The organism is Actinomadura luzonensis (assembly GCF_022664455.2).
In the GTDB taxonomy this organism is placed as follows: Bacteria; Actinomycetota; Actinomycetes; order Streptosporangiales; family Streptosporangiaceae; genus Nonomuraea; species Nonomuraea luzonensis.
In genome coordinates, this window is record NZ_JAKRKC020000002.1 from 2,479,696 (window position 1) to 2,537,366 (window position 57,671).

Here is a 57,671-nt window from a genome sequence, read left to right on the forward strand (position 1 = left end):
CCGCCGGGCAGCCGCGAGCCGGTACCGCCCCCCGTGGATGCCCGTCACGACTGATTGCGCCTTACAGGTCCGTCCACTATGCCGACGGGGCAGATGTACTTCAAGGTACGGATGCGAAGAAACCTCGCGAATGACGGGTTGACTCTTTGTCAACACACCGATCGTGTTCGTAACGGTTGGCGCGTCACCCAAAGTTACGGATCAAGCCCGTTTCTCGAACATTGTTCCGTGCCATGGAACGTCCTGGAACCGGTCGGCACGCCTCCCCGGCAGAGGCGCCGGGCATCGGAACCGGCGCCCGGATCCGAGGAGAGACTCTTGTCCAGCAACAGCACTCGCAGGGGCCGCCGTCTCGCGCTCGCCGGGGTGGGACTCGGCGCCGCCCTCTCCGCCGCCCTCGCCCTCGTGCCGTCCGCCGCCAGCGGCGCCACGATCACCCAGATGGCCGCCCAGGGCAGCATCGTGCGCGGCTCGGTCGCGTGCTCAGGCCCGTTCGCGGCCGAGGACGGCGACATCGTCGCGGGCAGCGGCACGTCCTTCACCCTCAACTCGCTCAACGTGCCGATCCCCGTGGCGGCGGACTGGGAGCTGCGGCGGGCCGACCCGCTCAACGACTTCTTCACCGACGGCGAGGTCCTCCAGTCGCAGCACACCGACTTCTTCACCGCCACCGTGCAGACGCCCAGCAAGCTGGTGCCGGGCAACTTCTGGGTGTGCGTGAGCACCACGTCGCGCACCCCCGTGCAGTACAAGGCGTTCGTGGGCAACGGCGTCCCGGCCTGAGCCGGATCAGGCCGGCGTGGGGCGGCCGGCGGGGACGCGGCGCAGGCGGGCCACGGCCGAGGCGAGCGGCCAGGCCCGGGCCGCCAGGTTGCGCGTCGCGACCCCGGCCCGGGTCGCGGGCACCATGAGGGCGGCCGCGCGGCCGACGTTCGCCTGCTTGGGGTCGACCAGGCGGCGGTGCGCGCTCTCGTAGCGGGCGAAGGCCGCCTGCGGGTCGGCGGGCGTGGCGGCCAGCTCCGCCGCCAGCGTGTACGCCCCCGCCATGGCCAGCGTGGAGCCGTCCCCGAACAGCGACACGCACGAGGCGGCGTCACCGAGCAGCGCCACCCGGCCGGTCCACCAGCGCGGCAGCCGCACCTGGCTGACCGAGTCGAAGTAGAGGTCGGTGGCGGCCCGCACCCGCTCCAGCAGCTCCGGCGCCCGCCAGCCCACCCCCGCGAACGCCGCGGCCAGCATCCGCTTGTGCTGCTCGGCGTCGCGGTGGTCGAAGCCGGGCTCGGCCGGGGCGCGGTAGAGGAAGAAGGCGAGGTCGCCGGCGGGCGTGGGGCTCACCGCGACGGCCCGGCCGGGCGCGTTGTGCATGACGACGTCCCCGCCCTCGTGCCTCTCCCTGGCGCGGTGGCCGCCGAGCGGGGTGGTGGCGACGTACAGGCCCATGTGCCGCACCAGGCCGCCCTCCTCGCCGAACGCCAGCCGGCGCGTCGCGGAGTGCAGGCCGTCGGTGCCGATCACCAGGTCGAAGCGGCGGGGCGCGGCCCGCTCGAAGGTCACCTCGACGCCGTGCGCGTCCTGCGCGATCGCCGTCATGCTGTCGTCGAACAGGAACTCGGCGTGCTCGCGGGCCGCGTCGTACAGGATCGCGGCGAGGTCGCCGCGCGGCAGCTCGATCTCCTCGCCGCGCCGCCCGCCGGGCATGTCCACGCGGGCCAGGCGGCGGCCCGCCGCGTCGACGAAGGCGAGGCCGGTGTTGCCGGTGGCCGCCTCGCGCAGCCGGGGGACGATGCCCATGCGGGCGGCGACGTCCATGGCGGGGCCGCGCACGTCCACCGGGTTGCCGCTGGAGCGCAGCGCTCCGGCGCGCTCGACGACCGTCACCCGGAAGTTGTGCCGGGCCAGCCAGTAGGCGAGGGCCGGGCCGCCCACGCCCGCTCCGGAGATCAGCACTGTGCGCTCGTTCATGTCCACCACTCCGCTAACTGGATGAATTTCCTCCGCTTGTTTGCGACGGTACCTCAAGTGGAGGAAAATCGTCCAGATGGATGGGAAAACGCAGGGGCTCCGCGCGGACGCCCGCCGCAACCGGGACCTGATCCTCGCCGCCGCCCAGGAGCTGTTCCTGGAGCAGGGCGTCGACGTGGCGCTGGAGGAGGTGGCCAGGCGCGCGGGCGTCGGCATCGGCACGCTCTACCGGCGCTTCCCCGACCGGGAGGCGCTGCTGCGCGGCGTCGGCGAGGCGGGCCTGCGGCGCATGGCCGAGCTGGCCGAGGCCGCCCGGCGCGAGGAGCCCGACGCCTGGCACGCGCTCTGCCGGTTCCTGCGGTGCTGCACGGAGCTGCGCCTCGGGGAGCTGTCGGCCAAGCTCGACCCCGTCCTGCACCAGCGGATGCGCGCCGGCGAGGAGCAGCACGAGCTGCGCGAGCGGGTGACCGAGGGGCTGCTCGGGATGATCGCGGAGGCTCAGGCCGACGGGGCGCTGCGGGCCGACGTCGGTCCCGTGGACCTCGCGCTGATCATGACCCTGCACGTCTACGCCCCGCCGGGGCTGCCGGGCGGGCAGGGGTTGCCGCGGGTGGTGGAGATCGTCCTCGACGGGCTGCGCGCCGACCGTGCCACCCCGCTGCCCGGCCCCCGCTCCACCTCGGCCGACCTGCGCCGCTACACCGCCGTCGAGCCCGGCGCGCGCTGATCGCCGCCCGCTCCGCCCGGGCGGCGCTCCTTTTTGCTCAGGCGGCCTCGGCCGCCGACAGCAGGGCCGACAGCTTGTGCAGGCCGCGAGAGGTGCGCGCCTTGACCGTGCCCAGCGGGACGCGGAGCCGTTCGGCGATCTCCTGCTGGGTCAGCTCGCCGTAATAGGCCAGCTCGATCACCTGGCGCTGTGCGTGGGAGAGCGCGGCCAGGGCGCGGCGGACCCGGTCGCGGTCGGCCACCTCCTCGTCGGCCGGGCGCTGCGCGGGCGCCGCCGCCTCGGCCACGGCGTCCAGCGGCACCGTGGCCAGGCGGCGGACGCGGAGGTGGTCCACGGCGCGGCGGTGCGCGATCACGTACAGCCAGGCGGCCTGGCTGCGTCCCGGGTCGTAACGCCCGCGGGAGCGCCAGGCGTCGGCGAACACCACCTGCAGCAGGTCCTCCACGTCCTGCGGCGAGATGAAGCGCCGCAGGTAGGAGCGGAGGGCCGGGGCGTGCGCGCGGTAGCTGTCGCTCAAGGTCTCCTCGTCGGTCCGGCCGGTGGGCCGCTGGTGGCTGCTCGCCGAAGTGTTCCCCATGGCTTGTCCCGCTCCCCTGGAAAAACCTATTCAAAACTTATTCATAGCGGAGCAGGGAAGGGCGGCACAATGTCATCGGGGGCAAGACACGATCAAGGCAGGGTCCGCCGGATTTGGGACAGAGCCTCGCGGAAGGTATCTACCCTGATCACGCCCGCGGGAAGAGTCTCCGGCCAGCCCCGGCCGCCCAGGACGAGGCGCGCGGCCGGCCGCAGCCGCGGCAGCCCCGCCAGCGGCGCGGTGTCGCCGGTCGACTCCTGCTGCGACCACAGGAAGACCGCCGCCGGATGCAGCCTGCGCATGGCGTGCGCCAGCGCGGCGTAAGGGGTGCGGGCGCCGAGCAGGCGCGTCTCCACACCCTCCTCGGCCAGCGCGGCCGACAACGCGTGGACCGGCAGCGTGTGCTGCTCCTCCTCGGCGCAGGCGAGCAGCACCGGACGTCGGCCCCGGGGGCCCGGGGCCTGCCGGAGCGCGTGCCCGTGCAACGCCGCCAGGAGGCGGTCGGACAGCAGGTGCTCGACGTCGATGCCCGCGCCGGTGCCGTCCTGGCGGCGGCAGACCGCGTCGAAGGCCGGCAGGACCAGGCGCTCCCAGGTGGAGCGCACCCCCTCCGCGGCGAGCGCCGCGTCCAGGAGGGCGGTGACGGCGTGACTGTCGAGCGCGTACGCGGCCCGCACCAGCGCCGTCGCCCCGCCGGTCGCCGTGCTGGCGGTCGCCGTACTGGCGGTCGCCGTGGTGGCGGGCGTCGTGCTGGCGGGCGTCGTGCTGCCGGGCGCGGCGGCGGCCGGTGAGCCGGCGGGTGGGGTGGCGGTGCGGGCGCGGCGGGCGCGGCGGGCGGCTTCGGACGGGGGCAGGCCCTCGGCGATCAGCCGCTGCATCTCCCGCAGCCGGTCCAGGTCGCCGGAGTCGTAGCGGCGGTGGCCGCCCGCGCTGCGCCGGCTCGGGCCGAGCCCGTAGCGCAGGTTCCAGGTGCGCAGCGTGGGCGCGGGCACGCCGAGCAGCCGCGAGACGGCCCCGATCCCGTACCCGGCCTCTTCCTCACTCACCGCCGTGCCCTCGTTCTCCGTGCTCGTCCCGCTGGTCCGGACCCGTTTCTGGACTCCCGTGACCATCCTTTCGCGATCCGCCGACCCCCGGATGCAACCGGCGGGGGATGCCTTCGCGAAGACCTATATACCGACAAGGAGACGACACGCATGACCACCGTGACCCCGCCGGCCCGCACGCGGACCGGCGGCCCGCAGATCGGCAGCCCACAGACCAGCACCGAGATGAGCCGGGTGCGCGAGCTGGTCGAGCGGCGCCTGGACGACCTGCTCGACCAGGAGCTCGCCCGGCTGGGCTTCCTCGGCGCGGAGGGCGTCGGCCTGGTGCGCCGCCACCTGGCCGCGTTCGCCCGCGACGGCGGCAAGCGGCTGCGCCCGGCGTTCGTGTACTGGGGGCACCGGGCGGCCGGCGGCACCGGCGAGCACCTGGAGCCGGTGCTGAACGCCGCGTGCGCCGTCGAGCTGGTGCACGTCGCGGCGCTGCTCCTCGACGACGTCATGGACGAGGCCGCCGAACGCCGGGGCCGCCCGGCGGCGCACGTCGCGCTGGCCGCCGAGCACCGGCGGGCGGGCCTGCGGGGCGAGCCCGGACGCTACGGCGAGTCGCAGGCGAGCCTGCTCGCCCTGCTCGCCCTGGCCTGGGCCGACGCCGCGCTGCTCGGCGCCGGGCCGCACCTGGCCGACGCGCTCGACGTCCTCACCCGGCTGCGTGTGGAGGTCACCGCCGGCCAGCAGCTCGACCTGGCCGCCACGGCCGCCGGCGGCGCGGACACCGCCCGCACCCGCACGATCGCGCTCTACAAGTCGGCCAAGTACACCATCGAACGGCCGCTCCACCTGGGGCACGCCGTGGCGGGCGGCGACCCGGCGGCCCGGCGGGCGCTGAGCGCGTACGCGCTGCCGCTGGGCGAGGCCTTCCAGCTCCGCGACGACGTGCTCGGCGTCTTCGGCGACCCGGGCCGCACCGGGAAACCGGCCGGCGACCTGCGCCAGGGCAAGCCGAACCACCTGGTCGCGGTCGCCAGGGAACGGTCGGGACCGTCCGGCGCGGCCCTCCTGGACGCCGTCGCCGCCGCGCGGGACGACGACCGGACGGCCGCCGCCCGGGGCGACGACCGGACGGCCGCCGCCCGGGGCGACGACCGGACGGCCGCCGCCCGGGACGACGACCGGACGGCCACCGCCCGGGGCGACGGCGGGACGGCCGCCGCCGGGGACGACGGCGGGCTGGTCGCCGCAGCCCGCGAGCTGATCGTCTCCTGCGGCGCGCTGGAGCTGGCGGAGCGGCGCATCGCGGCCCTGGCCGAGGAGGCGGACGCCGCCCTCGGGCAGGTGCCCGGCCTGCCGGCCGACGCCCGCCGGGCGCTCACCGAGCTGACCGTCCTCGCCACGGACAGGAGCCGCTGATGGCCGGGACCGGCCCCGTCGTGGTGATCGGCGCCGGGCTGGCCGGCCTCGCCGCCGCCGTGCGGCTGGCGGCGGCCGGGCGGGAGGTCACCGTCGTCGAGGCGCGGGACGAGCCGGGCGGTTGCTGCGGAACCGCCCGGCTCGGCCCGTACCGGTTCGACACCGGCCCGTCGGTGCTGACCATGCCCGGCGCGCTCGCCGACACCTTCGGCGCGGCGGGGGAGGAGCTGCGGGACTGGCTGCCGCTGCGCCGCCTCGACCCCGCCTACCGGCTGGCCTTCCACGACGGCACCCACCTGGACGTCACCCCGGACGGCGAGGCGATGGCCGAGCGGGTGCGGGAGCTGTGCGGGCCCGCCGAGGCCGCCCGCTACCTGCGGTACCGGCGGCTGCTCGGCGAGCTGTTCGCGGTGGAGTGGCCGGCGTTCATCGACGCGGACATGACCAGGCTCGGCAGCCTGGCCCGTCCGCTCGCGCTGGCCCGGCTGGCGGCGCTGGGCGGCTTCCGCCGCCTCGACCGGCTCGCCGCCCGCCACCTCTCCGACGAGCGGCTGATCAAGGCGCACACCTTCCAGTCCCTGTACGTCGGCCTGTCCCCGCAGCGCGCGCTCGGCATCTACGCCGTGATCGCGCACATGGACACGGTCGGCGGCGTGTACTTCCCCGAGCGCGGCGGCATGCACGCGGTCCCGTCCGCGCTGGCCGCCCTGCTGGAGAAGCTGGGCGCGCCCGTCCGGTACGGCGTCCGCGCCGCCCGCGTCGAGACCGGCGCGGGCGGCGTGACCGGCGTGCTGCTGGAGGACGGCGAACGCCTGCCCGCCGGGCACGTGGTCGTCGCCTGCGACCGGTACGCGGCCCGGCGGCTGCTGCCCGGCCGGGCCGCCGACTGGCGGATGCGCCGCCCCCGCCACTCGCCGTCCTGCCTGGTGCTGCACGCCGGGCTGGACCGGCCGCCGGCCGGGCAGGCACACCACACGCTGCACTTCGGGGGGCAGTGGCGGGAGACGTTCGCGGCGCTGGAGGCGGGGCGGCCGCAGCCGGACCCGAGCCTGCTGGTCACCTGCCCGGCGGGCGACGGCGAGGCGGCGCCGCCCGGTCACGTCACGCTCAGCGTCCTGGAGCCCGCGCCCAACCTGGAGTCGGCGGACTGGGACCGGCTCCGGCCGCGCCTGGAGGAGCGCCTGCTCGCCCGGCTGGCCGCGCTCGGCTACGGCGACCTGTCCGCCGCGCCCCGCCTCGTCCTCGACCCGCCCGCCTGGGCCGCGCTCGGGCACACGGCGGGCACCCCGTTCGCGCTCGACCACCGCTTCACCCAGACGGCGTGGCTGCGCCCGTCCGGCGTCGCCAGGCGCGTGCCCGGGCTGCACTTCGCCGGCATGCACACGGCGCCGGGCGTCGGGGTCCCCCCGGTGCTGATCTCCGGCCGGCTCGCCGCCGAACGCATCCTGACATCCCGCTGAAGGACACCCGCCGAAGGACACCCGTTGACTCTCACCGCCAGCTACGAACGCTGCCGCCGCCTGCACGCCCGCTACGGCCGCTCCTACTACCTGGCCACGCTGCTGCTGCCCGCGTGGAAACGTCGGCACGTGCACGCCCTGTACGGCTTCGCCCGCTACGCCGACGAGATCGTCGACTCCTTCACCATGTCCGCCGACCGCCGGGCCGCGCTCGACGACCTGTGCGACCGCACCGCGCGCGGCCTGGCGGGGGAGCCGGTCGCGGACCCGGTGCTGCCCGCGTTCCTGCACACCGTGCGCTCGTTCGGGATCACCCGGGCCGACGTGGACTCCTTCCTCGCCGCGATGCGCGCCGACCTGTCCGTGACCGGCTACGCCACCTACGACGACCTGCTCGGCTACATGGAGGGGTCGGCGGCGGTCATCGGCACCATGATGCTGCCGGTGCTGGAGGCGCTGCCCGGCGAGGAGCGGGCCGCGCGGGAGCCGGCGCGGCAGCTCGGGCTGGCCTTCCAGCTCACCAACTTCCTGCGGGACGTGGCCGAGGACCACGCCAGGGGCCGGGTCTACCTGCCGGCGCAGGACCTCGCCGCGTTCGGCGTGGAGCCGGCCGACCTGGGCCGCCCCCGGACGGGGCGGGCGGTGCGCGAGCTGCTGGCCTTCGAGGCGCGGCGGGCCCGCGAGCACTACCGGGCCGCGGCGCCCGGCATCGACCTGCTGGTGGCCTCGTCCCGGCCGTGCGTGCGGGCCGCCGTGGAGCTGTACGGGGGGATCCTGGTGGAGATCGAGCGCGGCGGCTTCGCGGTGCTGGAGCGGCGCGTACGGGTGCCGCGCCGCCGCAAGGCCGCCGCCTTCGCCCGCCACCTGCTCGCCTCCGCCGAGGCGGGCCGCCACGAACGCCGCGTCCGGGTGGAGCTGCCGTGACCCCGGCGAACGGCCGCGGCCCCGCCACGGGCGGCCGGGACTCCGCCACGGGCGGCCGGGACTCCGCCACGGGCGGCCGGGACTCCGCCACGGGCGGCCGGGACTCCGGCGCCGCCACGGGCGGGCGGGGGCCGGCGGCGGGGCGGTGGTGCTGGACGCCATGGGCGGGGACCACGGCCCGGCCGAGATGGTGGCGGGGGCGGTGGCGGCGTGGCGCGCGCACGGCGTGCCGGTCGTCCTGGTCGGCCGCGAGCCGGACCTGGCCCGCGAGCTGGCCGCCCGCGACGCCGCCGAGCGAGCTGCCGATCGTGCACGCCCCGGACGCGGTCCCCATGGCCGAGCGGGGCGCGGGCGGCCCGGCGCTGCCCGGCTCCAGCCTGGCCGTCGGCTGCGGCCTGCTCGCGCGGGGGGAGGGGGCCGCGTTCGTGTCGGCGGGTTCGACCGGCGCGGTGGTCTCCCAGGCCGTGCGGCTGGTGGGCCGCGCCGAGGGCGTCCTGCGTCCCGCGCTCGCGATCGCGCTGCCGGCGCTGAGCGGCGGCGCGAGCGTGCTCGTGGACGCGGGCGCGACCGCCGACCCGACGCCGGAGATGATGGCCCAGTTCGCGCTGCTCGGCGCCGGGTACGCCCGCGCCGTGCTGGGCGTGCCCGACCCGGTGGCCGGGCTGCTGTCGATCGGCTCCGAGCCCGGCAAGGGCAACCGGCTCGCCCGGCGGGCCGAGGAGCTGCTGCGGAGGCAGCCGGCGCGTTTCCACGGCAACATCGAGGGCCACGACGTGCTCTCCGGAGCCGTGGACGTCATCGTCACCGACGGCTTCACCGGCAACGTCGTGCTGAAGAACGTCGAGGGCTGCGTACGGACCGCGCTCACCATGGTCGCCCAGGCGGGCCTCGCCGACCCGGCAGCGCTGGCGGGAGTGGCCCGCCGCTACGACCCGCAGACCCACGGCGGCGCGGCGCTGCTGGGGCTGCGCGGCACCGTGGTCGTCGCGCACGGCTCGTCCCGCGCCGCCACGATCGCCCGCGCCTGCGTGGTCGCGCACGCGCTGTCCGGGGTGCGGGTGGACGCCGGCCTCGCCGCCGCGCCGGAACCGGCATGAGCGCCGCCCGCCGGTCAGCCCAGGGGGTCGGCGCCGTTCCAGGTGCCCTCGCTGCCGTACGGGACGAACCGGGCGAACAGCTCCTCGCTGTACCAGCCGTCCCGGCGCACCCGGTCCACCACCCGCAGGTGCGCGTCGTCGCCGTAGGCGAAGCGGCGCATCGCCGCCGCGTCCCGCCACAGGGAGAACGTGGCCTGCCGGGCCAGCGGCCACTCGCCGACCCCGACCGAGGCCAGGCAGCCGTCCTGCCGGGCCAGCAGCCGGTCCACCGGCGGCACCGAACGGTAGAAGGCGGCCAGCCGCCGCGCCCTGATCGAGGCGCGGGTGAGCACCGCGACCGGGCCCCCGCCGTCCCGCCGCCCGCCGGCGAGCCGGCCGAAGGGGGAGCGGCCGCCCCAGGTGCCGCGCGCGGACAGGGGCGCCAGCCGGACCTGCCACCGCTCGTCGGCCTCGGCCCGCCACCGGGCCGCGACGGGGGAGGCGCGGAGGAACGCCTCCAGGTCGGCCTCCTCGCGCCAGACCGCGAACAGCGCCCACCGGCGCAGGTCCGCGCCGAGCGACATCGACCGGCCGCGCCCGGTCCCGAGCAGCCGCCAGAACGTCAGGCCCGCGGTGCCGCGCAGCAGCGGGCGGTCGAAGGCCATGTGGCGCATGGCGTCCACGGAGCCGTAACGGATGAGGTGGAACGAGGCTATGGGTGCAGCGGTGCTGTCGGTCATCGTCGGCTACCTGCTGGGGTCGATCCCGGTGGCGGTGCTGCTGGCGCGCGGCCACGGGTTCGACCCGCGCGCGGTGGGCGACCGCAATCCCGGCTTCTGGAACGTGAAGGAGCAGCTCGGCTGGCGGTCGGCCGTGCCGGTGTTCGCCGGTGACACGCTGAAGGGCACGCTCGCCGCGCTGGCGGCGCTGCTGCTCAGCGGCGGGCACACGACCGGGCCGGGGGTGGTGGCGGGGGACAGCGTCGTGCCCGTGTACCTGGCGGTGGCGGCCGCGATGGCGGGGCACGCCTGGCCGGTGTTCGCCGGGTTCCGGGGCGGGCGGTCGATCCTGACCTTCGCGGGCGGGGTGGCGGTCATCTGCCCGCCCGCGTTCGCGCTGGCCGTGGCGGCGCTGGTGGCGGTGGCGCTGGGGGCGCGGTCGTTCGCCGTGGGGGCGCGGGTGGCGGTGTTCGGCGTGCCCGCGCTGCAGCTGCTGTTCGCCCCGGCCGAGGTGGTCGCGGGGACGGGGGCGCTGATGTGCCTCATCGGGCTGCGTTTCGGCCAGGCCGCGCTGTCGTCCCGCCGGAGCTGACCGCCGGGTCCGCCGGGGCCGCCTGGGCCGCCGGGTTCGCCGGGTCCGCCGGGTTCGCCGGGTTCGCCGGGTTCGCCGGGTACGTCCGGCCGCGCCACCGCCGTACCGGGCGGAGCGTGGCCTGGGTGAGGCGGACCGCGGCGGCCGGGTCCAGCAGCGGCGACAGCAGCAGGGCCGCGCCCGGCCGGGTGTAGCTGCCGCGCAGGGCGCCGGTCAGCAGCAGCCGGACGCCGAGCAGCGCCAGGTCCAGCCGGCTCGGCCGGCCGGCGGCCAGGCGCAGCGCGGGCAGGGCCGCCGTCAGCCAGACCACGGCCAGGTCGGCGGCCCGCCAGCCGGCGCCGGTGACGTCCCGGAGCGGCAGCGACCGGCCCCACTCGCGCCACAGCTCGGCCGTCGAGTCGTGCATGTCGACCTCCAGCAGCCCGCCGCCGTCGAGGAAGCCGATCCGCCAGCCCCGCCCCGCCAGGAACCGGGCGAGCGCCACGTCGTCGGTCATGTGCCCGCGCACCGCCGCGAAACCATCGATCTCCGTCATCGCGTCCCGCCGGAAGGCGAGGCACTGGCCGTTGGCGAGCACCCGGTGCGGCGGGAGCGGGTCCGCCCGGCCGACCGGGCCGAACCGGTAGACCAGCGTGGCCAGCATCGACGCGTGCAGGGCCTGTTCGAGCGGGCCGTCGCAGGCGAAGCGCGGGGCGGCGCTGACCAGGTCGCGGCCGTCCAGGGCGCGGGCCAGCGCGCCGAACAGGCCGGGCTCGGGGCGGGTGTCGGCGTCCAGCGTCACCACGACGTCGCCGCGGGCGGCCGCCACGCCCTGGCGCAGCGCCCACTGCTTGCCGACCCAGCCCGGGGGCAGCGGCTCGCCGGTGACGACGGTCGCGCCGAGCGCGGCGGCGAGCGGGCCGGTGCCGTCCGTGGAGCGGTCGTCGACGACGATGACCTCGGCGACGGCCGGGTCCTTCAGCGCGGCCCGCAGGCACGGCCCGATCCTGGCGGCCTCGTCGCGGGCCGGCACCACCACCGAGATCAGGGCGCCGGGCGCGGCGGCGGCCCGGAGCGGGGGCAGCCGCCGCCGGCCCCGCGCCAGCCGCGCCAGCACCACCCCGGCCGCCACCGCCTGCGCCGCCCCGAGCAGCCGCCCCCCGGCGCGCGCCGTCCCCGCGAGACGGCGGCTCATCGGAGCGCCGCCTCGCGCGGGTCGCCGAAGTCCTCGCGGACGAGCCCGGCGACGATCCTGGCCCCCAGCGTCACCATGGGCAGCCCCCCTCCCGGATGCACGCTGCCCCCGACCAGGTACAGCCCGCGCCGCGGCCCCCGGTTGCCCGGCCGCAGGAACGGCGCCAGCCGTCCCCGGTAGGCGCTGCCGTAGATCGCCCCCGCCCAGGCCCCGTACCGGTCGCGCAGGTCCGCCGGCGTGAGGACGTCCACGAAGCGCAGCCGCCCGGCCAGGTCCAGGCCGCGCCCGGCGAGCCGCTCCAGCACCAGGTCCCGGTAGGCGTCCACGCCGATGCGCCACCGGCCGGGATCGCGGGCGGGCACGTTGACCAGCATCGTCCAGTTCTCCGTCCCGGCCGGCGCCTGGCCGGGGTCGTCCACGGCCGAGCAGCCGACGTAGATCGTCGGGTCGTCCGGCGGCTCGCGCCGGTCGAAGATGTCGGCGAACTCCCGCTCGTAGTCGCCCGAGAACACCACCGTGTGGTGCGCCAGCCCAGGCGTGCGCCCCTCGACGCCCGCCATCAGCAGGAACGCCGACGACGACAGCCCCAGCCCGGCCAGCCGGCGCAGCCGCCGCCGGTCCGGCAGCAGGCGGCCGTACAGGGCGGCGGCGTCCACGCCGGCCACCACCACGCCGGCCCGCTCGTGACCGCCGCCCGCGAGCCGCACCCCGGTCACCTCGCCGCCGCGCGCGGTGACGGCCTCGACCGGCGCGGACAGGTGCACCAGCACCCCCGCCTCCTTCAGCAGCCCCGCCAGGTCCTCGGCCAGCCGGGGCAGGCCGCCGGGCACGTACCAGCCGCCCTCGCCGTGCTCCAGCGCGGGCACGCAGCCCAGCGCGGCCGGCGCGCGGTACGGGCTGGAGCCGGCGTAGGTGGCGTAGCGGCCGACGTACTGGCGCAGCCGCGGGTCGCGGAAGAAGCGGCGGGCCAGCCCGTCCAGGGTGGCGGCGGGCGCCACGGCCAGCAGGTCGCCCAGGCGGGCCGCACGCGGCGGGCGGCCGAGCGGCCCGGCGAAGAAGGTGCGGCCCGCCGCCCGCAGGCAGCCCTCGGCCCAGGCGTGGAAGGCCCGCCACGCGGCGCCCTCGCCCGGCGCGAGCCGGTCCACCTCGGCCGCCATGCGCTCCGGGTCCCGCCGTGCCGTCAGCACGCTGCCGTCGGCGAAGCGGTAGCGGCACAGCTCGGCCGGCTCCACGAACGCGCGCCGCAGCCCCAGGTCTCGGAAGAGGCCCGGCATGGTCAGCAGCGACGGGCCCTCGGAGAAGGAGAACCCGTCGCGCCGGTGCTCGGCCAGCTTCCCGCCGAGGCGCGGCAGCCGCTCGTACAGCCGCACCCGGTGCCCCTGCCCGGCCAGCAGCAACGCCGACGCCATCCCGCCGACGCCGCCCCCGACCACGATCACGTCCGTCACGTCGTCACCCCCGCCACCGCGTCGCCCTCGCCAGGAGCGGTCACCTCTGCCACGGCCGCCATCCGTTCCCCTTCTGCCACAGCCGCCGCCACGCCAGCGCGGCGAACACGCCCATCGAGATCCCTCCGGCCGCGGCGACCAGCGGGTCCGGCGGCTGGAACACCGCCGCGAACCCCACCGTCTCCATGACCGCCATCGTGGTGTAGACGCCCACCGCGCCCCGCGCGGGCGCGTCGCCCGCGATCCGCCGCAGCAGCAGCATGACCAGCGCGGACACCAGCAGCCAGCCCGCGTAGTTGCTCAGCGGGATGCCCCGGTACGGGCCCGGCTCGGCCCACGTCCACAGGCCGAGCCCGACCATCTGCGGGTCGAGGAAGAGGTCCCACGCCGTCAGCGCGAGCGCCCCCACGGCCGGCCGGGCCCGCCCCGTCGTGATCGCCGCCGCCACCGCGTACGCGGCCAGCCCCATCCCGCCCCACGCCAGCGCCACCACGGCGGGAACGCCGCCGAGCTGCGGCCACAGCAGGTCGGTGTAGCGGTAGTGCCCGAACGGGAACCCGGTGCGCAGGCCCACTGCCTCCGCCGCGTACCCGGCGAGCACCGCCGCCGCGAACCCGGCCGCCGCCCGCCGCGCTCCCCAGGCCGCCGCCGTGAAGCCGAGCACGCTGACCGCCAGCACCGCCACGACGATCCCGGTGTACCGCACCGGCTCGGGACTGATGCCGGACAGGACCTGGCAGGCCACCATGACCACGAGCGCCGTCAGCCCGACCGCCCGCGCCGTCCCGGCCGCGGCCGGGACCGCCGTCACCGGCGCGCTTCGCGTCTCACCCACACCTTCTCTTTCGGGCGCGCCGCGCGTCCGGATGCATCAGCTCAGGCCGGGCCGCCGACCCTCGCCAAGAGCGCCAAGACCGTCAGATGTCACAATCATCAACCAATTGCCAGATAGCAAATGATGCGAGCGCATCAGTAGGCCCGATCTAGTAACCTCGCATGTGGATCCACGGAGACATCTGCCTGTGTGTCCTGTTCCAGCGGCGATGGTCACGCACGGGCGAAGATCAGGTTTATGGTAGCCCGCATCGTGACATCACCAGCGTGCTTGGCCAGTGATTCCAACGACGAGGGCGGACATGAGTGACACGACAGCCGGCGGGTCGGGCACGACCACCCGCGCCGGCGCCGAGGTCGGCGAGTCCGAGCTGCGCCTGCTCCTCGCGGGCCTGACGGCGGTCAGGGACGGCGACTTCCGCACCCGGCTCCCCGAGGACGCCGACGGGCTGCTCGGCGAGATCGCCTCGGTGTTCAACGGCATGGTGGACCAGCTCTCGCTGTTCACCTCGGAGGTCACCCGGGTGGCCCGCGAGGTCGGCACCGAGGGCCGGCTCGGCGGCCAGGCCGAGGTGCCCGCGGTGTCGGGCACCTGGAAGGACCTCACCGAGTCGGTCAACGCCATGGCGGGCAACCTCACCGACCAGGTGCGCAGCATCGCCCAGGTCACCACGGCGGTGGCCCGCGGCGACCTCTCCCAGAAGATCACCGTGCACGCCCGGGGCGAGATCCTGGAGCTGAAGAACACCGTCAACACAATGGTCGACCAGCTCTCGTCGTTCGCCGACGAGGTGACCCGCGTGGCCCGCGAGGTCGGCACCGAGGGCCAGCTCGGCGGCCAGGCCGACGTCAAGGGCGTCGCCGGCACCTGGCGCGACCTCACCGACTCGGTGAACTTCATGGCCGGCAACCTCACCGACCAGGTGCGCAACATCTCGCAGGTGGCCACGGCCGTCGCGCGCGGCGACCTGTCGCAGCGCATCACGGTCTCGGCGCGCGGCGAGATCCTGGAGCTGAAGAACACCCTCAACACGATGGTCGACCAGCTCTCGTCGTTCGCCGACGAGGTGACCCGCGTGGCCCGCGAGGTCGGCACCGACGGCCGCCTCGGCGGCCAGGCCGACGTCAAGGGCGTCTCCGGCACCTGGAAGGCGCTCACGGAGTCGGTCAACGTCATGGCCGACAACCTCACCGCCCAGGTCCGCAGCATCGCCGAGGTCACCACCGCGGTCGCCAAGGGCGACCTGACGCAGAAGATCCGGGTGGACGCCCGGGGCGAGATCCTGGAGCTGAAGGAGACCATCAACACGATGGTCGACCAGCTCTCGGCCTTCGCCGACGAGGTCACCCGGGTGGCCCGCGAGGTCGGCACCGAGGGCAACCTCGGCGGCCAGGCCACCGTGCGCGGCGTGTCCGGCACGTGGAAGGACCTCACCGACAACGTCAACGTCATGGCCTCCAACCTGACCAGCCAGGTGCGGAGCATCGCGCAGGTGGCCACGGCGGTGGCGCGCGGCGACCTGTCGCAGAAGATCACCGTCGAGGCCAAGGGCGAGGTCGCCGCGCTGGCGCAGACGATCAACACGATGGTCGACACGCTCGGCGCGTTCGCCGACGAGGTGACCCGGGTGGCCCGCGAGGTCGGCACCGAGGGCCAGCTCGGCGGCCAGGCCCGGGTGCCGAACGTGGCCGGCACCTGGAAGAACCTGACCGACAACGTCAACTCGATGGCCGACAACCTGACCAACCAGGTGCGCAGCATCGCCCAGGTCACCACCGCGGTCGCGCGCGGCGACCTGACCCGCAAGATCGACGTGGACGCGCGCGGCGAGATCCTGGAGCTGAAGACCACCATCAACACGATGGTCGACCAGCTGTCGTCGTTCGCCGCCGAGGTGACCCGGGTGGCGCGCGAGGTCGGCTCGGAGGGCCGCCTGGGCGGCCAGGCCGAGGTGGAGGGCGTCTCGGGCACCTGGAAGCGGCTGACCGAGAACGTCAACGAGCTGGCCGGCAACCTGACCCGGCAGGTCCGCGCGATCGCCGAGGTGACCAGCGCGGTCACCTCGGGCGACCTGACCCGCTCGATCACCGTGGACGCCGAGGGCGAGCTGGCCGACCTCAAGGACAACATCAACTCGATGGTCAAGTCGCTGCGCGAGACCACCACGGCCAACGAGCAGCAGGACTGGCTGAAGTCCAACCTCGCCCGCATGTCCGGGCTCATGCAGGGCCACCGCGACCTCGCCACCGTCGCCGAGCTCGTGATGAACGAGCTGGCGCCGCTCGTCTCGGCCCAGTACGGCGCGTTCTTCCTGGCCGAGGAGAGCGAGCTGAAGCTGTTCAGCGCCTACGGCTACCCGGTGGACGCCGACCGCGCCCCCCGCTTCCAGCTCGGCGACGGCCTCATCGGGCAGGCCGCCCGCAGCCGCCGCACGATCTCGCTGACCGAGAACATCCCCGCCGGCGTCATCACCATCGACTCCGGCCTCGGCAAGATCATGCCCGCCTCGCTGGTCGTGCTGCCCGTGGTCGTCGAGGAGCAGGTGCTCGGCGTGATCGAGCTGGCCTCGGTGCAGGAGTTCACGCCCGTGCACCGGGCGTTCCTGGAGCAGCTGATGGAGACGATCGGGGTCAACCTCAACACGATCGTCGCCAACGCCCGTACCGACGAGCTGCTGAAGGAGTCGCAGCGCCTGGCCGCCGAGCTGCAGGCCCGCTCGGAGGAGCTGCAGAGCCAGCAGGAGGAGCTGCAGCGCTCCAACGCCGAGCTGGAGGAGAAGGCCGACCTCCTGGTCAGCCAGAACCAGGACATCGAGGCCAAGAACCTGGAGATCGAGCAGGCCCGGCAGGAGCTGGAGGACCGCGCCCAGCAGCTCGCGCTCGCCTCGAAGTACAAGAGCGAGTTCCTGGCGAACATGAGCCACGAGCTGCGCACCCCGCTCAACTCGCTGCTCATCCTGGCCCAGCTCCTCGCCCAGAACCACACGCGCAACCTCACGCCGAAGCAGGTCGAGTACGCGGAGATCATCCACTCGGCCGGCTCCGACCTGCTGCAGCTCATCAACGACATCCTCGACCTGTCGAAGGTCGAGGCGGGCAAGATGGACGTCAACCCCGAATGGGTGCAGCTCCGCCGCCTGCTCGACTACGTCGAAGCCACCTTCCAGCCGATGACCAGCGAGAAGAGCCTCGACTTCACCATCGTCACCGCGCCCGGCATCCCCAACGAGCTGCTGACCGACGACTCCCGGCTGCGCCAGGTGCTGCGCAACCTGCTGTCGAACGCGGTCAAGTTCACCGAGACCGGCAAGGTGGAGCTGCGCATCGAGCCGGCCGCCCCGTCCGAGCTGCCCGCCACCGTGCGGGCCAACGGGCCGGCGCTCGCGCTGCGGGTCGTCGACACCGGCATCGGCATCCCCGAGCAGCAGCTCGAAGTCATCTTCGGGGCGTTCCAGCAGGCCGACGGCACCACCAGCCGCAAGTACGGCGGCACCGGCCTCGGCCTGTCGATCTCCCGCGAGATCGCCTACCTGCTGGGCGGCGCGATCAGCGTGCAGAGCACGCCGGGACAGGGCAGCGTGTTCACGCTCTTCCTGCCGATCGCCCACCCGGCCTTCGCCGACGGCTCCGCCCGCGCCGCCGCGTCCGCCGCCCCGCAGGAGGGCGCGGAGCAGGCCGGGGAGTCCGACGCGACCGGGCCGTCCCCGGCCGCCGACGGCTCCTCCCAGCACCGGCGGCTGCTGGTGATCGAGCAGCGGGCCGGCGGCCTGCTGTCGCTGGTGGCCGAGAGCGTGGTGCGCGAGCTGACCGACAGCCGCGACGACACCGTCGAGATCATCAGGGCGGCGGGGGCCGAGGAGGCCGCCGCCACGCTGGCCGCCCAGCCCTGCCACTGCATGGTCCTCGACCTCGACATGCCGGACCTCGCGGCCTTCCAGCTCCTGGAGGCCATGGACGGCGACCCGGCCCTCGCGGTCGTGCCCGTGCTGGCCTACAGCAACTGGCGCACCACGTCCCAGCAGAAGGCCCGGCTGCGCGAGCGCGCCGAGAGCCAGGCGCTGGAGCTGCTGTCCAGCCTGGACGAGCTGCGCGAGCGCATCGCCCTGCACCTCACCGCCGAGCAGCCCGGCGACGTGCTGCCGCTGATCCGGCCCGACGCCGTCGGCACGCTGGCCCGGCAGGAGGTGGACGGCATGCTGGCCGGCCGCACGGTGCTGGTGGTCGACGACGACACGCGCAACCTGTACGCGATCACCAGCATCCTGGAGATCCACGGCATGACCGTCCTGCACGCCGAGAACGGCCGCCAGGGCATCGAGACGCTGACCAACCACCCCGACATCGACATCGTCCTGATGGACGTCATGATGCCGGAGATGGACGGCTACGTGGCCACCGCCAAGATCCGGGAGATGCCGCAGTACGCGGACCTGCCGATCATCGCGGTGACCGCGAAGGCGATGCCGGGCGACCAGGAGAAGGCGCTGGGCGCGGGGTCCAGCGACTACATCACCAAGCCGGTGGACGCCGAGCACCTGCTCGCCAGGATCAGGCACTGGCTCGGCGTGTAGCGACCCCTTCCATCCGTCATCCGGCCGCAACGGCGAGGAGTAACCGACTGTGCACAGCCCCCAGGAGCCGGGTCCCCCGGTGTCCGCCCGGTCCGAGGCCGCGGCGGTGAGCAACCTCGGACGGCTGGCCGTCACCATCGACCGGCTGCGCAAGCAGATCCAGGACGCGCAGCGGGCGGCCGAGGGCCGGGCGCTGATCGAGGTGGCCAAGGGCATCCTCATCGAGCGGCTGCAGTGCGGGCTGGCCGAGGCCGCGCAGCAGCTCGAACTCCTCGCCGAGCAGGCCGGCGTGACCCAGCTCGAACTGGCCGCCGACATCATCAACCAGGCGTCCCAGGACCGCATCAGCGAGGCCACCCGCGAGTTCCTGGACGGCGCCCGCGCCGCCGACGCCCCCGCCCAGGCGGCCGGCATGGCCGTGCGGCTGCGCTCGGCCGAGAACGGCATGCTGGAGGCCCCCGACGCGCAGGCGGTCGCGTCCTCGCTGCTGGAGCACGCGCTGAAGCCGCTCGGCGCGACGAACGTCGCGGTCTGGACGGTCGGCTCCGACGGCTCGCTCACCCTGACGGCCGGGGCCGGCTTCAACGCCACCGAGGCCGGCCGGTGGCGTTACGTCCCGCCCGGCGTGAACACCCCCGCCCGCCGCGCGCTGGTCGAGCGGCGGACCGTGTGGATCCGCTCGCTCGCCGAGGTCGGGCTGCCGTCGATCGGGATGAGCCTGACGCCCGACGGCGGCCGGGTGGCGGTGCCCGCCGGCACCGGCGGGCGGATCATGGGCGTGCTGGAGATCGGCTGGCCGGGCCCCGTCGAGCCGCAGCCCCGCCAGGTGCAGAAGCAGGTCGAGGCGCTGGCCGAGCTGTGCTCCCGCACCCTGGAGCGGCCCGTCGAGCCCGGCGGCGGCGCGGGCCAGCAGGAGCTGATCGGGCTGGCCGAGGCGCTGCCGGACGGCGCCCTGGTGCTGCAGCCGCACCTCGACGCCGCCGGCCGGCTCACCGACTTCCGCATCACGCACGCCAACCCGCACTTCGTGGACCCGGCGGGCCGGCCCAAGGGGGCGGTGGCCGGGGCGCTGCTGCTGGAGGCGTACCCGCTCGCGGCCGACGAGGGCGGCCTGTTCTCGGCGGTCGAGCACGTGCACGCCACGGGCGAGCCGTTCAAGGCGGAGAACATGACGCTCACCGCGCTGGTGGACGACGTGCCGCTGCCGAGCATCGCCAGCGTCAGCATCACCCGGCACGGCGACGGCGTGCTGCTCATCTGGCGGCTCCAGGACGAGGCCACCCGGCTGGCGAGCCTGCTCCAGCACGCCCAGCGGCTCGGCCGCATCGGCGGGTTCGAGGAGAACACGCTGTCGGGCGAGATCACCTGGAACCGCCAGCTCTACGACCTGTACGGGATGAAGCCCGGCGAGGCGCCGATCCCGCTCGAACAGCTGGCCGAGCACGCGCATCCCGACGACGCCGTGCTCATCGGCCGGTTCCTGCGCACGGTGACGCACCACCGGCGGCCCGCCTCGACCGCGTTCCGGCTGCAGCGCTCCGACGGCATCTCGCGGCACATCCGCGTGGTGGCCGAGCCGGTGCTCTCGCCCGACGGGCGGCTGCTCGCGGTGCGGGGCGCGTACCAGGACATCTCCTCGCAGCACTGGACGGAGGTGGCGCTGGCCGCGACCCGCGACCAGCTCGTCCACACCGAGCAGCAGGCCGCCGAGCGCAACCGGCTGGCGCTCCAGCTCCAGCAGGCCATCATGCCGCCGACGCGCGGCCCGATGGAGGCGTTCGACCTCAACATCGCCGTCCGCTACCGGCCGGCCGAGAAGGAGCACCTGGTCGGCGGCGACTGGTACGACGCCGTGGTGCTGCCGTCCAAGCAGATCCTGCTGTCGGTCGGGGACGTCGCCGGGCACGGCATCGAGGCGGCCACCGGCATGGTCGTGCTGCGCAACGCGCTGCGCGGCCTGGCCGCGACCGGCGCGGGCCCCGGCCAGCTCCTCACCTGGCTCAACATGGTGGCCCACCACCTCACCGACAACGTCACGGCCACCGCCATCTGCGGCCTGTACGACCCGGAGACCGGCGTGCTGCGCTGGGCGCGGGGCGGGCACCTGCCGCCCATCCTGGTGCGCAAGGACCAGGCGTCGGAGCTGGACCTGATCGGCGGCGTCCTGCTGGGCGCGTTGTCGGAGGTCAGCTACGAGGAGAGCCGCGTCCAGCTCATGCCGGGCGACACGCTGCTCATGTACACCGACGGCCTGATCGAGCGCCGCGACCGCGCCCTGCATCACTCCCAGCAGCAGCTCCTGCGGACGGCGGGCCATCCGACGGCGTCCCTGGAGCACCGCCTGGACTACCTGCTGACGCACAGCAACTCCGACACCGATGACGACACATGCCTGGTGGGCATCCAGCTCACCGCGCCGGGCAGCTAGTGGCATCGAAACGGACAAACGTGCATATTATGGATAGAACAGAGCTCGGACCGTGGGGAAGCGGCCCGGGCTCTCGTCCTGCCGGGCCAGGGTCCGCCTGAGCTCCGGATTTGTGTTGTTATGTCCATCAGTGCATGGGTGGACATTGATCGGGTAGGCCGGGCGCTATGTCCGTTTCCCCCGACCAAGGTCCGCTGCTGGCCGGCCGCTACCGGCTCCACGCCGAGCTGGGCCGTGGCGGCATGGGCCGAGTCTGGCACGGGCACGACGAACTGCTGGACCGGCCGGTCGCCGTCAAGGAGGTCACCCTCGACGAGCGCTCGCCCGACGAGCGCGACGCGCTGCGCAGCCGTACGATGAGCGAGGCCCGCCTGGCCGCCCGGCTCAGCCACCCGAACATCGCCACCGTCTACGACGTCGTGGTGACCGACGAGCGGCCGTGGATCGTGCTCCAGCTCGTCCCGGCCCCCACCCTGGCCGACGTGCTCGCCGAGCGCGGGCCGCTGCCGCCCGCCGCCGTCGCCGCGCTCGGCCTCCAGGTGCTCGACGCCCTGGCGGCGGCGCACGCCGCCGGCATCGTGCACCGCGACGTCAAGCCCGCCAACATCCTGCTGGACGCCGGCCAGAGCCACGCCGTCCTGACCGACTTCGGGCTGGCCACCAGCGTGGAGCAGCCCGTCGAGCTCACCCAGGCCGGGCTGCTGGTGGGCACGCCCGCCTACATCGCGCCCGAACGCGCGCGCGGCGGGCCGGCCACGCCGGAGGCGGACCTGTGGTCGCTGGGGGTGACGCTGTACACGGCGGTGGAGGGGCGCTCGCCGTTCGAGCAGGGGAACGCGCTGGCCACCATCAGCGCCGTCCTCACCGCGCCGCCGGCGCCGTTCGAGCTGGCCGGGCCGCTGGCGCCGCTGCTGATGGGGCTGCTGGAGAAGGACCCGGGACGACGGTGGGGCATCGAGGCCGCCCGCCGCCACCTCCGCCGCATCGCCACCCGCTCCTCCCGCCCCTCCCACGACAGGACCCCGGAGGCCGCCGTAAGCGGCACCGCCCCGGCCGCCCTCGGCACCGGCATCGCGCCGGCACTCGGCGGAACCGGCGTCGCGCCGGGACTCGGCGCAACCGGCGTCGTGCCGGGACTCGACGCAACCGGCGTCGTGCCGGGACTCGACGGCACCGGCGTCGCGCCGGAGGTCGGTCGCACCGGCGTCGTGCCGGGAGCCGCTTCGACGGGTGGCGCGCTGGGAGTGGGCGGGACCGGCGACGCGCTGGGAGCGGGCGGGATCGGCGACGCGCCAGGGGCCGCTGAGCCCGGCCTCGTATCGGAGGCCGCCGTCGCCGCCGTCGCCGGCGTCGTACCGGAGGGCGACGGGACCGGCGTGCCGGAGGCCGACGGGGCCGGCGTCGTGCCGGGGCCGCGCCGGGCGGCGATCGTCGCCTCCGCGCGGACCGGCCTGCGGGCCTGGTCGGGCGTGCGCGCCTGGGCGGGGACGCGCGCCTGGTCCGGGGCGGGCGCCTGGTCGGAGGTACGCGCCTGGGCGGGGGCACGCTCCCGTGGGGGAGCCCGCTCACGTTCCCGCAGGCGAGCCCGCGCGGGAACGGCCGCCCAGCCCGAGACGGCAAGCGCCGACGCAGCCGCCCGCCCCCCGGAGACGGGAGCGATGCTCGCCGACGTCTTCGAGCCCCCCACGGGAGCCCCCGCACCCCTGCCTCCAGACCTCCGCGAGCCTTCGGACCTCCGCGAGCGTTCGATGGACCTCCGCGAGCGTTCGATGGGCCTCCGCGAGCGTTCGGGTCTCCGCGAGCGTTCGGGTCTCCGCGAGCGTTCGATGGGCCTCCGCGAGCCTTCGGACGTCCGCCCGGCACTGGCACCCGAGGATCCGTCCGGGTTCTCGTCCCCGGGGCTCTTCGAGCGCACCGCCCCCGCGCTGGTCGAGGGGCAGGCCCTCGCTGAGGCGGGGCGCACCGCTCCGACGCCGGCCGGCCGGCGTGCGGTCCCCAGGGCCGCGGCAGGCAGGGCGACGGCATCCACCCCGCCGCACAAGGCCCCCGGGGCCCCCGGGCGGCCGGGCGGGGTGGGCAGGTGCGGCAGGTGGCGGGGCTGGCCGCGCTGGTGCTCAGCGTGCTGGCCGGCGCGTCCTGGTCCGGGATCGGGACGTCGGGCGTGACGGCGAGCGTGACGTCGCTGGAGCGCCGCCCCGGCGCGGCCACGCCCGCGACGCCCACGACGCCCGCCACACCACCCACGACGCCCGCCACGCCGCCCGCTGAGCAGCCCGGGAAGCCCCTGGAGCAGCCCGCCACCCCGCCCGGCCAGCCCGGGACGCCCGCCGACGAGCCCGCCGCCAGCCTGAAGGTCCGCTCCGTCGCCGTGTCCCGCACCGCCTCCCGTTCGGAACGCGCCAACGAGTCCCCCCGGCACACCGCCCAGGACCGCCCGCGGGACGGGCGCGCCGGCGAGCCCTTCACCGTGCCGCCCGGCCAGGCCAGGAAGACGTTCACGACGGATCTCGGCGCCCCCCGCCGGGGCAACGCCGTCCCGCCCGGCAGGGGGCACGGCAAAGGCCGCCGATGACGCCCCGGCGCCCCGCTCCCACCTCGCGGCGGTCATAACACCGCGATAGGGGCATTTTGGGACGACCGCTCCTCGCGCCCGGCCTCGTACCGTGGCCGCACCCCCCAGTACGCGAGGAGAACCCATGCTCCCCAGCAAGACCTTGACGGCGGGCGTCACGCTGGCCGTCGCCCTGCTCACCGTCCCGGCGGTGGCGACGGCCGCCGCCGCCCCCGGCACGCCCTTCCAGGCCGCCCGCGCCGCCGTCCCCGACCCCGAGCCCGGCCTGCTCGACGCGGTGGCCCGCGACCTCGGCCTCACCGGCGGCCAGGCGGCCGACCGGCTGTCCAACGAGGCCGCCGCCGCGTCACTGGAGCCCGCCCTGCGTGCCCGGCTGGGCGCCTCCTACGCCGGCTCCTGGCTCACCGGGCCGACCGCGACGCCCGTCACCGCCACCACCGATCCCGCCCAGGAGGCCGCCATCCGCGCGGCCGGCGTCGAGCCGCGCGTCGTCACCCGTTCGCTGGCCCGGCTCGACCAGGTCAAGGCCGCGCTCGACGCGGCCGCGGCGCGGGCCCCGAGGACGGCCCCCGTCTGGTACGTGGACGTCGTCGCCAACACGGTCGTCGTCCTGACCAGCACCCCCGCCAAGGCGTCGGCCTGGGTCCGGGCCAGCGGCGCCGACCCCGCCGCCGTCCGCGTGGTGCGCTCCGGCGAGCGGCCGGTGACCTACTACGACGTCCGCGGTGGCGACGCCTACTACATCGGCTCGGGCACGCGCTGCTCGGTCGGCTTCGCGGTGACCAAGGCGGGCTCGCCGGGCGGGTTCGTCAGCGCCGGGCACTGCGGCACCGCCGGCTCGGCCACCTCGGGCGCCAACCGGGTCGCGCAGGGCACGTTCCGCGGCTCGTCCTTCCCCGGCAACGACTACTCCTGGGTCGAGGTCAACTCCCAGTGGACCCCGACCGGCGTGGTCAACGGCTACAGCGCGGGCCTGCTGCCGGTCCGCGGCGCGACCGTCGCCCAGGCCGGCTCGTCCGTCTGCCGGGCGGGCTCGACCACCGGCTACCACTGCGGCACGGTCCAGCAGCTCAACACCAGCGTCACCTACTCCCAGGGCACCGTCACCGGCGTCACCAGGACCAGCGTGTGCGCCGAGCCGGGCGACTCCGGCGGCTCGTTCATCGCGGGCGACCAGGCGCAGGGCGTCACCTCGGGCGGCTCGGGCGACTGCACCTCCGGCGGGACGACCTACTTCCAGCCGGTCGGCGAGATCCTGTCCGTGTACGGGCTCACGCTGGCCACGCAGGGCGGCGGCCCCGGCCCGACCGGCTCGCCCACCCCGACCGCTCCCGGCGGCACCTGGGCGCCGGGCACCACGTACGCGACGGGCGCCACCGTCACCTACGGCGGCGCCACGTACCGCTGCCTCCAGGGCCACACGTCGCAGGTCGGCTGGGAGCCGCCGAACGTCCCGGCGCTCTGGCAGCGCGTCTGAAACGTCCGGACCATGTGCCCGTGGCGGCGCAAAGATGTGCACTCAAGGTGAGGTCGAGCGACGCTCAGTCAAGGAACATACGAGGCATGGACACGAATAAGGGCACCTGCTCGTGCGGCCACGGCTCGTCCTGCTCCTGCTCCGCCGACTGCGGCTGCGGCTGCAACGGCTGACGCGCCCGCCGGGAGATCCAGCACACACCCACGAACGCCGAGCCGCGGCGCCGGGCATGGCACCGTCGTCCCCCGCGATCGCCCATGCCCCGCGCCGCGGCTTCGGCACGCCCGGGGCCGCTCACAGCGGGAGCATGGCCTCCACCTGCGTGCCCGTCCCCGGTGAGCTGATCAGGCAGGTGCCGCCCAGCTCGGCGGCGCGCTCGCGCATGGAGGCGAAGCCCACGCCGGAGCGCCGCCGCTCGGGCAGGCCCCGCCCGTCGTCGCGCACCCGCACCACCAGCGCGCGTGGCGCGCGGGTCAGCGTCACCTCGACCCGGCCGGCGGCGGCGTGCTTGCGCGCGTTCGTCAGCGCCTCCTGCACGATCCGGTACGCGGCCACCTCGACGGCGGCGGGCAGGCCGGTCAGCTCGCCCTCCGCCTCCACCGTCACGGGCGGGCCCGGCTCGGCGGCCAGCGCGCGCACCGCCCCGGCCAGGCCCAGGTCGTCCAGGGTGGGCGGGCGCAGCCCGTAGACCAGCTCGCGCACCTCCTGGCTGACCGAGTCCATGCCGGTGCGCAGGTCCAGCAGCAGCGCGTCGGCCGCGTTCGGCGCCTCCCGCAGGCTGAGGCGGGCCATGGTCAGCGACATCGCCATGTTGGCCAGCGCCATGCCGAGCCCGTCGTGCAGGTCGCGGCGGAGCCTGCGCCGCTCCTCCTCGCGGGCGGTCAGGATGCGTTCGCGGGAGCGTTGCAGGTCGGCGGCGAGCAGCACGGCGTGCGCGACGTCCGCGAGGAACGGCACCGCCACCCCGATCAGCCGCTCGGTGTAGGCGGCCGAGAAGCGGCGCGGCCCCGGCGGGCCGATGAGCACCCGGCCGACCGGCTCGCCGTGCCACACCAGCGGCACGACGCGCGGCGCGGCCCCGGCCGACCCCAGCTCCACCCGCATCCCGGGCCCCCGCCCGGACCCGCCGTCGGGCTCGCCGTCGGACCCGCCATCAGACCCGCCGCCGGGTCCGGCTGCGGTTCCCGTGCCGGTTCCGGTGGCGGGTCCGTTGTCCTGGCCGACCTCGACGACGATGCCCGTCACGCCGAGCCCGTCGCGCACCACGGAGGTGACCGCGGCCAGCGCGTTCGCCGGCTCGCGCGCCCCCACCTCGACCGTCAGCCGCCGGGCCAGCTCCTCGGGCCGGCCGTGCCGCCCGTACAGCATCACGTCCGTCATCCGGCGCAGCCGGGCCCGTAACGGCTGGAAGAGCGCGCCCGCCGCGAGCGTCGCGGCCAGGCCGGCGAGCTGGTCGTAGCCCGACAGCAGCAGCCCGGCGACGGCGCTCACGCCGAAGTACACCGCGCCGACCGCGGCGAGCAGGCCGGTCGCGACGAGCGTGCGGCTGATGACGGTGTCGATGCCGTAGAGGCGGTAGCGCAGCACCGCGAACGCGATCGCCACCGGCACCAGCGCCGCCCAGACCGTGGCGAGCGCCCAGTAGTCCTGCCCGAGCAGCAGGAACACCGTGTAGCCCGCGAACGCCGACAGCGGCCAGGCGATCTGCCGCCGCCCGGCCGGCGCCGCCCGCCGCATGCGCACCAGCAGCGACAACATCCCGAGCACCACGCACGCGTTGACGACCAGCGTCAGCACCGCCCGCACCCCGTCGTTGTACGGCGCCAGCGCCTCGACCGCCAGCGGGTTGGGGATGACCTCGGGATAGCGGTACGCGGCCGCGGCCGGCGCGGGACGCACGACGTTGCGCAGGCCCTCCAGCACCGTCGCCGCCACGCCCACGACGGCCACCGGCAGCCACCGCCGCGACGGCAGCCGGTCGTCCGGCGACAGCAGCGGCAGCAGCGACGACAGCGCGCACGCGCCCGCCACCCAGCCCGCCACCGCCACGATCCGCAGCCACCCCGCGCCGTCCAGGTGGCCGGCCGCGGCCAGGGCGACCTGCAGCCCGGTCGCCACGATGTTGACGGCCGAGCCGAGCCCGCCCGCGCACATCAGCCAGGCCATCCGCAGCCGCGGCCGGTGCCGGATCAGGAACGCCCCGGTCACCGGGAACGCCAGCCCCGCCGCGTGGTCCGGCACGAACGGCGGCCACGGCGCCCACGCGCCCGGCGCCGACAACTGCAGCGCGGAGCCGGCCACGGTCAGCGTCACCGCCAGCGCGGCGAGCACCCCGGACACCACCCGGGCGCGCCGCCCGGCCGGCGCGCCGGAGCCCGCCCGGGCCCGCCGCCCGGTGTCCGCGCCGTGTCGCGTTCCAGAGTCCACGCGGTGTCCCGTCCCGTCCCGCCGCGGGGAAGCCGCACGTCACTCCCCGTCCTGCGCCGCACCATGGTACGACGCCGCAAAACAGAATGATCTGCCCGGTTCTCGGCCGCGGCATCACTGGTTACACTCCAGTCCGGAGCCCGGCCGCCCCCACAGGGACGGCCGCTCCAGCTCGTCACCCGCCGGGGAGGGGTCGGTTCCTCCGGCGTGCCTTCAGCCCGGGTGACACGACGCCTCCGCGAGCGGCCCGACGAGGCCCACGCAGCCCCTCGACGAGGAGGTTCCCGTGTCACCCAGCGCCCTGTTACCCCGCGTGCGCCGGCTCGCCGCGGCCGCCGCGGGCCTGAGCGTCGTCCTGGCCCTGAGCCCGGTCCCGGCAGGCGCCAGCCCGGCCCCGTCCCCCTCAACCCCGAGCTCGCCCACCGGGAAGTGGAAGGCCATCCCGCTGCCCGCCGGCGAGCTGGTGGACGGCGCCAAGTCCGCGACCGGCAAGCTCGCCAAGAGCGACCCCGCCCTGCTCCGCAGGACCGATCCCAAGCCGGTGAGCGTCGTCGTCAAGCTCGACTACGACTCCCTGGCGGCCTACCGCGGCGGCCTGCCCGGCCTGCCCGCCACCAGCCCCGCCGTCACCGGCAAGGCCCTCGACACCAGGAGCGCCGACGCCAGGAAGTACACCGGGCACATCCAGAAGGTCGAGGAGGGCTTCCTCGCCGAGCTGGCCAAGCGGGTCCCCGGCGCGGTCGCGGGCCAGCGCATCAGGACCGTCTACGGCGGCATCGCGCTGCGCATCCCCGGCGACAAGGCGGCGGAGGTGCTGAAGCTGCCCGGCGTCGCCGCCGTCCAGGAGGACCGGCTGGAGCACCTGCTCACCGACTCCAGCCCGGCCTTCATCGGCGCCGACACCCTCTACCCGCAGCTCGGCGGCACCGACACGGCCGGCAAGGGCGTGATCGTGGGCGTGCTGGACAGCGGCGCCTGGCCCGAGCACCCGTCCTTCGCCGCCCGGCCCGGCCTGCCCGACCCGCCGCCCACCAAGGACGGCGCACCCCGCGAGTGCGACTTCGGCGACAACCCGCTGACGCCCGCCAACGACCCGTTCACCTGCACCAACAAGCTGATCGGCGGGCGGCCGTTCCTGGAGACCTACAACGAGGTCATCGGCGGCGACGTCTACCCCGACAGCGCCCGCGACTCCAACGGCCACGGCACCCACACCGCCACCACCTCGGCCGGCGGCCCGGTGGCCGACGCCAACCCGCTCGGCATCAGCCGCGGACCGATCCACGGTATCGCGCCCGGCGCGGCCGTGTCGGTCTACAAGGTCTGCGGCGCGGAGGGCTGCTACTCCTCCGACTCGGCGCAGGCGGTGGCGCGGGCCATCCTGGACGGCGTCCGGGTCATCAACTTCTCCATCTCCGGCGGCAGCGACCCCTACAGCGACCCGGTCGAGCTGGCCTTCCTCGACGCGTACGCGGCCGGCGTGCTGGTCTCCGCCTCGGCCGGCAACTCCGGTCCCGGCGCGAACACCACCGACCACCGCGGGCCGTGGGTCACCACCGTCGCGGCGTCCACGCAGAACCGCACGTTCCAGTCGACGCTCACGCTGACCGGCGGCGGCGCGACCGCGACGGTCAAGGGCGCCTCCATCACCGCCGGGGTCTCATCGCCGCTGCCCGTGGTGCTCGCCTCAGCGCCGCCGTACTCGCGGCCGCTGTGCGACGCGCCCGCGCCGGCCGGGCTGTTCACCGGCAAGATCGTCGCCTGTGAGCGCGGCCCCAACCGGGTGCTGAAGGGCTTCAACGTCAAGCAGGGCGGCGCGGCCGGGATGATCCTGTACAACAGCTACCCGTTCGACGTCTTCACCGACAACCACTGGCTGCCGACGGTGCACCTCGACAAGCCGGCGGCCGACACCCTGCTGGCCTTCCTGAGCGCCCACCCGGACACCACCGCGTCCTACACGCAGGGCCAGAAGGCCACCTGGCAGGGCGACCGGATGACGTACTTCTCCTCGCGCGGCCCCGGCGGCGACTTCCTCAAGCCGGACGTCACCGCGCCCGGCCTGCACATCCTGGCCGGCCAGACCCCGACGCCGGAGTCGCCGCTGGAAGGCCCGCCCGGCAACTACTACCAGGTCATCTCGGGCACCTCGATGTCGGCCCCGCACGTCACCGGCGCGGCGGCGCTCGTCTTCGCCCTGCACCCGGGCTGGACGCCGGGCCAGGTCAAGTCCGCGCTGGAGACCACCGGGAAGACGTCGGTCACCAAGCCGGACGGCAGCACCCCGGCCGACCCGTTCGACATGGGCGGCGGGCGCATCGACCTGACCAAGGCCGGCGACCCCGGCCTGACGCTGGACGAGAGCGCCGCGAACTTCGCCGCCTCCGCGGCCGACCCGCTCAACCGCATCGACCTCAACCTGCCGTCGGTGAACGCGCCCGTCATGCCGGGCGTCATCACCGCCAGGCGCACGGTCACGAACGTCACGAGCCGCACGCTCACCTTCACCGCCACCGGCAGGACGGTCAGCGGCGCGGCCATCGCCGTCGTGCCGCCGCTGTTCTCCGTCGCGCCCGGCAAGAGCGCCAGGCTCAGCGTCGTGATCACCGCGCCCGACCTGCCCGACGGGCAGTACTTCGGGCAGGTGGACCTCAAGCAGGCGGGCGGCTCGCGCGCGCTGCACCTGCCGGTCGCGTTCTACCGCCAGGAGGGCATAGTCCCGGTCGACCAGACCTGCGCGCCGGACACCATCGCCAGGAACACCGGCGAGTCCACCTGCACCGTCACCGTCCAGAACAACAGCCTGGAGGCGGCCGAGGTCACCGCGGTCAGCACGCTCGACGCGCGGCTGCGGCTCAACAGCGTGACCGGAGCCACCAAGATCGGCACCCAGGTCGCCACGGCCAGGGCGACCCTCGCCGCCCGCCAGCCCGACCGGCCGACGATCGCGCCCGGCCAGGGACCGGCCGGGTACCTGCCGCTCGACGCGTTCGGCGTGACGCCGACGCCCATCGGCGACGAGCAGGCGATCAACCTCACCGTGCCGGCGTTCTCCTTCGCCGGCCGCACCTACACCAGGCTCGGCGTGACGTCCAACGGCTACAGCGTCGCGGGCGGCACGAACGGCGCCGACGACATCCAGTACCAGCCGCAGACGCTGCCCGACCCGGCGCGGCCGAACGGCGTGCTCGCCACGTACTGGACCGACCTCGACGGCACCGGCGCGCCCGGCGTCTACAGCACGGTCCTGACCGACGGCGTGAACGACTGGGTCGTCGTCGAGTGGCGGGTCAACCTGTACGGCACCAGCTCGCTGAAGGTGTTCCAGCAGTGGATCGGCGTGAACGGCGCCGAGGACATCAGCTACGCCTACGACCCGGCGAACCTGCCCGGCTCCCCGCCCGCGGGCGCGGGGCTCACGGTGGGCGCGGAGAACGCCGAGGGCACCGCCGGTGACCAGATCTCCGGGCCGCCGGCCGAGGACCTCGTCGTCAGGAGCACCCCCGGCGCGCCCGGCGGGACGCTCACGTACACCATGAAGGTCAAGGGCGTCAGCACCGGGGCCGGCAAGGTGACCACGGCCACCTCGACCCCGCAGGTGAAGGGCGTCACCGTGGAGGTGGACACGATCAACGTCCGGTGAGCCGGCCGCGGCCGCGGGCGGGCCTCCCGCCCGCGGCCGCCGCTCGGCCACCCCGGCGCGGCCCGGCAGGACTGTCCCGCGGAGGACCGGGAACAGGACTGTCACGGCGGCGGATGCGGGAAAGGCCGATGGAGCAGGAACCGGGCGGTGCGGCCGCCTCGGGCTACGGGATAGGAGCCGTGGCGAGGAGGCTCGGCGTGCCCACGCCCACCCTGCGGACGTGGGACCGCCGCTACGGCCTGGGCCCGAGCCGGCGCAGCTCCGGCGGGCACCGCCGCTACGACAGCGCCGACCTGTGGCGGCTCGGGCAGATGCGGCGGCTGGTCGGGCAGGGCGTCGCCCCGGCCGAGGCGGCCCGCCAGGCCCTGGCCGCCCCCCTCCCGCCCGCCGCGTCCGCAGCCGTCGCGTCCCCGCCCGCCGCGTCCCCACCTGTTGAGGTGGCCGACCGGCTCGCCCGGCTGGAGCGGGCCACGGCCCGGATGGACGTGCGCACCCTGTCCGCCGCGCTGCCCGAGGCCCTGGCCGCCCTGGGCGTGGTCTGGACGTGGGAGAAGCTGGTGCTGCCGGTGCTCACCGCCGTCACCCACGACCAGGAGCGGACCGGCGCGGGCGTCGAGGTGGAGCACCTGCTGTCCGAGCGCGTCCTCGCCGCCCTCGCCCACCACGCCCAGTCCCTCAGGACCGACGGCGCGCGCCCGGCCCTGCTCGCGTGCGCCGAGGAGGAGCAGCACAGCCTGCCGGTGCACGCCCTGGCCGCCGCGCTGGCCGAGCAGGGGGTGACCACGTGGGTACTGGGGGCGCGCACCCCGTACCGGGCGCTCGGCGACGCGGTGCGCCGGGTGCGGCCGGGCGCGGTGTTCGTCTGGTCGCAGCAGGAGGCGACCGGGGACCCCGCGCCGCTGGCGGCGCTGCCGCGGCCGCGTCCCGCCTGCCGGGTGGTCGTCGGCGGCCCCGGCTGGCCCGGCGGGCTGCCGGGCGACGTGGTCCGCGTGGGCACGCTCAGGGACGCCGTCGCCACGATCGCGGCCGCCGTCGCGGCCGCCCCATGACGATCTCCTCAGGACGCTTGCGGCGCCCACCGCTCTGTGCCTGAATGACTACTGAATAGCTTTTCCTGACCGAAGCGGGACAGGCGATGAGGGGCGAGGACCAGGCCGGGAAGCGAGCCGAGTCTCCCGGCACGCTGCCCGGCCCCGCAGAGCCCCGTGGCGCGCCGGCGCCCCTGGGCCACCGCGAGCGGGCCGCCGCCGCGGCCGCCGGCGCCTTCGTCCGCGACCCGCGAGGCGCGCGCCCGCGTCAGGCCCGGCTGCGCCGCCTGCGCGACGGCACGTACGAGCCGGGGCAGGAGCCGCTCGCCCTGCCCGGCCACGACCCCGGCGAGGCCGTCCTGTGGTTGCGGGCCGCCGCCCGGCGCCGCAACGAGGCCTTCCTGCGGCTCGCCGCCGCCCACGAGCGGGCCGCGCGGGCCCGCGGGGGGGGGGCCCGCCGCGTGGCCGCCGACGCCGAGGCCCACCTGCGCCCTCGCCCGGTGGCACCGCAGCCTGGCCGAACGGCTGCGCCTCCTCGCCGAGCTGCGCAGCCCCGCCCGCCGCCGCGCGGACGACGCCCGGCGCGCCTTCCCCTGACCGGCCGCGTCCGCCGCCCACCCGGGAAGGCGGCCGGGCGACGGCCGTCAGGGCAGGTCGAGCCCGGCGAGCTGGGCCCGGCTGGTCACGTTCAGCTTGGGGAAGGCCCGGTACAGGTGGTAGCTGACGGTCTTCGGGCTGAGGAACAGCCGCGCGCCGATCTCCTTGTTCGTGCGGCCCGCCGCCGCCAGGCGGACGATCTGCAGCTCCTGCGGTGACAACGCCGACAGCGCCGACGCGGCGTCCGGACCGGCGACGGGCGGGCCGGCGTCACCCGCGGCGCGCAGCTCGCCCGCGGCCCGCTCCGCCCAGGGGCGGGCCTCCAGCCGCCGGAACGTCTCCAGCGCCGCCCGCAGGTGCGGGCGGGCCTCGCGTTTGCGCCGCTCCCGCCGCAACCGCTCCCCGTAGAGCAGGGCGGTGCGCGCCGCCTCCCACGGATGACCGCCCCGCGCGTGCAGCCGGACGGCCTCGCGGAAGTGCGTGTCCGCGCGCTCCCCGTCCGGCTCCAGCAGCGCCCGGCAGCGGTGCAGGACGGCCCTCGCCCACGGCAGCCCCGCCGCCTCCGCCCAGCCGGCGTAGCGGCCCAGCGCCTCCCCGGCGGGCCGGTCCAGCCGGGCGGCGGCCTCGATCAGGTCGGGCACGGCGTGCACGGCCTGGAACTGGTGGCGCGCCGGGCCGGCCGGCCCGGCCTCCAGCCGGTCCAGCGCCTCGGCCGTGCGGCCCGCGCCCAGGTCGAGCAGGGCCCGCGCCCACTCCGCCCAGGCCAGGGCGTTGACGATGCCGTTGGCGGCGTAGCTCTCGTGCGCGGCGGCGGCGAGCGCGAGGCACCGGTCCGCCTCGCCCCGCGCGGCGGCGAGCCAGGCCAGGACGCCGCGCATGCAGCCCGCCCGGTCCTGGCCGCCGCTCTCGGCGGTCAGCAGCAGGCCCTCCTCGGCCGAGGCGGCGGCGTCCGCGAACCGGCCGAGGAAGATCTCGGCGGCGGCGAGCGTGAGATGCAGGACGACCAGCTTTCCGGCCTCGCCGTTGGCCCGGCACTCGGCGGCGGCGGCGCGGGCGATCTCCCAGGCGGCGGGGAAGTCGCCGGTCTGGAGGGCGAAATAGGAGGCGTTGATGCGGCGGGAGTGCATGTCGGAGGCCACCCTGCTGCCCTCGCTCACCAGCTCGCGCATGGCCGGCAGGGCGGCGGCGGGCCCGTTGGTGATCAGCAGCGCGGAGCTCAGGGCGGAGCGCCGGGCGAGGTCGTAGTCGTCCTCGGGGCCGAGGCCCAGCTCCCGCAGGCGGGCGGCGGCCGCGACGAGCCGGTCGGCGTCGCCGAGCAGGCTCGCGTTGCGCGCCGCCTCCACCAGCATCAGGCCCGCCGCGCCGCGGTCCTCGCCCGCCGCCTCCGCGGCGCCGTCGAGCAGCAGGTCGTGGGCCAGGTGCGGGGCGCCCCTGCCGAAAGCGATCCGGGCGCGCAGCGCGGGCAGCGCGGTGCGGGCCGAAGCGGCGGGGACGAGCGGGACGGCGGCCTCGATGAGGCGCTGGGCGTGGCGCAGCCGGCCCGCCTCGGTGGCGTGCGCGGCCGCCGTGAGCAGCCGCCGGCCCCTGAGCCGGGGGTCCTCGCCAGCTCGGCCGCCCGCTCGCAGGCGGCCGCAGGCGCTGACGCCCGCGCCGCGCGCCGCGGCCCGCTCCGCCAGCTCGTCCAGGGCCCGGGCGGCGGTCTCGTCCGGGCCCGGCGCGGCGGCGGCCAGGTGCCAGGCCCGGCGGTCGGGGTGGTCGTGCAGGAGCGCGGCCAGGGCGGCGTGCGTCCTCAGGCGCTGGTCGTACGTGCTGAGCTGGAAGGCCGCCGCCCGCGTCAGCGGGTGGGCGAAGCGCGCGTGCCGGTCGGTGACCGTGACCAGCCCGGCGCGTTCGGCGGCGCCGAGCGCGGCCGGACCGGCGCCGAGCGCGGCGCACGCCCGGGCGACGACGGCCAGGTCGCCGTCGTCGGCGAGCGCCGTCACCAGCAGCGCGACCCGGGCATCGGCGGGCAGGCGGCCGATGCGGGCGGCGTAGGCCAGCCGCAGCCGCTCCGGCAGCGGGGGCGGGGTGCGGTCGTACTCGGGCGGGGCAGGGGTGCGGGGCAGTTCGAGCAGGGCGAGCGGGTTGCCGGCGCTCTCGGCGATGATCCGCGCGCGGACGGGGGCGGCCAGGCCGGGCGCGGCGTCGGCGAGCAGGCGCGCGGCGCTGTCGTCGTCGAGCCCGCCGAGCCGCAGCTCCGGCAGCCCGGCCGGGTCGAACCCGGCGACCGCGTCGAGCGTGGCGGGACCGGGCGTGATGGGGGCGGGCGTGATGGGGCCGGGCGTGATGGGGCCGGGCGTGATGGGGCCGGGCGTGATGGGGCCGGGCGTGGCGGGGCCGGCGTCGTCGCGGGCGGCGAACAGCACCACGACGCCCTCCGCGTGCAGCCGCCGCGCGGCGAAACGCAGCGCCCGCGCCGACGCCTGGTCCAGCCAGTGGGCGTCGTCCACCAGGCACAGCAGCGGCCGGTCCTCGGCCAGCTCGGCCAGCAGCGACAACACGGCGACACCCACCTGGAACCGGTCGTCGGCCCGCGCCGGGGCCAGGCCCAGCGCGCCCGCCAGCGCCGCCGCCTGCGGCCCGGGCAGCGCGGCCAGCCGGTCCAGCCCGTCGCGCAGCAGCAGGTGCAGCGAGGCGTACGGCAGGTCGGCCTCGGTCTCGACGCCAGGGCCGCGCAGCACCCGCAGGCCGTGCGCCCGCTCCTCGGCGTAGGCCAGCAGCGCCGTCTTGCCGATGCCCGGCTCGCCCCTGACCACCAGCACGCCGGAACGGCCCGCGCGGGCCCCGTCGAGCAGCGCGTCCACCGCACGTTGTTCCGACTCCCGGCCCCGAAGCACGCACGCATCCTAGTCACTCGTCCGGTACCGGCCGGACACCGCGGTCCCTAGCGTCGTCGTCCATGAATCCCCCGCACGTGGTCGACCTGATCGGGGTCACCAGACACTACGCACACGGCGTCACGGCGCTCGACGACGTGTCGATCGGCTTCGCCGCCGGGACGTTCACCGCCGTGATGGGCCCGTCCGGGTCGGGCAAGTCCACCCTGCTCCAGTGCGCGGCCGGGCTCGACCGGCCCAGCTCCGGCCGGGTCGTCGTGGACGGCCAGGACCTCGCGGCGCTCGGCGACCGGAGGCTGACGCTGCTGAGGCGCGACCGCATCGGGTTCGTCTTCCAGTCCTTCAACCTGCTGCCGTCGCTCACCGCCGCCCAGAACGTGGCCCTGCCGCTGCGCCTGGCCGGCCGCCGCCCCGGCCACCGCCAGGTCCTGGAGAGCCTGGCCGCCGTGGGCCTGGCCGAGCGGGCGGGGCACCGGCCCGCGGAGCTGTCCGGCGGGCAGCAGCAGCGCGTGGCCATCGCCCGCGCGCTCGTCACCCGGCCGGCCGTGCTGTTCGCCGACGAGCCCACCGGCGCGCTCGACGCCGCCACCAGCCGGGAGGTGCTGCGCCTGCTGCGCGACCTGGTGGACGGGCAGGCGCAGACCGTCGTCATGGTCACCCACGACCCGGTGGCGGCCGCCTGCGCCGACCGCGTCGTGTTCCTGGCCGACGGCCGGATCTACGGGGAGCTGCGCGATCCCCGCACGGAGGAGATCGCCACCCGCATGCTGCACCTGGAGGCGTCGTGCTGAGGCTCGCCTGGTCCACGCTGCGGGTGCAGTGGGTGTCGTTCGCGGGCACGTTCGCCGCCCTCGCGCTCGGCGCGGCGCTGATGGCCGCGCTCGGGCAGGTGCTGGCCGCCGCCCTCATCTCGCCGGGGCGGGGGCCGCAGCGGTACGCCGCGACGCCCGTCGTGGTCGCGCCCGACGAGCGCATCCTGGTACGGAGCCGGTTCGGCGAGAGCGCGGCGCCGCTGGCCGAGCCGCGCGGCCTGGCACCCGCGCTGGCCGCCGGGCTGGTGGCGCGGCTGCCGGGGCCGTGCTGGACCGGGTCTTCCGGCGCAGCTCGCCGGAGGGCCGCCGGCCGTCGGGCGACCGTGGGCGGCGGCCCGTACGGCGCCGCAGCCGCTGGTCGCGGGCCGTGCGCCCGCCGGGGACGACGAGATCGTGGTGACCGGCGGGGCCAGGCCGGGGGAGCGGGTGCGGGTGGTGACGGCCGAGGGGGCCCGGGCGTACCGGGTGGTGGGGCTCGCCTCGCCGGGGGCGCAGCCGACCGTGTTCTTCACGGGCGGGCGGGCGGCCCTGCTGTCGCCGCGCGTGGACGCCGTGGCCGTGTGGCGGCCCGCCGCCGAGGTCCGCGCGGCCCTGACCGCGGCGGGACACCGAGCGGGGCCCGGAGCGGCGTCCCGCGGGGCGCCTCCCGGGGACGCGGGGACCGGGCCGGTGGTGTCGGAACGGGCGCGGGTGCTGAGCGGGGCGGAGCGGGCGCTGCTCGACCCGTTCCGGCAGGCCGACGAGGAGGCGCGCGACAACGCCGGCACCATCGCCGGCATCGCCGCCGCCTTCGCCGCGTTCGTCGCCGTCTTCGCGGTCTCCTCCACGTTCGCCTTCGCGGTCGGCCTGCGCCGCCGTGAGTTCGCGCTGCTCCGCACCGTCGGCGCGACCGCCCGCCAGGTACGGCGGCTGCTGTACGGCGAGGCGCTGCTGGTGGCCGTCGCCGCCGCCGCGCTCGGCGCGCTGACCGGCCCGCTCGCCGCCGGGCGGCTGCTGCGGCTGTTCGCCGGGCTCGGCATGGCGCCCGGCTGGCTGACGCCCGCCGCCACGCCCGTGCCCGCCGTCGTCGCGTTCGCCGCCGGGGCTGCTGGCCGCCGCGGCCGGCGTGGCGGTGGCCGCCCGCCGGGCGGGGCGGGTGCGTCCCGCCGAGGCGATGCGCGAGGCGGCCGTGGAGCCCCGGGTGATGACGCCCGGACGCCTGCTCGCCGGCGGCGGCCTGCTCGCCACGGCGGTGATCTCGCTGCTGGTCAACGCCTTCACCGACCCGGCCGCGGCGACCAACGACAAGACATTCATGCCGGTCGTCATGCTGCTGGTGGCCGCGGCCGGGCTGCTCGCCCCGCTCCTCGTCCGGCCGGTCGCGCGGCTGCTGGCCGTACCTCTGGCCCGGCTGCGCGGGGCGGGCGGGCTCGTGGTCGCGGCCGGCGCGCTCGCCTCGACCCGGCGGACCGCCGCGACGGCCGCGCCGGTCCTGGTCACCGTCGCCCTGGCCGCCACCTTGCTGGGCGGCGCGGCGCTCACCGACGCCACCGGGGCCGCGACGCGCACCGCGCCCGTCCGCGCCGCCCACCTGGTGCTGCCCACCGGGACGGCCGGACTGGACCGGCAGCTCGTGGAGCGGTTGCGGGCCGTCCCCGAGGCCGACGTCACCACCGCGGCCGAAACCGTCCTCTACACGCTGGAAGGGGAGGGCACCCAGCTCATCCGCCGGACCGCCGAGGCCGTGGACCCGGCCGCGCTCACCCGGACCCTGGCGGTGCCGGTGACCGCCGGCTCGCTGCCGGGGCTGCGGGACGACACGATCGCCGTCTCGCCGACGTGGGAGCTGGGCCTGGGAGAGCGGGTGACGCTCTGGCGGGCGGACGGCGGGCGGGTGTCGCTGACGGTCGTCGCGCTGCTCGGCGCGGGCGCGCCCGCCGACGCCTACGTCACCCCGGCGAACGCGCCCGCCGCCCTCCCGTCGGCCGCCTACGTGGTCCCGCGCCCCTCCGGCGTGCCGGGGTCCGGCTCCGCCGGGTTGGCGGCGGCGCTGCGGGACGCCGCGGCCGGGCACAACGCGCGGGTGGTGACCAGGGACGTCTGGGCGGCGGAGGTCGCCGAGGGGAAGGCGTCCGCCGGCCGCCTCGGCCTGCTGGCGGTGCTCGCGATCATGCTGGGCTACACCGTGATCACGATGATCGGCACGTTGCTGATGGCCGCGCCCGACCGGGCCGCCGAGCACGGCGCGCTGCGCCTGCTCGGCGCCACCCGGGCGCAGCTCGTCCGGTACGCGGCGGGCGAGGCGCTGCTGGTCGTGGCCGTGGGCGTGCTGCTCGCCGCCGCCGTGACCGCGCTCGGGCTGCTCGGCCTGTACGCCGCGCTGCTGCGGCTGTCCGGCCCCGTCCCGTTCGACGTGCCGTGGGAGGCGGTGGCCGGGGTGACCGCGCTGTGCGGCGCGCTCGCGGTGGCGGCGGCCGTCGTGCCCGCGAGCCGGGTCCGGGGGGCGGCGATCCCGCGCTGAGGCGGCCGTCCGGGCCGCGGCGGCGGGCGCGGCCGGCGGATAGGCTGGCCGCGACGGAGCGAGGACGAGGAGAGGGGTCCCGTGGGCCAGCCCGACACGCCGCGCGTCACGATCCACGAGGTGGCCCGCCGCGCCGGCGTCTCCCACCAGACCGTCTCCCGCTACTTCCGGCACAACGAGGGCCTGAAGCCGGAGACCCGCAGGAAGATCGATCTGGTCGTGCAGGAGCTCAACTACCGGCCCAACCTCGTCGCCCGTTCCATGCGCACCCGCCGCACCAACCGGCTGGCGATCGCCCTGCCCGCCTCCGCCCACCTGTGGCCGGTGCGGCTGCTGCGGGCCGCCTCCGCCGCCGCGCACGCCGAAGGGTTCCAGCTGGAGGTGGTCAGCGTCGAGGGCGACGCCGCCGACCGGGCCGCGCGGGTGCTGGAGCTGGCCGCGTCGGGGCAGGTCGAGGGCGTCCTGTCGCTGTCGCCGCTGGCCCTCGACCCGGCCGGCTCGCCCGTCCCGCTGGTCGTCACCGGCGACTACGACGACCACCTGCGCGGCGTCAACGAGCTGGCCGACGCCTCCCCGGTCGCCGAGATCATCGACTACCTCGCCGGGCTCGGCCACCGGGTCTTCCTGCACATCGCCGGGGCGCAGGACTTCGCCTCCGCGCGCAACCGCAGGCGCGTCTACGAGGACACGATCGCGCGCCGCGGGCTCACCTCGTACAGCGTCGCCCCCGGCGACTGGAGCCCGCAGTCCGGCTACGACGCCGTACGGGCCCTGCCGGACGGCTGCGGCGTCACCGCCGTCGTCGCCGCCAACGACCACGTCGCCATGGGCGCGGTGCGCGCCGCGCTGGACCGCGGCTGGCGCGTCCCCGGCGACCTCAGCGTCTTCGGCTGGGACGACGAGGAGCTGGGCCGCTTCGCCACCCCGTCGTTGTCCACCGTGGCCGTCGACCGCGAGGTGCAGGGACGCGAGGCCGTCGCCCGGCTGATCGCGGAAGTACGCGGCGAGCCCGCCCCCGAGCCTCCCGCGCGATCGATCAACCGGATTATCATCCGCGAGACGGCCGGCCCCCCGCCGGCGGCCTGAGGACGCACCCCGCTCGGAGTTGCCGTGACGAACGAACCCCCGGTGATCGCCATCGACGATCGCGTGCGGCACCAGACGATCGACGGGTTCGGCTTCTCCACGGCCTTCCGGCGCAACGAGCTCGTCAGGGCGCTGCCGGAGGACAAGCAGCGGGAGATCCTGGACCTGTGGTTCAGCGCCGAGAAGGGCGCGGGCCTCAGCATCCTGCGCCTCGGCATCGGCTCGGCCCCGTCGGGCGCCCCGTACGACGCGATGGTCTCCATCCAGCCCGAGGACCCGGGCGGCCCGGACGCCCCGCCCAGGTACGTCTGGGACGGCGACGACAACAGCCAGGTCTGGATGGCCAAGGCCGCCCAGGCGTACGGGGTGCGGCGGTTCGTCGCCGTCGCCTGGAGCGCCCCCGGCTACATGAAGGACACCGGCCAGGAGCGGCACGGCGGCCGGCTCAAGCCCGAGTGGCGGCGGGCGTACGCGGACTACCTGGTGCAGTACACCAGGTTCTACGCCGAGGAGGGGGTGCGGATCACCGACCTCGGCTTCGCCAACGAGCCCGACTGGACCGCCCCGCACGCCTCGATGCGCTTCACCCCGGAGGAGGCGGCCGAGTTCGTCAAGGTGCTCGGCCCGCGCGCGGCCGGGGTGGGGCTGGTGTGCTGCGAGTCGCTGGGCTGGACGGAGGCGAAGGCGTACACGGCGGCCATCGAGGCCGACCCGGAGGCCCGCCGCTGGGTGCGGGTCTACAGCGGGCACGGCTACGCCACGCCGGTGGACTTCCCGCTGTCGGCGAGGCGTCCGACGTGGATGTCGGAGTGGAACCCGAGCGGCACCGCCTGGACCGCCCGCTGGTACGACGGCAGCGGCTCCGACGGCTTCACCGTCGCCTCGGCCGTGCACGACGCGCTGACCCTTGGCAACGTCTCGGCCTACCTCTACTGGCTGGGCGCCTCGACGGGCAGCACCAGGGCGCTGCTGCTGGTCGACGAGGACGCCCGCGACTACCGCGTCTCCAAGCGGCTGTGGGCGCTGGCCGCCTGGAGCCGGTTCGTCCGGCCGGGCGCGGTGCGCATCGAGGCGGTGCCGGCCAGGGCGGCGCTGCGCGTGTCGGCGTTCCGCAACCTCGACGGCTCGCGCGCGGTGGTCGTGCTCAACACCGGCATGACGGCGCTGACCTGGGACGGGGTCGGCGAAGGGGCGCGGGCGTACCTGACCGACGAGGACGCCTCGCTGGCGCCCGCGCCGGTCGCGGGCGGGGCGGTAACGTTCCCGCCCCGCTCGCTGACGACGGTGGTCCTGCCCTGAGGCGGGTCCTGCCCTGAGGCGGGTCCTGCCCTGAGGCGGGTCCTGCCCTGCTCCGAGGGAGGTCAGGGCAGCGGGGCCCAGGTCCGGAGGCGGCCGCACATGCCGAAGGCGCGGGGGCCGGGCCGGGGCGCGGTGCGCACCACCGCGGCCTGCCCGAGGTGGTCGTGCTCGCCGGCGGCGAGCGCCGCGAGCCGGGCGCGGGTGCGCTCGGTCTCGGCCTCGACGCTGTCGCGCCACAGCTCCGTCCACGCCTCCACCCGGGGCCGGACGAGCGCGGCGGCCAGCCGGTGCAGCTCCGCCAGCGCCGCGCCGCCCCGCTCCCCGACGTCCGCGAGAAGCTGCCGGAAGCCGGTGATCGCGAGGTCGCGGCGGGCCCGGGCGGCGGCGGCCCGCTCGTCCTCCGTGCCGCCGGCCGGGAGGGCGGCGGCGGCCAGGTAAGCGTCCCGGTCGCGGAGGACGTCGGCGGGGAAGGTGAGCACGGCGTCGCCGGCCTCGGGCAGCCCCGCGTTCTGCATGATCACCACCAGCCGCAGCCCGTCCTCGTTGACCAGCCGGTGCACGGTGCCGGGGGAGAACCAGAGCACCGAGCCCGGCTCCAGCCGGTCGCGGGCGAAGCCGGCGGCGCTCAGCGTGTGCACCTCGCCGCGGCCCCCGGTCACCACGTACGCCTCGGTGGAGACGGTGTGCAGGTGCGGGGTGCCGCCGTGCCCGCCGTCCGGGCAGGCCCAGTCGTAGACCTGGAGGTCGCTGACGGAGGTGGCGCCGGGGAAGAGCGGCGTCACAGCGCGAACTCCGCGCCCAGCTCCTCCAGCTCGGCCCGCTCGCACACGCGGTCCACGAAGACGTGGCGGTGCGCGAGCTCCAGGGCGTCGCCGCTTGCCAGCGCGATCTCCTCGTCGAAGGCGGGGGAGGGCGCGATCGCGGCGAACGCCGAGCTGCGGACGAACCACTTGATCGGCACGGCCGCGCTGGAGCGGCCGGCGAAGGCCAGCACGGTGCCGCCGCCGTCGAGGTCGTCGTGCTGCCCGGTCATGGCCAGCCACGGGGCCTGCTCGCCCATCATCTCCTCGCCGCCCCGGCCGCCGGCCGCCAGGATCGCGGCGCCGGTCCAGGAGCGGGGGCCGCGCCAGAACCAGCCGGCGTACCCGGCGAGCGGCCGGCCGTGCGTGGTGGGGCTGCCGAGGTCGAGCGGGGCGCCACGGACGTTGCGCAGCTCGGTGGCGAAGTCCAGCGCCCACAGGCCGCGGCCGGCGTCGGCGGAGTGGAAGGCCAGGCGGCGCCGCTCGGTGATCCAGTGCTCGTCCTGGGCGGTGATCCAGCGCAGGCTCTCCTCGATCACGACCCGGTCCCCGTCGGCGGACACCTCGGTGAACCCGTCGTGCTCCATGCGGCCGAGGTTGTCCTCCCACTGGTAGCCGCGCCCGGCCGAGTACGTGGGCCCGCCCCAGAAGTTCTGCCCCGACAGGTGGGCCCAGGTCATCTGCAGGCCCTTGTGCCAGCGGTGGTCCCACGGCCGGTGCACCGACAGGGGAGCGCCGGACAGGGTGCGGAGCGGGTGCAGGAACGGCTTGGGGGCCTCGGCGGCGGGGGCGCCGGGGCGGTGGACGTAGTGCGCGATCTCCACGTCGCCGGCGGTGACGATCAGGGAGTCGCCGGCGTCGCGGACGGCGAGCTTCGGCTCAGGCATGGTGGTCCTCCCGCTGCAGCACGGCGGCGGCGCGGGCCGGGTCGCCGCCGTGGAGCGCGTGGTAGAAGGGGTTGGCGGGGTCGAGCTCGGCCCGGCGGACGGGGCGGCCGGTGAAGGCCGACTGGTACATGCCGGTGATCAGCTCCATCACGCGGCGGCCGTCGGCGCCGCTCACCGGCGGGCGCTCGCCCGCGCGCATGGCGGACAGCAGCGCGTCGAGCTGGGCGCGGTGGGAGCTGGGGACGTTCTCGCCGGGCGGCCAGCCGGCGATCCTGTCCTGGTCGGTGACGTGCGGCGCGGGCGTCCAGCGCCAGTCGGCGTTGTCGTAGCCGTACAGGTGCTCGACCTCGACGGTGGCGTCGGCGAAGTCGAAGCGCAGGTAGCTGGTCTCGCGCGGCGACAGCACGCTGTTGACGATCGAGCCGACCGCGCCGTTGGCGAAGCGCACGACGGCCAGCGACACGTCCTCGGTCTCGGTGCGGCGGCCGAGCGTGGCGGCCACGGCGTGCACCTCCTCCCAGTCGCCGAGCAGGTGGAGCAGCAGGTCCATCTGGTGGATGCCGTGGCCCATGGTGGGGCCGCCGCCCTCGGTGTCCCACTTGGCCCGCCAGGGCACCTCGAAGTAGTCGTGGCCGCGGTACCACAGCGTGTTGCACACCGCGACGTGCGGCGTGCCCAGCTCGCCGCCGGCGATGAGCTGCCGCAGCCGCCGGGCGGCGCTGCCGAAGCGGTGCTGGAAGACGTAGCCGGCGTAGGGGCCGCCGTCCTTCTCGCAGGCGGCGATCTCGTCGTACTCGGCCAGGGACAGCGTCGGCGGCTTCTCGCACCACACCCAGGCGCCCGCCCGCAGGCCGGCGATGACCGCCTCGCGGTGCGCGACGGGCGGCGTGGCGATCACGAGGAGGTCGGGGGACTCCTCGGCCAGCAGGGCGGCCAGGTCGGTGTGGCGTCCCGGGATGCCGTGGGCGTCGGCCAGCGCGGCGGCGCGGGCCGGGTCGACGTCGCAGACGGCGGTGACGCGCACCGCGTCCCCGGCGGCGGCCAGGGCGGGCAGGTGGACGCCGCTCGCGATGCCCCCGGCTCCGACGACGGCGACGCGGATCGGGGACGGCAGGTCAGGCACGGGCACTCCTCGTAAAGTGATCGATCACTTTTCCTGGATCAACCTATTTTCCGAGGCCGCGGGGTGTCAATGGCCGATCCCCGTAAAACGGTTTGAACGAGTGAGTACTCGCTCATTAGACTCTTCTCATGACCAAACGGCGGAGAGTGCCGGCCATGGCGCCGGACGAACGACGTGCCGCGCTCATCGCCGCCACGCTTCCCCTGCTGCGCGAGCACGGCACCGCGGTCAGCACGCGGCAGATCGCCGAGGCGGCCGGCGTGGCCGAGGGCACCATCTTCGGCGTCTTCCCCGACAAGCTGTCGCTGCTGCGGGCGACGGTGATGAACGCCTTCGACCCGCGGCCCGTGACCGACCGGCTCGCCGCCATCGACCGGGGGCTCGGCCTGCGCGAGCGGCTGCTGGAGGCGGTCACGATGCTGCGCTCGGGCATGATGGCCAACGCCAACCTCATCTCGGTGCCGCGGGAGCTGATGGCCGAGGACGCCGAGTTCCACCAGCGGATGATCTCCTTCAGGGGAATGCTCGCCGCCGCGCTCGCCGACCTCGTCAGGCCCGACGGCGACCGGCTGCGCCGCTCGCCCGAGGCCGCGGCGCACCTGCTGCTCATGCTGATCGCCACCCGCGTGCACCACGGCTTCGGCATGGGCGGCGACTTCGACGACATGGACGACGAGGAGATCGTCTCCATCCTGCTCGACGGGCTGCTCGTGCGGCCCTTACCCGCCCCTGCGACAGAAAGCGCCCCCTGATGCTGCTCCGTCTCCTGCGGGCCCAGCTCAGGCCGTACGGGAAAGAGATCACGCTCGTCGTGCTCTTCCAGTTCGTCCAGACGCTGGCCACGCTCTATCTCCCCACGCTGAACGCCGACATCATCGACGACGGCGTCGTCCGGGGCGACACCGCCACCATCCTGCGCATCGGGCTGGTGATGCTCGGTGTGACCCTCGTGCAGATCGTCTGCTCGGTCGTCGCCGTCTACTACGGCGCCCGCACCTCCATGGCGCTCGGCCGCGACCTGCGGGCCGCGATCTTCCACCGGGTGCAGGACTTCTCCGTGCAGGAGGTCAACAAGTTCGGGGCGCCGTCCCTGATCACCCGGACCACCAACGACGTGCAGCAGATCCAGCTGCTCGTCCTCATGACCTTCACCATGATGGTGGCGGCGCCGATCATGTGCGTCGGCGGCATCGTGCTGGCGCTGAACCAGGACGTGGCGCTGTCGTCGCTGCTGCTGGTCGTGCTGCCGCTGATGATCCTCATCGTGGCGCTGGTCGTCGCGCGCATGCGGCCGCTGTTCAAGATCATGCAGGACCGGATCGACCGCATCAACCAGGTGCTGCGCGAGCAGATCACCGGCATCCGCGTCATCCGCGCCTTCGTCCGCGACCAGCACGAGCGCGACCGCTTCGGCGTCGCCAACCACGAGCTGACGGACGTCTCGCTGCGCGTCGGCCGGCTGATGGCGCTGATGTTCCCCACGGTCATGCTGGTGGTGAACCTCTCCAGCGTCGCCGTCGTGTGGTTCGGCGGCCACCGCATCGCCGACGGCAGCATGGAGGTCGGCGCGCTGACCGCCGTCATCTCCTACCTCATGCAGATCCTCATGTCCGTGATGATGGCGATGTTCATGTTCTTCATGATCCCGCGCGCCGAGGTCTGCGCCGAGCGCATCGAGGAGGTGCTCGGCACCGAGCCGACCGTGCACCCGCCGGCCGAGCCCGTCACCCCCGAGCGCCGCATCGGCGAGCTGGAGCTGCGCGCGGTCGACTTCCGCTACCCGGGAGCCGAGGAGCCGGTGCTGTGCGGCGTCAGCTTCACGGCGCGGCCCGGCCGCACCACCGCGATCATCGGCAGCACCGGCAGCGGCAAGACCACCCTGCTCAACCTCATCCCGCGGCTGTTCGACGCGAGCGCCGGCGAGGTGCTGGTGGACGACGTGAACGTGCGCCGGCTCGACCCCGCCGTGCTCGCCCGCACGGTCGGCCTGGTCCCGCAGAACCCCTACCTCTTCTCCGGCACCGTCGCCTCCAACCTCCGCTACGGCCGCCCCGACGCCACCGACGAGGAGCTGTGGCGGGCCCTGGAGGTGGCCCAGGCCCGCGACTTCGTCGAGGCCATGCCCGGCGGCCTGGAGGAGCCCATCGCCCAGGGCGGCACCAACGTCTCCGGCGGCCAGCGCCAGCGCCTGGCCATCGCCAGGACCCTCGTGCACCGCCCCGAGATCTACCTGTTCGACGACTCCTTCTCCGCCCTCGACTACGCCACCGACGCCCGGCTGCGGGCCGCGCTGGCCGAGGAGATCACCGACGCCACGATCGTCATCGTGGCCCAGCGGGTCAGCACGATCCGCGACGCCGACCGCATCCTCGTCCTGGACGAGGGCCGCCTGGTCGGCAGCGGCACCCACGCCGAGCTGATGGACGACTGCCCGACGTACCGGGAGATCGTGCTGTCCCAGCTCACCGAACAGGAGGCAGCAGCGTGACCACGCAAGCCCCCGCGCGCCGCCCGCAACCCGGGTTCGGGCCCGCCCGGATGATGAGCGGGCCCGCCGAGAAGGCCCTCGACTTCCGCGGCACCCTGCGCCGCCTGCTGCGGCTGCTGCGGCCCGAGCGGGCGCTGCTCGGCGTCGTCCTGGCGCTCGGCGCGGCCAGCGTCGCGCTGACCGTCGCCGGGCCCAGGATCCTCGGGCACGCCACCGACCTGATCTTCTCCGGCATCGTCGGCGCCCAGCTCCCCGCCGGGGTCACCCAGGAGCAGGCCGTCGCCGGGCTCCGCGCCCGCGGCCAGGACACCTTCGCCGACATGGTCGCCGCCATGCACGTCGTGCCCGGCCAGGGCATCGACTTCACCGCGCTCGCCCAGGTGCTGGCCTGGGTGCTGGCGGTCTACGTGCTGGCCGCGCTGCTCGGCATCGTGCAGTTCCAGCTCACCACCGTCGTCGTGCAGCGGGCCGCGTCCCGGCTGCGCGAGCACATCGAGGCCAAGCTGTCGCGGCTGCCGCTCAGCTACTTCGACGGCCAGCCGCGCGGCGAGATCCTGAGCCGCGCCACCAACGACACCGACAACATCGCCCAGACCCTCCAGCAGACGATGAGCCAGCTCATCTCGTCGGTGCTGACCGTGCTCGGGGTGCTGGCCATGATGTTCTGGATCTCGCCGGTGCTCGCCCTCATCGCGCTGGTCACGGTGCCGGTCTCGGTGTGGGTGACCACGGTCATCGGCAAGCGGTCGCAGCCGCAGTTCATCAAGCAGTGGTCCTCCACCGGCAAGCTCAACGGCCACATCGAGGAGATGTACGGCGGCCACACCCTGGTCAGCGTGTTCGGCCGGCAGAAGGAGGCCGCCGAGACCTTCGAGCGGCACAACGAGGCGCTGTTCACCTCCAGCTTCCGCGCCCAGTTCATCTCCGGCGCCATCCAGCCGGCGATGATGTTCATCGGCAACCTCAACTACGTGCTGGTCGCCGTGGTCGGCGGGCTCAAGGTGGCCACCGGCTCCATCTCGCTCGGCGACGTGCAGGCCTTCATCCAGTACTCGCGGCAGTTCAGCCAGCCGCTGACCCAGGTGGCCGGCATGGCGAACCTCGTCCAGTCGGGCGTCGCCTCCGCCGAGCGGGTCTTCGAGCTGCTGGACGCCGCCGAGCAGTCGCCGGAGCCGGCCGAGCCCGCCCGTCCCGAGCGGGTCAGGGGCCGGGTGGCGTTCGAGGACGTGTCCTTCCGCTACGCCCCCGACCGGCCGCTGATCGACAACCTGTCGCTCACCGTCGAGCCCGGGCAGACGGTGGCCATCGTGGGCCCCACGGGAGCGGGCAAGACCACGCTGGTCAACCTCGTCATGCGCTTCTACGAGGTGACCGGCGGCCGCATCACGCTCGACGGCGTCGACATCGCCACGATGTCGCGCGAGGAGCTGCGCTCCAACATCGGCATGGTGCTCCAGGACACCTGGCTGTTCGGCGGCACGATCGCGGAGAACATCGGCTACGGCGCCGAGAACGCCACCCGCGAGCAGATCGAGGCCGCCGCCAGGGCCGCCCACGTGGACCGCATCGCGCTCACCCTCCCCGACGGCTACGACACCGTCCTCGACGAGGAGGGCGGCACGGTCAGCGCGGGCGAGAAGCAGCTCATCACCATCGCCAGGGCGTTCCTGTCCGACCCGGCGATCCTCATCCTGGACGAGGCCACCAGCTCGGTCGACACCCGCACCGAGGTGCTCATCCAGCGGGCGATGAGCACCCTGCGCGAGGGCCGCACCAGCTTCGTGATCGCGCACCGGCTCTCCACGATCCGCGACGCCAGCCTCATCCTGGTCATGGAGGACGGCCGCATCGTCGAGCAGGGCACGCACGAGTCGCTGCTGGCCGCCGAAGGCGCCTACGCCCGGCTGTACTCCGCCCAGTTCACCCAGGCCGTCGTGGAGGTGGACTGACGGGTCAGGTCGTGAACGTGATCGTGCCGGTGCCCTCGACGGCGGTCAGGCCCCTGGCGACGCAGCCGCTGACGTCCGTCGTCGGGGTCGCCGTGCCGCTCACCCGGGCCCCCGCCAGCGGCCCCTTGGCGATGGTGCCGCCGAGCAGCATGTCGCCGGGGTTGTAGCTCTGCACCTGGTTGACGGCCGGCCGGAGGGCGGACACGCCCGCCGGCCGGCCCGCCGCGTCGTACCAGGTGATGCGGCCCTTGCCGTGGACGTCCTGGACGCCGGTGCAGAAGGCCCGGCCGGTGCCGTGGACCGTCATGCGGCCCGAGCGCAGCCCGGCCGCCGCGCCCGTGCCGGCGCACCCGGTGAGGACGAGCGCCGCCTTGGCGGTGACCGGGCGCGGCAGGAACCCCACGGCCGGGGTGAAGGTCACCGGCCGGCCGGGTGACGTGCCGACCCGGCAGGTCAGCGTGTCCTGGGGAACAGCGGCGGCCGGGACGGCGGCGGCCGGGACGGCGGCCGCCATCAGGGCGATGGCCAGGAATGCGGGAACGGGCATCGTCGTGCTCCTTGTCGGTCGGTCCGTTGTCACCAGCGCAGGAGCACGGTGCCCGCGCCCACGCCGCCGGCCACCCCCACCAGCGCCACCAGGTCGCCGCGCCGCACCCGGCCGGCCCTGACCGCCTGCGCGAGCTGCGCCGGCAGGGTGGAGGCCACCAGGTTGCCGTGCTCCTCGATCGTCACCTCGACCTTGTCCACCGGGATCCCGGCGAGCTCGCAGAAGGCGTGCAGGGACGGCAGCGAGGCCTGGTGGACGCAGATCGCCGCCATGTCGGCCCAGTCCAGCCCGCGGTCGGTCAGGGGCCGGCGCAGCACGTCCAGGTCGAGCTTGCAGATGCCGAGGGCCAGGTCGTGGAAGTCGACGCTGAAGTGGCCGATCTCCAGCCCGCCCTCCGGGGCGCGCGTGATCGGCACGATCGCCGCCTCCCAGGAGGGGGAGTGGGCGCAGAAGCGGTGGCCGAGGACGCCCGGCGTGCTCGCCGCCTCCAGCAGCACGGCGGCGCCCGAGTCGGAGACGGTGTAGGAGGGCAGGACGGCGGCGTAGTCGTCGGCCGGGCCCAGCCGCCAGCGGGTGATCGCGGTCGCGATCTCGCCGCAGGCGATGAGGACCGTGCGGTAGCGGCCGGCCACGATGAGCGCCTCGGCCAGCTCGATCGCGTTCGCGACGCTGTTGCAGGCGTTGCGGACGTCGAACACCGGGCAGCCCGCGCCCAGCCCCGCCGCCACCAGGTGCGCGGTGGCGGGCTCGATGGCGTCGCTGCTGACCCCGGCGTAGATGATCAGGTCGAGGGCCGGCGGGACGTGGCCCGTCTCCGCCAGCAGCTCCCTGGCCGCCAGCACGGCGAGGTCGGCGGCCCGCTGCCCCGGCTCGGCGAGGTGCCGCCGCCGCACCCCCGTGGCGTGCTCGATCAGGCCGCGCGGGATCGGCACGCCGGGATTGCGGGCGGCCAGCTCCTCCTCCAGCTCGGCGCTGGTGAGAGTCCGCTCCGGCAGGTGTACGGCCACCCCGGCCACGTGGGCGTAGCGCATGCCCATCCCCCCTCATGTCCCCGTGCGGCCCACCCTAGGGAGCGCGGGGGCGCGCGCCCGGCCCACGAACCGCCGGACGGGCAAACTTGGTCGATTCCTTAACGGCGGACGTCGCGTCACAAGTGATCATCTTTCCCCTCATCGGCGAGGCTAGGCGACACGACCACCACGCTGACCTGCGCGAAAGGAACCGGGCGTGAGCGACGAAGAGATCTTGACGGTGGTACGCGAGCGGTGCGCGAGCATCCTGAAGGTCGACCCGAGCCGGGTCACCGAGGACGCGCGGCTGCGCGAGGACCTGGAGGCCGACAGCCTGGACCTCGCCGAACTGCACGTCACCCTGGAGGACGAATGGGGCCCGCTGCCGCGCGAGGCGCTGGCCGACGTGCGGACCGTGGGCGACGTGCTGGAGCGCGCCAGGGAACTGGCCGCGGAGCGGCTGGGATGAGCCCGGGAGCGCCGGGCGGCGGGCGGGCCCGGGTCGCCGTCACCGGCCTCGGCGTGCGCACCCCCGCCGGCGCGCACCCCAAGGACCTGTGGAACGCGCTGCTGGCCGGCCGCTCCACCGCCCGCCGCATCACCTCCTTCGACACCGAGGGGCTGGGCGCCGGGTTCGCCTGCCAGGTCCCCGACCTGGACGTCGAGGCCTACCTGACGCCCAAGCAGGCCGCCCGCCTGGACCGGGTGGCGCAGCTCGCCGTCTGCGCGGCCGGCGACGCCATGGACGACGCCGGCCCCGTCCGGACGCCGCCCGAGCGGCAGGGGGTCGTGACCGGCAGCGGCTTCGGCGGCGTCGCCACCTACGAGGCGGACCTGCTCGACAACCGCCACCTGGGCCGCGGCAACCCCGGCCCGCTGCACGTGCCCATGATCATGCACAACGCGATGGCCGCCGCGATCAGCATCCGCCACCGCATCCTCGGCCCCAGCCTGTCGGTGACCACCGCGTGCGCGTCCGGGGCGCACGCCATCGCCGAGGGCGCCCGGCTGATCCGCGACGGCAGCGCCGACCTGGTGATCGCCGGCGGGGCCGAGGCGTCCGTCACGCCGACCGTGCTGCTGGCCTTCGACCGCTGCCGTGCCCTGTCCCGGCGCAACGACGCGCCGGAGCGCGCCAGCCGGCCCTTCGACCGGGACCGCGACGGGTTCGTGCTGGCCGAGGGGGCCGCGTTCGTCGTCCTGGAGCGGCTGGAGGCCGCGCTGGCCCGCGACGCCCGCGTCTACGCCGAGCTGTCCGGCCTCGGCTTCTCCTCCGACGCCCACCACATCACCGCGCCGCCCGAGGCGGGCGACGGGGCCGCGCGCTGCATGCGCGCCGCGCTCGCCGACGCCGCGCTGACCCCGGGCGAGATCGCGCACGTCAACGCGCACGGCAGCGGCACCCCGCTCAACGACCTGGCCGAGGCGCGGGCGGTCGGACAGGTGTTCGGCGACGTCCGGGTGCCGGTCACCTCCACCAAGGGGGTGACCGGGCACGCCATCGGGGCCGCCGGCGCCATCGAGGCCGTGGCCGCCGTGCTCGCGCTCAACGAGTCGGCCGTCCCGCCCACCGCCAACCTCACCACGCTGGACCCGCAGTGCGACATCGACGTCGTCGCGGAGGTCCGGCCCATGCCGCCCGGGCCGGTGATGTCCAACTCCTTCGGCTTCGGCGGTCACAACGCCACCTTGATCTTCTCGCCTTTCTGAAACCTGGAGTTCCCGTGCGCACCTTCGCACTCGCCGCCGCCTGCGGCGCCGTCCTGCTGACCGGGCCGCCCGCCGCGGCCGATCCCGTGCCGTCGCCGGCGGACGCGATCGGCAAGTTCTGCATCCGCGTGCCCGTGCACGCCATCGCCCAGGTCTTCGCCGCCTTCGTCAACGCCGCGGCCGGCGGGCCGGCGGCGGCTCTGGGCACGCCCGCGAAGTCGGCCGCGATCCCGGCGGCCGCCCCGGCCCCGGCCGCCGATCCGGACTGGGCCGAGGAGGAGGACATCCCGCCCGCGCCGGCTCCTCTGACGCCCGCGGCCGCCGAGGCGGCCCCGCCCGCCCAGGCTCCCGCGGCCGCTCCGGCCCCCGGCACCACCTCAGCCCTCGGGGCCGCTCCCGTTCTCGGCGCCGCCTCAGCCCTCAGGGCCGCCGCGGTTCTCGGCGGAGCCCAGGCTTCTGGGGCGGCCTCGGCTTCTGGGGCGGCCACCGCTCCCGGGGCAGCCGCCGCTCCTGGGACCGCGCCGGCTCTTGCTGCCGCTCGCGCGGCGGCTGCCCGGGTGGCCGCCCCCGGGGCCGCGCCCGCGACCGGGCGCGCGACCAGGGCCGGGGCCCGGCCCGCGACCGAACCGGGGACCGGGCCGGCCGTGGAGAGCGCCCGGCCGGCGGCGGTCGGCAACCCGCTCGCGCTGCTGCCGTTCTTCGGCGCGAGCCTGCCGGACGACGTGCCCGTCCTGGAGGCCACGCCCTGCTGAGCCGCCCTGCTGAACCGGCCTGCTGGTTCGGCCTGCTGGTCCGGCCTGCCGAGCCGCCCTGTTGGGGCCGCTTCCGCCGGGGCGGTGCTGGTCCGGTCGCCGGCTTGCCGTCGCGGCCGGTCAGGCGATGCCGCCCACCGGACGGCCGTTGTAGGTGCCGCCGACGCAGACCAGCCGCGAGGCGCTGGCGGGGCTGGGCAGCGGCACGCCGAGGCCGAGCGCGCAGTCCACGGCGCTCACGGCGGTGCCCGGCGGCACCGGCCCGGCGGCCTGGGCGGGCGCGGCCGGGGCGGGTGTGGCCTGGGCGGGCGCGGTGGCGGCGAGCGGCAGGACGGCCGCGGCCGCTACGGCGGCGGCGATGACGGCGGTGATACGGCGCATGTCTCGACTCCAGTCACTTAAAGTTACATATCACTACACATAGCTACCGCGTGACGGATCACCCAAAACGCGGCACACCCGGAGGGAGTGAGGTCGATGGACGCCCAGCTCTCCGGCGTCGCGGCCATGACCGAGCACTGGGCGCACGCCCGGCCCGACGCCGTCGCCTGCCGCATCGACGGCCGCCGCCACGCCGAGACGCTCACGTACGCGGACCTGGAGGACCTGGTGGGCCGCGCGGCCCTGGCCCTGAGCCGCGCCGGGATCGGCGCGGGGACACGGACCGCGGTCCTGGTGCCGCCGGGCCGGGAGCTGGTCGCGCTGGTCATGGCCCTGTTCCGGCTGCGGGCCGTGCCCGTGCTGATCGACCCGGGGCTCGGCGCGCGGGCCATGAAGGCGTGCCTCGCCGAGGCGGCCCCTGAGGCGTTCGCCGCGGTGCCCCGCGCGCACCTCGCCCGGGTGCTGCTGGGCTGGGCCCGCGGCAGCGTGCGGACCACGGTCACGGTCGGCGCGCACCTGCTCTCCCTGGCCCGCCGCCCGGCCGCGCAGCCGGACGCCTGGCCGGCCCCGGACGGCGACGACCCGGCGCTCATCGCGTTCACCTCGGGCTCCACCGGCGTGCCGAAGGGCGTGCCCTTCCGGCACCGGCACCTGGCCGGGCAGCTCGAGCTGCTGGCCCACCTGGGCGGGCTGGCCCCCGGCGCGACCGTCTGCTCCACGTTCGCGCCGTTCGCGATCGCCGGGCCCGCGCTCGGCTGCTCCTCCGTCATTCCCCGCCTCGACCTGCGCCGCCCCGCCCGCAGCGACCCGGCCGCCCTGGCCGGCGCGATCCGCGCGCACGGCGTCACCTGCCTGTTCGCCGCGCCCGCGCTGCTGGACCGGCTGGCCCGCCACTGCGGGGAGCGCGGCCTGGCCCTCGACCCCGTCGGGACCGTGCTCAGCGCGGGCGCGCCGCTGCCCCACGCGGTCCTGCGCCGCGCCCGGGCCTGCCTGCCGGAGCACGCCCAGGTGCTCTCGGTGTACGGGGCCACCGAATGCCTGCTGGTCAGCGTCGCGGACGCGGCCGAGCTCGACGCGACCGCCGTGGCCACCGCGCGCGGCGCGGGCACCTGCCTGGGCACGCCGCTGCCGGGCAACCGGGTGCGCCTCATCGCGGTCACCGACGAGCCCGTCGCCCGCTGGTCGGACGACCTGCTGGTGCCGCCGGGCGCCGTCGGGGAGATCACCGTGGCCGGGCCGGCGGTGAGCGACCCGTACCTCGGCCGCCCGTACGACACCGGGCTGGCCCGCATCGACGACGGCGGCACCCCCGTGCACCGCATGGGCGACCTCGGCCGGCTCGACGAGCACGGCCGCCTCTGGTTCGCCGGACGCAAGAGCGAGCGGGTCCGCACCCCGGACGGCGACCTCTGCACCGACCAGGTCGAGCCGCTGGTCAACGGGCTGCCGGGGGTGCGCAGGACCGCGCTCGTCGGCGTCGGGCCGGCGGGCCGGGCGCGGGCGGTGCTCTGCGTGGAGTGCGAGCCCGGCCTCTCGCGGCGGGAGCGCCGCGACGCGCTCGAACGGGTCCGCGCCCACGCCCCCGAGGTGATCGCCGAGGTGCTGCCGCATCCCGGGTTCCCGATGGACGTGCGGCACGCCAGCAAGATCCGCCGCCCGCTGCTGGCCGCCTGGGCCGCCCGGCGGGTCGGGGAGGAGGGGCGATGAGGGTGCTGGTGACGGGCGGCGGCGGGTTCCTCGGGCAGGCCGTGTGCCGCCTGCTGGCCGCCCGCGGCGACCAGGTGACCGCGTTGCAGCGCCGTCCGCACCCGGCGCTCGACGCGCACGGCGTGCTGCAGCGCACCGGCGACGTCCGCGACCTCGACCGGGTGCGCGCCGCCGTGGCCGGGCACGACGCCGTCGTGCACTGCGCCGCGCTGGCCGCGCTCTGGGGCCCGGCCCGCGCCTTCCACGCCGTCAACGTGCGCGGCACGGCCAACGTGGTCGACGCCTGCCTGCGCGCCGGGGTCGGCCGCCTGGTGCACGTCTCCTCGCCCAGCGTCGTCCACGACGGCGGCGACCTGGAGGGCGTGGACGAGTCGGTCCCGTACCCGCGCCGCCACCTCGCCCCCTACCCGGCCACCAAGGCCGCCGCCGAACGCCTGGTGCTCGCCGCCGACGGCGAGCGGCTGGCCACCGTGGCGCTCCGCCCGCACCTCATCTGGGGGCCGGGCGACCCGCACTTCCTGCCCCGGTTCGCCGAGCGGGCCCGGCGTGGCCGGCTGCTGCTGCCGCACGCCCCGGGCAAGCTCGTGGACACCGTCTACGTGGACAACGCGGCCGAGGCCTGCCTGCTCGCGCTCGACGTGCTCGCGCCGGGCCGCCCGGCCGCCGGGCGTGCCTACTTCGTCGCCCAGGACGAGCCGGTCCCGATCGCGCAGTGGGTCAACGGGCTGCTGGCGGCCGCCGGGCTCGGGCCGGTGCGGCCCCGGGTGCCCGCCCTGCTGGCCCGGCTCGCGGCCGGGGCGGCGGAGCACGGCTGCCGGCTCGTCCGGACGCGGCCGCCGGTCACCAGGTTCGCGGTGGCGCAGGCCACCACGTCCCACTGGTTCGACCTGTCGGCCGCCCGCCGCGACCTCGGCTACGCGCCGCGCGTCAGCATGGCGGAGGGGCTGACCCGGCTCGCCGCGCACCTGTCGGACACGCCGAGCGAGAGCCGAGGCCGCCCATGACCCCGCCCGCCACCCCGCCCGCCACCCCGCCCGCCACGCCGCCCGGGCCCGGCCGCCCGTCGGCGTCCCGCCGCTCCACCGGCGCCGGCCGGCCCGGCCGCCCGTTCGAGCCGCGCGACCTCACCCGTTCCCGCCTGCCCGACTTCCCGTTCGAGTCCCGCTACCTCACCCGCTCGGGTCTGCGCCAGCACTACGTGGACGAGGGCGCGGGCGCTCCCGTGCTCATGGTGCACGGCAACCCGTCCTGGAGCTACCTGTGGCGGCGGCTCGTCCTGGCGCTGCGCGGCGAGCACCGCTGCCTGGCCCCCGACCACCTCGGCATGGGCCTGTCCGACAAACCGGGCGAGGACCGCTACGCCTACACCCTCGCCTCCCGGGTGGACGACCTCGACGCCCTGACCGACCACCTCATCGCCGACCGGGGCGTCCCCGAGCGCGGCTGGACGCTGGTGGTGCACGACTGGGGCGGCCCGATCGGGCTGGCCTGGGCCGCCCGCCACCCCGGCCGGGTCGCCCGCCTGGTGGTGCTCAACAGCGCCGCCTTCCCCAACCCGCACGGCGAGCGGGTCAGGCCGGCGCTGCGGCTGCCGTTCTGGCTGCTGCGCGAGACGGCCGTGGGGGAGCGGCTGTTCCTGCGGCACCACGCCTTCGCCCGGCTGGCCACGCTGCCGCCGTTCGGGCTGCGCCGCCGCCTGCCCCGGGACGTGCGCGCCGCCTTCCTCGCTCCCGGCCGCCACCCGGCGCACCGGGTGGCCGTGCGGCGCTTCGTCCAGGACATCCCGCTCGGCCCCGCCGACGCGGCCTGGCCGCTGCTGCGCCAGGCCGCGGACGGCCTGCGCGCGTTCGCCGACCGGCCGGTGCTGATCGGCTGGGGGCTGCGCGACCCCGTCTTCGACCCCGTCGTGCTGCGCGAGTGGCGCCGCCGCCTCCCGCGCGCCCTCGTGCACGCCTACCGCGACGCCGGCCACTACGTGCTGGAGGACGCCCACGACCGGCTGGTGCCGGCCGTCTCCACCTTCCTGCGGCGCTGAGCGCCGGGCAGCCACCAGTTGCGCTGCCCGAGCAGCCGCATCAGGGCCGGGACGAGCACCATGCGGATCACGGTCGCGTCCAGGACGATCGCGACGGCCACCGCGAACCCGCCCTGCTGGAAGTCCACCCGCCGGGTGAACATCAGCCCGGAGAACGTGACGGCCATGATCGCCGCCGCCAGCGTGATCGGGCGCGCCGTGTGCCGGAGCCCGTGCAGCACCGCGGCCGTGTTGTCGCCGGTGCGGCGGTAGTGCTCGCAGACGCGGTGCACGAGGAAGACCTCGTAGTCCAGCGACAGGCCGAACACGATGGTGAAGATGATCAGCGGCAGCAGCGCGTTGACGTCCGGCGTGCGCCCGGCGTCCTGGAAGGCGAGGGTGAGCAGGCCGAACGTGGCGCACACGCACAGCAGGTTCATCGCGACGGCCTTCAGCGGGATCAGCAGGCTGCGGAAGGTGACCAGCAGCAGCGCGAACGACGCCAGCAGGACCACCAGCAGCACCCGCCACAGCCCCGACAGCGACGCCGCCGACAGGTCGGCCAGCCGCGCGGCCGGGCCGACCGCCAGCACCCGCTGGCCCGCGGGCAGCAGGCGGGCGGCGAGGACGTGCACGTCCCGCAGGAAGCCGGCCGCCTCCGCGCCGTCCGGGGCGAACCGGTCGGCGACCAGCATGAGGGTGAGGTCCCGGCCGTTGTCGAACGCGGCCACCAGCGACACCCGGGGGTCGGCCCGCAGCGTCGCCGCCAGCGCGGCGGTGTCCACCGGGGGCGTGCCGGGCGGGTGCGGCAGCGCCAGGCTGGTCAACCCGGCCACGCCGTCCCGCTCCAGCCGGGCCAGGCCGGTGCCGATGTCGGTGCCGGCCAGCGTGTCGCGGTCGTAGTGCAGCCCGGCGCGCAGGTGCAGCACGGGCAGGGCGGCGAGCAGCAGCACCAGGACGGCGGCCGTGGCGTACCTGACGGGGTGCCGCATCAGGTGGCCGGCCCCGCGCACCCACGCGGGCGACCGCTCGGCGCGCCCG

The 57,671-nt window shown here is 75.9% G+C and carries 43 protein-coding genes and 1 pseudogene (1 of these 44 running past the window's edge); 28 read left to right on the forward strand and 16 right to left on the reverse strand.

Annotation, left to right across the window (positions count from 1 at the left end):
- Positions 1-318: 318 nt before the first annotated feature.
- Positions 319-783 carry a hypothetical protein gene (locus MF672_RS41875; RefSeq protein ID WP_242381902.1) on the forward strand — a complete coding sequence of 155 codons (465 nt, stop codon included), beginning with the start codon at positions 319-321 and terminating at the stop codon, positions 781-783.
- 6 nt (positions 784-789) lie between these two features.
- Here the strand turns inward: MF672_RS41875 and MF672_RS41880 are convergent, their stop codons facing one another.
- Positions 790-1,962 carry an FAD-dependent monooxygenase gene (locus tag MF672_RS41880; protein WP_242381903.1) on the reverse strand — a complete coding sequence of 391 codons (1,173 nt, stop codon included), beginning with the start codon at positions 1,960-1,962 and terminating at the stop codon, positions 790-792.
- 76 nt (positions 1,963-2,038) lie between these two features.
- Here MF672_RS41880 and MF672_RS41885 point away from each other — a divergent pair, with 76 nt between their 5' ends.
- Positions 2,039-2,689: a TetR/AcrR family transcriptional regulator gene (locus MF672_RS41885; RefSeq protein ID WP_242381904.1), complete on the forward strand. Its 651-nt coding sequence runs from the start codon at positions 2,039-2,041 to the stop codon at positions 2,687-2,689.
- A 37-nt stretch (positions 2,690-2,726) separates the two neighbouring features.
- On the opposite strand, the gene MF672_RS41890 is transcribed toward MF672_RS41885, so the two are convergent.
- Positions 2,727-3,266: an RNA polymerase sigma factor gene (locus MF672_RS41890; protein WP_242381905.1), complete on the reverse strand. Its 540-nt coding sequence runs from the start codon at positions 3,264-3,266 to the stop codon at positions 2,727-2,729.
- A gap of 92 nt (positions 3,267-3,358) precedes the next feature.
- Positions 3,359-4,312 carry a MerR family transcriptional regulator gene (locus tag MF672_RS41895; RefSeq protein WP_242381906.1) on the reverse strand — a complete coding sequence of 318 codons (954 nt, stop codon included), beginning with the start codon at positions 4,310-4,312 and terminating at the stop codon, positions 3,359-3,361.
- A gap of 150 nt (positions 4,313-4,462) precedes the next feature.
- Here MF672_RS41895 and MF672_RS41900 point away from each other — a divergent pair, with 150 nt between their 5' ends.
- From MF672_RS41900 to MF672_RS41915, 4 genes are read left to right on the forward strand one after another with little or no spacing between them, the layout of a single operon-like run.
- Positions 4,463-5,719: a polyprenyl synthetase family protein gene (locus tag MF672_RS41900; RefSeq protein ID WP_247815699.1), complete on the forward strand. Its 1,257-nt coding sequence runs from the start codon at positions 4,463-4,465 to the stop codon at positions 5,717-5,719.
- Positions 5,719-7,179: a phytoene desaturase family protein gene (locus MF672_RS41905; protein WP_242384097.1), complete on the forward strand. Its 1,461-nt coding sequence runs from the start codon at positions 5,719-5,721 to the stop codon at positions 7,177-7,179. Before MF672_RS41900 ends, MF672_RS41905 begins: the two co-directional genes overlap by 1 nt.
- 24 nt (positions 7,180-7,203) lie before the next feature.
- Entirely contained in the window at positions 7,204-8,103 is a 900-nt protein-coding gene (locus MF672_RS41910) for a phytoene/squalene synthase family protein (RefSeq protein WP_242384098.1), read from the forward strand.
- Entirely contained in the window at positions 8,100-9,200 is a 1,101-nt protein-coding gene (locus tag MF672_RS41915) for a phosphate acyltransferase (protein ID WP_247815700.1), read from the forward strand. Before MF672_RS41910 ends, MF672_RS41915 begins: the two co-directional genes overlap by 4 nt.
- 14 nt (positions 9,201-9,214) lie before the next feature.
- Here the strand turns inward: MF672_RS41915 and MF672_RS41920 are convergent, their stop codons facing one another.
- Positions 9,215-9,919 (reverse strand): spheroidene monooxygenase, encoded by a 705-nt coding sequence (locus tag MF672_RS41920; RefSeq protein ID WP_242384059.1) that lies wholly within the window; start codon positions 9,917-9,919, stop codon positions 9,215-9,217.
- On the opposite strand from MF672_RS41920, the gene MF672_RS41925 reads away from it, so the two are divergent.
- On the forward strand, positions 9,894-10,490 hold the full coding sequence (locus MF672_RS41925) for a glycerol-3-phosphate acyltransferase (protein ID WP_242384060.1): 597 nt from the start codon (positions 9,894-9,896) through the stop codon (positions 10,488-10,490). The two genes, MF672_RS41920 and MF672_RS41925, sit on opposite strands and share 26 nt — an antisense overlap.
- Here MF672_RS41925 and MF672_RS41930 read toward each other — a convergent pair.
- Genes MF672_RS41930 through MF672_RS41940 form a run of 3 tightly spaced genes read right to left on the reverse strand, consistent with a single transcriptional unit; the run spans position 10,441 to position 13,947 of the window.
- On the reverse strand, positions 10,441-11,664 hold the full coding sequence (locus MF672_RS41930; RefSeq protein ID WP_247815701.1) for a glycosyltransferase family 2 protein: 1,224 nt from the start codon (positions 11,662-11,664) through the stop codon (positions 10,441-10,443). The genes MF672_RS41925 and MF672_RS41930 overlap by 50 nt on opposite strands.
- Positions 11,661-13,112 (reverse strand): phytoene desaturase family protein, encoded by a 1,452-nt coding sequence (locus MF672_RS41935; protein ID WP_242381977.1) that lies wholly within the window; start codon positions 13,110-13,112, stop codon positions 11,661-11,663. The genes MF672_RS41930 and MF672_RS41935 overlap by 4 nt, the downstream gene beginning before the upstream one ends.
- Positions 13,113-13,152: 40 nt before the next feature.
- Positions 13,153-13,947 carry a carotenoid biosynthesis protein gene (locus MF672_RS41940; protein WP_242381978.1) on the reverse strand — a complete coding sequence of 265 codons (795 nt, stop codon included), beginning with the start codon at positions 13,945-13,947 and terminating at the stop codon, positions 13,153-13,155.
- A gap of 301 nt (positions 13,948-14,248) precedes the next feature.
- Between MF672_RS41940 and MF672_RS41945 the strand changes: the two genes are divergently transcribed.
- From MF672_RS41945 to MF672_RS41965, 5 genes are all read left to right on the forward strand, one after another.
- Complete coding sequence (locus MF672_RS41945) at positions 14,249-18,517, forward strand: HAMP domain-containing protein (RefSeq protein WP_247815702.1); 4,269 nt, start codon at positions 14,249-14,251, stop codon at positions 18,515-18,517.
- A 79-nt stretch (positions 18,518-18,596) separates the two neighbouring features.
- On the forward strand, positions 18,597-20,945 hold the full coding sequence (locus MF672_RS41950) for a SpoIIE family protein phosphatase (protein WP_242382415.1): 2,349 nt from the start codon (positions 18,597-18,599) through the stop codon (positions 20,943-20,945).
- 167 nt (positions 20,946-21,112) lie between these two features.
- Complete coding sequence (locus MF672_RS41955; RefSeq protein WP_247815703.1) at positions 21,113-23,110, forward strand: serine/threonine-protein kinase; 1,998 nt, start codon at positions 21,113-21,115, stop codon at positions 23,108-23,110.
- Positions 23,026-23,517 carry a hypothetical protein gene (locus tag MF672_RS41960; protein WP_247815704.1) on the forward strand — a complete coding sequence of 164 codons (492 nt, stop codon included), beginning with the start codon at positions 23,026-23,028 and terminating at the stop codon, positions 23,515-23,517. Before MF672_RS41955 ends, MF672_RS41960 begins: the two co-directional genes overlap by 85 nt.
- A gap of 124 nt (positions 23,518-23,641) precedes the next feature.
- Complete coding sequence (locus MF672_RS41965; RefSeq protein WP_242382417.1) at positions 23,642-24,994, forward strand: carbohydrate-binding protein; 1,353 nt, start codon at positions 23,642-23,644, stop codon at positions 24,992-24,994.
- A gap of 294 nt (positions 24,995-25,288) precedes the next feature.
- On the opposite strand, the gene MF672_RS41970 is transcribed toward MF672_RS41965, so the two are convergent.
- On the reverse strand, positions 25,289-27,421 hold the full coding sequence (locus tag MF672_RS41970; protein ID WP_242382418.1) for a sensor histidine kinase: 2,133 nt from the start codon (positions 27,419-27,421) through the stop codon (positions 25,289-25,291).
- A gap of 286 nt (positions 27,422-27,707) precedes the next feature.
- Here MF672_RS41970 and MF672_RS41975 point away from each other — a divergent pair, with 286 nt between their 5' ends.
- Positions 27,708-31,064: a S8 family serine peptidase gene (locus MF672_RS41975; protein ID WP_242382419.1), complete on the forward strand. Its 3,357-nt coding sequence runs from the start codon at positions 27,708-27,710 to the stop codon at positions 31,062-31,064.
- A gap of 197 nt (positions 31,065-31,261) precedes the next feature.
- Positions 31,262-32,113, forward strand: coding sequence for a MerR family transcriptional regulator (locus MF672_RS41980; protein WP_242382420.1), 852 nt, complete (start codon positions 31,262-31,264; stop codon positions 32,111-32,113).
- Between the two features lie 623 nt (positions 32,114-32,736).
- Here MF672_RS41980 and MF672_RS41985 read toward each other — a convergent pair.
- Positions 32,737-35,565, reverse strand: coding sequence for a helix-turn-helix transcriptional regulator (locus tag MF672_RS41985; protein ID WP_247815705.1), 2,829 nt, complete (start codon positions 35,563-35,565; stop codon positions 32,737-32,739).
- Positions 35,566-35,627: 62 nt separating this feature from the next.
- Here MF672_RS41985 and MF672_RS41990 point away from each other — a divergent pair, with 62 nt between their 5' ends.
- The 5 genes and pseudogenes from MF672_RS41990 to MF672_RS42010 all read left to right on the forward strand — a co-directional run bounded on the left by MF672_RS41990 (position 35,628) and on the right by MF672_RS42010 (position 41,262).
- A complete protein-coding gene (locus MF672_RS41990) occupies positions 35,628-36,356 on the forward strand; it encodes an ABC transporter ATP-binding protein (protein ID WP_242384076.1) in 729 nt (242 codons plus the stop codon).
- 711 nt (positions 36,357-37,067) lie between these two features.
- Positions 37,068-37,391 (forward strand): annotated as a pseudogene (locus MF672_RS52325) (FtsX-like permease family protein); the annotation flags it as partial.
- 91 nt (positions 37,392-37,482) lie between these two features.
- Positions 37,483-38,877, forward strand: a complete 1,395-nt coding sequence (locus MF672_RS42000; protein WP_247815707.1) for an FtsX-like permease family protein — start codon at positions 37,483-37,485, stop codon at positions 38,875-38,877.
- Between the two features lie 81 nt (positions 38,878-38,958).
- The gene (locus MF672_RS42005; RefSeq protein WP_242382486.1) at positions 38,959-39,963 is read left to right on the forward strand and encodes a LacI family DNA-binding transcriptional regulator; all 1,005 of its coding nucleotides are present in this window, start codon (positions 38,959-38,961) and stop codon (positions 39,961-39,963) included.
- A gap of 24 nt (positions 39,964-39,987) precedes the next feature.
- Positions 39,988-41,262, forward strand: a complete 1,275-nt coding sequence (locus tag MF672_RS42010) for a glycoside hydrolase family 30 protein (RefSeq protein ID WP_242382487.1) — start codon at positions 39,988-39,990, stop codon at positions 41,260-41,262.
- 62 nt (positions 41,263-41,324) lie between these two features.
- Here the strand turns inward: MF672_RS42010 and MF672_RS42015 are convergent, their stop codons facing one another.
- From MF672_RS42015 to MF672_RS42025, 3 genes are read right to left on the reverse strand one after another with little or no spacing between them, the layout of a single operon-like run.
- On the reverse strand, positions 41,325-42,044 hold the full coding sequence (locus MF672_RS42015) for a cupin domain-containing protein (protein ID WP_242382488.1): 720 nt from the start codon (positions 42,042-42,044) through the stop codon (positions 41,325-41,327).
- The gene (locus MF672_RS42020; RefSeq protein ID WP_242382489.1) at positions 42,041-42,949 is read right to left on the reverse strand and encodes a DUF6807 domain-containing protein; all 909 of its coding nucleotides are present in this window, start codon (positions 42,947-42,949) and stop codon (positions 42,041-42,043) included. Before MF672_RS42020 ends, MF672_RS42015 begins: the two co-directional genes overlap by 4 nt.
- Positions 42,942-44,072, reverse strand: a complete 1,131-nt coding sequence (locus MF672_RS42025) for a Gfo/Idh/MocA family protein (RefSeq protein ID WP_242382490.1) — start codon at positions 44,070-44,072, stop codon at positions 42,942-42,944. The genes MF672_RS42020 and MF672_RS42025 overlap by 8 nt, the downstream gene beginning before the upstream one ends.
- 128 nt (positions 44,073-44,200) lie before the next feature.
- Here MF672_RS42025 and MF672_RS42030 point away from each other — a divergent pair, with 128 nt between their 5' ends.
- From MF672_RS42030 to MF672_RS42040, 3 genes are read left to right on the forward strand one after another with little or no spacing between them, the layout of a single operon-like run.
- Positions 44,201-44,824 carry a TetR/AcrR family transcriptional regulator gene (locus MF672_RS42030; protein ID WP_242382491.1) on the forward strand — a complete coding sequence of 208 codons (624 nt, stop codon included), beginning with the start codon at positions 44,201-44,203 and terminating at the stop codon, positions 44,822-44,824.
- Positions 44,824-46,560, forward strand: coding sequence for an ABC transporter ATP-binding protein (locus MF672_RS42035; RefSeq protein ID WP_242382492.1), 1,737 nt, complete (start codon positions 44,824-44,826; stop codon positions 46,558-46,560). The genes MF672_RS42030 and MF672_RS42035 overlap by 1 nt, the downstream gene beginning before the upstream one ends.
- On the forward strand, positions 46,557-48,509 hold the full coding sequence (locus MF672_RS42040; RefSeq protein ID WP_308210629.1) for an ABC transporter ATP-binding protein: 1,953 nt from the start codon (positions 46,557-46,559) through the stop codon (positions 48,507-48,509). Before MF672_RS42035 ends, MF672_RS42040 begins: the two co-directional genes overlap by 4 nt.
- A 4-nt stretch (positions 48,510-48,513) precedes the next feature.
- On the opposite strand, the gene MF672_RS42045 is transcribed toward MF672_RS42040, so the two are convergent.
- Positions 48,514-49,056, reverse strand: coding sequence for a hypothetical protein (locus MF672_RS42045; RefSeq protein ID WP_242382493.1), 543 nt, complete (start codon positions 49,054-49,056; stop codon positions 48,514-48,516).
- 29 nt (positions 49,057-49,085) lie between these two features.
- A complete protein-coding gene (locus tag MF672_RS42050; protein WP_242382494.1) occupies positions 49,086-50,087 on the reverse strand; it encodes a 3-oxoacyl-ACP synthase III family protein in 1,002 nt (333 codons plus the stop codon).
- 196 nt (positions 50,088-50,283) lie between these two features.
- On the opposite strand from MF672_RS42050, the gene MF672_RS42055 reads away from it, so the two are divergent.
- Genes MF672_RS42055 through MF672_RS42065 form a run of 3 tightly spaced genes read left to right on the forward strand, consistent with a single transcriptional unit; the run spans position 50,284 to position 52,528 of the window.
- Positions 50,284-50,535, forward strand: a complete 252-nt coding sequence (locus MF672_RS42055) for an acyl carrier protein (protein WP_242382495.1) — start codon at positions 50,284-50,286, stop codon at positions 50,533-50,535.
- Positions 50,532-51,776, forward strand: coding sequence for a beta-ketoacyl-[acyl-carrier-protein] synthase family protein (locus MF672_RS42060; protein WP_242382496.1), 1,245 nt, complete (start codon positions 50,532-50,534; stop codon positions 51,774-51,776). The genes MF672_RS42055 and MF672_RS42060 overlap by 4 nt, the downstream gene beginning before the upstream one ends.
- Positions 51,777-51,790: 14 nt before the next feature.
- Positions 51,791-52,528 carry a hypothetical protein gene (locus MF672_RS42065; RefSeq protein ID WP_247815708.1) on the forward strand — a complete coding sequence of 246 codons (738 nt, stop codon included), beginning with the start codon at positions 51,791-51,793 and terminating at the stop codon, positions 52,526-52,528.
- 120 nt (positions 52,529-52,648) lie between these two features.
- Here the strand turns inward: MF672_RS42065 and MF672_RS42070 are convergent, their stop codons facing one another.
- Positions 52,649-52,909, reverse strand: coding sequence for a hypothetical protein (locus MF672_RS42070; protein WP_242384048.1), 261 nt, complete (start codon positions 52,907-52,909; stop codon positions 52,649-52,651).
- 96 nt (positions 52,910-53,005) lie between these two features.
- Between MF672_RS42070 and MF672_RS42075 the strand changes: the two genes are divergently transcribed.
- Genes MF672_RS42075 through MF672_RS42085 form a run of 3 tightly spaced genes read left to right on the forward strand, consistent with a single transcriptional unit; the run spans position 53,006 to position 56,651 of the window.
- Positions 53,006-54,616, forward strand: a complete 1,611-nt coding sequence (locus MF672_RS42075; RefSeq protein ID WP_242384049.1) for a fatty acid CoA ligase family protein — start codon at positions 53,006-53,008, stop codon at positions 54,614-54,616.
- A complete protein-coding gene (locus MF672_RS42080; RefSeq protein WP_242384050.1) occupies positions 54,613-55,620 on the forward strand; it encodes an NAD-dependent epimerase/dehydratase family protein in 1,008 nt (335 codons plus the stop codon). Before MF672_RS42075 ends, MF672_RS42080 begins: the two co-directional genes overlap by 4 nt.
- Positions 55,617-56,651, forward strand: coding sequence for an alpha/beta fold hydrolase (locus tag MF672_RS42085; RefSeq protein ID WP_247815709.1), 1,035 nt, complete (start codon positions 55,617-55,619; stop codon positions 56,649-56,651). Before MF672_RS42080 ends, MF672_RS42085 begins: the two co-directional genes overlap by 4 nt.
- Here MF672_RS42085 and MF672_RS42090 read toward each other — a convergent pair.
- Positions 56,588-57,671 carry the final stretch of an MMPL family transporter gene (locus MF672_RS42090; protein WP_247815710.1) on the reverse strand. It continues 1,202 nt past the right edge of the window, so 1,084 of the gene's 2,286 nt are visible here — the last part of the coding sequence; the start codon falls outside the window, past its right edge; its stop codon occupies positions 56,588-56,590. The genes MF672_RS42085 and MF672_RS42090 overlap by 64 nt on opposite strands.

Excerpts from the sequence above, each read along its gene's own strand:
- MF672_RS41880 (WP_242381903.1), bottom strand. The coding sequence starts at position 1,962 with ATGAACGAGCGCACAGTGCTGATCTCCGGAGCGGGCGTGGGCGGCCCG.
- MF672_RS41885 (WP_242381904.1), top strand. The coding sequence starts at position 2,039 with ATGGATGGGAAAACGCAGGGGCTCCGCGCGGACGCCCGCCGCAACCGG.
- MF672_RS41890 (WP_242381905.1), bottom strand. The coding sequence starts at position 3,266 with ATGGGGAACACTTCGGCGAGCAGCCACCAGCGGCCCACCGGCCGGACC.
- MF672_RS41900 (WP_247815699.1), top strand. The coding sequence starts at position 4,463 with ATGACCACCGTGACCCCGCCGGCCCGCACGCGGACCGGCGGCCCGCAG.
- MF672_RS41905 (WP_242384097.1), top strand. The coding sequence starts at position 5,719 with ATGGCCGGGACCGGCCCCGTCGTGGTGATCGGCGCCGGGCTGGCCGGC.
- MF672_RS41925 (WP_242384060.1), top strand. The coding sequence starts at position 9,894 with ATGGGTGCAGCGGTGCTGTCGGTCATCGTCGGCTACCTGCTGGGGTCG.
- MF672_RS41920 (WP_242384059.1), bottom strand. The coding sequence starts at position 9,919 with ATGACCGACAGCACCGCTGCACCCATAGCCTCGTTCCACCTCATCCGT.
- MF672_RS41930 (WP_247815701.1), bottom strand. The coding sequence starts at position 11,664 with ATGAGCCGCCGTCTCGCGGGGACGGCGCGCGCCGGGGGGCGGCTGCTC.
- MF672_RS41945 (WP_247815702.1), top strand. The coding sequence starts at position 14,249 with ATGAGTGACACGACAGCCGGCGGGTCGGGCACGACCACCCGCGCCGGC.
- MF672_RS41955 (WP_247815703.1), top strand. The coding sequence starts at position 21,113 with ATGTCCGTTTCCCCCGACCAAGGTCCGCTGCTGGCCGGCCGCTACCGG.
- MF672_RS41965 (WP_242382417.1), top strand. The coding sequence starts at position 23,642 with ATGCTCCCCAGCAAGACCTTGACGGCGGGCGTCACGCTGGCCGTCGCC.
- MF672_RS41990 (WP_242384076.1), top strand. The coding sequence starts at position 35,628 with ATGAATCCCCCGCACGTGGTCGACCTGATCGGGGTCACCAGACACTAC.
- MF672_RS42020 (WP_242382489.1), bottom strand. The coding sequence starts at position 42,949 with ATGCCTGAGCCGAAGCTCGCCGTCCGCGACGCCGGCGACTCCCTGATC.
- MF672_RS42030 (WP_242382491.1), top strand. The coding sequence starts at position 44,201 with ATGACCAAACGGCGGAGAGTGCCGGCCATGGCGCCGGACGAACGACGT.
- MF672_RS42035 (WP_242382492.1), top strand. The coding sequence starts at position 44,824 with ATGCTGCTCCGTCTCCTGCGGGCCCAGCTCAGGCCGTACGGGAAAGAG.
- MF672_RS42045 (WP_242382493.1), bottom strand. The coding sequence starts at position 49,056 with ATGCCCGTTCCCGCATTCCTGGCCATCGCCCTGATGGCGGCCGCCGTC.
- MF672_RS42050 (WP_242382494.1), bottom strand. The coding sequence starts at position 50,087 with ATGCGCTACGCCCACGTGGCCGGGGTGGCCGTACACCTGCCGGAGCGG.
- MF672_RS42060 (WP_242382496.1), top strand. The coding sequence starts at position 50,532 with ATGAGCCCGGGAGCGCCGGGCGGCGGGCGGGCCCGGGTCGCCGTCACC.
- MF672_RS42070 (WP_242384048.1), bottom strand. The coding sequence starts at position 52,909 with ATGCGCCGTATCACCGCCGTCATCGCCGCCGCCGTAGCGGCCGCGGCC.
- MF672_RS42075 (WP_242384049.1), top strand. The coding sequence starts at position 53,006 with ATGGACGCCCAGCTCTCCGGCGTCGCGGCCATGACCGAGCACTGGGCG.
- MF672_RS42080 (WP_242384050.1), top strand. The coding sequence starts at position 54,613 with ATGAGGGTGCTGGTGACGGGCGGCGGCGGGTTCCTCGGGCAGGCCGTG.
- MF672_RS42085 (WP_247815709.1), top strand. The coding sequence starts at position 55,617 with ATGACCCCGCCCGCCACCCCGCCCGCCACCCCGCCCGCCACGCCGCCC.